Annotated in this window: 39 protein-coding genes and 2 tRNA genes (1 of these 41 running past the window's edge); 18 read left to right on the top strand and 23 right to left on the bottom strand. The window is 34.0% G+C overall.

Annotation, left to right across the window (positions count from 1 at the left end; genetic code table 11):
• The first annotated feature begins 9 nt into the window (after positions 1–9).
• The gene (locus KCG49_RS09640) at positions 10–1,020 is read left to right on the top strand and encodes a PorP/SprF family type IX secretion system membrane protein (RefSeq protein WP_218546171.1); all 1,011 of its coding nucleotides are present in this window, start codon (positions 10–12) and stop codon (positions 1,018–1,020) included.
• Positions 1,021–1,063: 43 nt separating this feature from the next.
• Here KCG49_RS09640 and KCG49_RS09635 read toward each other — a convergent pair whose 3' ends face one another.
• Complete coding sequence (locus KCG49_RS09635; protein ID WP_218546155.1) at positions 1,064–2,233, bottom strand: vWA domain-containing protein; 1,170 nt, start codon at positions 2,231–2,233, stop codon at positions 1,064–1,066.
• Between the two features lie 38 nt (positions 2,234–2,271).
• Positions 2,272–3,297 carry an SIMPL domain-containing protein gene (locus KCG49_RS09630; protein ID WP_218546154.1) on the bottom strand — a complete coding sequence of 342 codons (1,026 nt, stop codon included), beginning with the start codon at positions 3,295–3,297 and terminating at the stop codon, positions 2,272–2,274.
• 219 nt (positions 3,298–3,516) lie between these two features.
• Here KCG49_RS09630 and KCG49_RS09625 point away from each other — a divergent pair, with 219 nt between their 5' ends.
• From KCG49_RS09625 to KCG49_RS09615, 3 genes are all read left to right on the top strand, one after another.
• On the top strand, positions 3,517–5,682 hold the full coding sequence (locus KCG49_RS09625) for a tetratricopeptide repeat-containing sensor histidine kinase (protein ID WP_218546153.1): 2,166 nt from the start codon (positions 3,517–3,519) through the stop codon (positions 5,680–5,682).
• A gap of 82 nt (positions 5,683–5,764) precedes the next feature.
• Positions 5,765–6,499: a LytR/AlgR family response regulator transcription factor gene (locus KCG49_RS09620; RefSeq protein ID WP_218546152.1), complete on the top strand. Its 735-nt coding sequence runs from the start codon at positions 5,765–5,767 to the stop codon at positions 6,497–6,499.
• A gap of 166 nt (positions 6,500–6,665) precedes the next feature.
• Entirely contained in the window at positions 6,666–7,181 is a 516-nt protein-coding gene (locus tag KCG49_RS09615; protein WP_218546151.1) for a gamma carbonic anhydrase family protein, read from the top strand.
• Here KCG49_RS09615 and KCG49_RS09610 read toward each other — a convergent pair.
• The 9 genes from KCG49_RS09610 to KCG49_RS09570 all read right to left on the bottom strand — a co-directional run bounded on the left by KCG49_RS09610 (position 7,171) and on the right by KCG49_RS09570 (position 15,891).
• On the bottom strand, positions 7,171–7,518 hold the full coding sequence (locus KCG49_RS09610; protein WP_218546150.1) for a GTPase: 348 nt from the start codon (positions 7,516–7,518) through the stop codon (positions 7,171–7,173). The two genes, KCG49_RS09615 and KCG49_RS09610, sit on opposite strands and share 11 nt — an antisense overlap.
• Positions 7,519–7,592: 74 nt before the next feature.
• Positions 7,593–8,372: a glutamate racemase gene (gene murI, locus KCG49_RS09605; RefSeq protein ID WP_218546149.1), complete on the bottom strand. Its 780-nt coding sequence runs from the start codon at positions 8,370–8,372 to the stop codon at positions 7,593–7,595.
• Positions 8,373–8,436: 64 nt separating this feature from the next.
• A complete protein-coding gene (locus KCG49_RS09600; protein WP_218546148.1) occupies positions 8,437–8,937 on the bottom strand; it encodes an OmpH/Skp family outer membrane protein in 501 nt (166 codons plus the stop codon).
• A 32-nt stretch (positions 8,938–8,969) separates the two neighbouring features.
• Positions 8,970–10,091, bottom strand: coding sequence for an OmpH/Skp family outer membrane protein (locus tag KCG49_RS09595; RefSeq protein ID WP_256259938.1), 1,122 nt, complete (start codon positions 10,089–10,091; stop codon positions 8,970–8,972).
• Positions 10,092–10,241: 150 nt separating this feature from the next.
• A complete protein-coding gene (gene bamA, locus KCG49_RS09590; protein WP_218546147.1) occupies positions 10,242–12,827 on the bottom strand; it encodes an outer membrane protein assembly factor BamA in 2,586 nt (861 codons plus the stop codon).
• Positions 12,799–13,539 (bottom strand): undecaprenyl pyrophosphate synthase, encoded by a 741-nt coding sequence (uppS, locus tag KCG49_RS09585; protein WP_218546146.1) that lies wholly within the window; start codon positions 13,537–13,539, stop codon positions 12,799–12,801. Before uppS ends, bamA begins: the two co-directional genes overlap by 29 nt.
• Before the next feature lies 1 nt (position 13,540).
• Positions 13,541–14,230, bottom strand: coding sequence for a type IX secretion system protein PorG (gene porG / locus KCG49_RS09580; protein ID WP_218546145.1), 690 nt, complete (start codon positions 14,228–14,230; stop codon positions 13,541–13,543).
• Positions 14,231–14,353: 123 nt separating this feature from the next.
• Positions 14,354–15,232, bottom strand: a complete 879-nt coding sequence (locus KCG49_RS09575) for an NAD kinase (RefSeq protein ID WP_218546144.1) — start codon at positions 15,230–15,232, stop codon at positions 14,354–14,356.
• A 2-nt stretch (positions 15,233–15,234) separates the two neighbouring features.
• Positions 15,235–15,891: a CBS domain-containing protein gene (locus KCG49_RS09570; RefSeq protein ID WP_218546142.1), complete on the bottom strand. Its 657-nt coding sequence runs from the start codon at positions 15,889–15,891 to the stop codon at positions 15,235–15,237.
• 90 nt (positions 15,892–15,981) lie between these two features.
• Between KCG49_RS09570 and KCG49_RS09565 the strand changes: the two genes are divergently transcribed.
• From KCG49_RS09565 to clpX, 6 genes are all read left to right on the top strand, one after another.
• The gene (locus KCG49_RS09565) at positions 15,982–16,695 is read left to right on the top strand and encodes a pyridoxine 5'-phosphate synthase (protein WP_218546140.1); all 714 of its coding nucleotides are present in this window, start codon (positions 15,982–15,984) and stop codon (positions 16,693–16,695) included.
• Complete coding sequence (locus tag KCG49_RS09560) at positions 16,692–17,456, top strand: alpha/beta fold hydrolase (protein ID WP_218546139.1); 765 nt, start codon at positions 16,692–16,694, stop codon at positions 17,454–17,456. The genes KCG49_RS09565 and KCG49_RS09560 overlap by 4 nt, the downstream gene beginning before the upstream one ends.
• 10 nt (positions 17,457–17,466) lie before the next feature.
• Complete coding sequence (locus KCG49_RS09555; RefSeq protein ID WP_218546137.1) at positions 17,467–17,814, top strand: phage holin family protein; 348 nt, start codon at positions 17,467–17,469, stop codon at positions 17,812–17,814.
• Positions 17,815–17,894: 80 nt separating this feature from the next.
• On the top strand, positions 17,895–19,217 hold the full coding sequence (tig, locus tag KCG49_RS09550) for a trigger factor (protein ID WP_218546135.1): 1,323 nt from the start codon (positions 17,895–17,897) through the stop codon (positions 19,215–19,217).
• A gap of 244 nt (positions 19,218–19,461) precedes the next feature.
• Positions 19,462–20,136, top strand: a complete 675-nt coding sequence (locus KCG49_RS09545) for an ATP-dependent Clp protease proteolytic subunit (protein ID WP_256259937.1) — start codon at positions 19,462–19,464, stop codon at positions 20,134–20,136.
• 46 nt (positions 20,137–20,182) lie between these two features.
• Complete coding sequence (gene clpX, locus KCG49_RS09540; protein WP_218546134.1) at positions 20,183–21,412, top strand: ATP-dependent Clp protease ATP-binding subunit ClpX; 1,230 nt, start codon at positions 20,183–20,185, stop codon at positions 21,410–21,412.
• Between the two features lie 271 nt (positions 21,413–21,683).
• On the opposite strand, the gene KCG49_RS09535 is transcribed toward clpX, so the two are convergent.
• Entirely contained in the window at positions 21,684–22,877 is a 1,194-nt protein-coding gene (locus KCG49_RS09535; protein ID WP_218546133.1) for a carboxypeptidase-like regulatory domain-containing protein, read from the bottom strand.
• Between the two features lie 145 nt (positions 22,878–23,022).
• Entirely contained in the window at positions 23,023–24,540 is a 1,518-nt protein-coding gene (locus tag KCG49_RS09530; protein ID WP_218546132.1) for a GH3 auxin-responsive promoter family protein, read from the bottom strand.
• Between the two features lie 54 nt (positions 24,541–24,594).
• Between KCG49_RS09530 and KCG49_RS09525 the strand changes: the two genes are divergently transcribed.
• The gene (locus tag KCG49_RS09525; RefSeq protein WP_218546130.1) at positions 24,595–25,386 is read left to right on the top strand and encodes a DUF2797 domain-containing protein; all 792 of its coding nucleotides are present in this window, start codon (positions 24,595–24,597) and stop codon (positions 25,384–25,386) included.
• On the opposite strand, the gene KCG49_RS09520 is transcribed toward KCG49_RS09525, so the two are convergent.
• Positions 25,383–26,015 carry a LysE family transporter gene (locus KCG49_RS09520; protein ID WP_218546129.1) on the bottom strand — a complete coding sequence of 211 codons (633 nt, stop codon included), beginning with the start codon at positions 26,013–26,015 and terminating at the stop codon, positions 25,383–25,385. The genes KCG49_RS09525 and KCG49_RS09520 overlap by 4 nt on opposite strands.
• A 106-nt stretch (positions 26,016–26,121) precedes the next feature.
• On the opposite strand from KCG49_RS09520, the gene KCG49_RS09515 reads away from it, so the two are divergent.
• Positions 26,122–26,379: a hypothetical protein gene (locus KCG49_RS09515; protein ID WP_218546126.1), complete on the top strand. Its 258-nt coding sequence runs from the start codon at positions 26,122–26,124 to the stop codon at positions 26,377–26,379.
• A 71-nt stretch (positions 26,380–26,450) separates the two neighbouring features.
• On the opposite strand, the gene rpsU is transcribed toward KCG49_RS09515, so the two are convergent.
• From rpsU to KCG49_RS09495, 4 genes are all read right to left on the bottom strand, one after another.
• A complete protein-coding gene (gene rpsU, locus KCG49_RS09510; RefSeq protein ID WP_218546125.1) occupies positions 26,451–26,645 on the bottom strand; it encodes a 30S ribosomal protein S21 in 195 nt (64 codons plus the stop codon).
• A gap of 76 nt (positions 26,646–26,721) precedes the next feature.
• Positions 26,722–27,585, bottom strand: coding sequence for a sigma-70 family RNA polymerase sigma factor (locus KCG49_RS09505; RefSeq protein ID WP_218546123.1), 864 nt, complete (start codon positions 27,583–27,585; stop codon positions 26,722–26,724).
• 112 nt (positions 27,586–27,697) lie between these two features.
• Positions 27,698–30,355 (bottom strand): AsmA family protein, encoded by a 2,658-nt coding sequence (locus KCG49_RS09500; RefSeq protein WP_218546121.1) that lies wholly within the window; start codon positions 30,353–30,355, stop codon positions 27,698–27,700.
• Positions 30,356–30,463: 108 nt separating this feature from the next.
• Positions 30,464–31,168, bottom strand: coding sequence for a queuosine precursor transporter (locus KCG49_RS09495; protein WP_218546119.1), 705 nt, complete (start codon positions 31,166–31,168; stop codon positions 30,464–30,466).
• 71 nt (positions 31,169–31,239) lie between these two features.
• Here KCG49_RS09495 and folK point away from each other — a divergent pair, with 71 nt between their 5' ends.
• Positions 31,240–32,373 carry a 2-amino-4-hydroxy-6-hydroxymethyldihydropteridine diphosphokinase gene (gene folK, locus KCG49_RS09490; protein WP_218546117.1) on the top strand — a complete coding sequence of 378 codons (1,134 nt, stop codon included), beginning with the start codon at positions 31,240–31,242 and terminating at the stop codon, positions 32,371–32,373.
• Positions 32,363–32,842, top strand: coding sequence for a GyrI-like domain-containing protein (locus KCG49_RS09485; RefSeq protein ID WP_218546116.1), 480 nt, complete (start codon positions 32,363–32,365; stop codon positions 32,840–32,842). Before folK ends, KCG49_RS09485 begins: the two co-directional genes overlap by 11 nt.
• A gap of 91 nt (positions 32,843–32,933) precedes the next feature.
• Here the strand turns inward: KCG49_RS09485 and KCG49_RS09480 are convergent, their stop codons facing one another.
• Both KCG49_RS09480 and KCG49_RS09475 read right to left on the bottom strand, forming a co-directional pair.
• Positions 32,934–33,593 carry a class I SAM-dependent methyltransferase gene (locus KCG49_RS09480; protein WP_218546115.1) on the bottom strand — a complete coding sequence of 220 codons (660 nt, stop codon included), beginning with the start codon at positions 33,591–33,593 and terminating at the stop codon, positions 32,934–32,936.
• On the bottom strand, positions 33,590–34,126 hold the full coding sequence (locus KCG49_RS09475) for an RNA methyltransferase (RefSeq protein ID WP_218546114.1): 537 nt from the start codon (positions 34,124–34,126) through the stop codon (positions 33,590–33,592). Before KCG49_RS09475 ends, KCG49_RS09480 begins: the two co-directional genes overlap by 4 nt.
• A 220-nt stretch (positions 34,127–34,346) precedes the next feature.
• Here KCG49_RS09475 and mutS point away from each other — a divergent pair, with 220 nt between their 5' ends.
• From mutS to KCG49_RS09460, 3 genes are all read left to right on the top strand, one after another.
• Positions 34,347–36,959 carry a DNA mismatch repair protein MutS gene (mutS, locus tag KCG49_RS09470; protein ID WP_218546113.1) on the top strand — a complete coding sequence of 871 codons (2,613 nt, stop codon included), beginning with the start codon at positions 34,347–34,349 and terminating at the stop codon, positions 36,957–36,959.
• A gap of 94 nt (positions 36,960–37,053) precedes the next feature.
• A tRNA-Gly gene (locus KCG49_RS09465) sits at positions 37,054–37,125 on the top strand.
• A gap of 43 nt (positions 37,126–37,168) precedes the next feature.
• Positions 37,169–37,253: transfer RNA gene (locus KCG49_RS09460), tRNA-Leu, on the top strand.
• Positions 37,254–37,354: 101 nt separating this feature from the next.
• On the opposite strand, the gene KCG49_RS09455 is transcribed toward KCG49_RS09460, so the two are convergent.
• The 3 genes from KCG49_RS09455 to KCG49_RS09445 are packed head-to-tail and all read right to left on the bottom strand — an operon-like array spanning position 37,355 to position 40,779.
• The gene (locus KCG49_RS09455) at positions 37,355–38,485 is read right to left on the bottom strand and encodes a formylglycine-generating enzyme family protein (RefSeq protein WP_256259936.1); all 1,131 of its coding nucleotides are present in this window, start codon (positions 38,483–38,485) and stop codon (positions 37,355–37,357) included.
• A gap of 39 nt (positions 38,486–38,524) precedes the next feature.
• Positions 38,525–40,006 (bottom strand): sulfatase family protein, encoded by a 1,482-nt coding sequence (locus KCG49_RS09450; RefSeq protein WP_218546112.1) that lies wholly within the window; start codon positions 40,004–40,006, stop codon positions 38,525–38,527.
• 17 nt (positions 40,007–40,023) lie between these two features.
• A complete protein-coding gene (locus tag KCG49_RS09445) occupies positions 40,024–40,779 on the bottom strand; it encodes a DeoR/GlpR family DNA-binding transcription regulator (RefSeq protein ID WP_218546111.1) in 756 nt (251 codons plus the stop codon).
• Positions 40,780–40,923: 144 nt separating this feature from the next.
• Between KCG49_RS09445 and KCG49_RS09440 the strand changes: the two genes are divergently transcribed.
• Positions 40,924–42,266, top strand: the 5' portion of a protein-coding gene (locus tag KCG49_RS09440) for a glycerol-3-phosphate dehydrogenase/oxidase (RefSeq protein WP_218546110.1). Its footprint extends 223 nt past the window's final position; only the first 1,343 of its 1,566 coding nucleotides appear in the window; the start codon lies at positions 40,924–40,926; the stop codon falls past the right edge of the window.

The raw sequence follows: 42,266 nt of genomic DNA, 5'->3' as shown, positions 1-42,266 counted from the left end.
GAATTTATTATGAGATTAAAAAAGTTTTGTTTAGTAGCATTTACTGCATTAGTAGCAAATTTTAGTTTTGCACAAGAAGGAGTACCAATTTATTCAGATTATTTGACTGATAATTATTATTTAATACATCCATCCATGGCAGGTGTTGCAAATTGTGCTAAAGTACGACTTACAGCCAGACAGCAATGGTTTGGTGTTGATGACGCACCAAGTCTACAAACGTTAAGTGTTAACGGTAGAATTGGAGATTCTCCGGTTGGAGTAGGGGGTATTTTATTTAATGATGCCAATGGTTACCATTCTACAGTGGGTGGATATGCTACCTTTGCCTATCATTTAATGTTCTCAAGAAATGAGATTGATTTGAATATGTTATCATTTGGTTTAAGTGCAGGTTTTCTGCAATATAAATTAGATGAAACCGATTTTCTAGCACCTGGCGAATTTGATCAGGCTATTGCAGGTATTGAGCAAAGTGCTACAAATTTTAATATTGATTTTGGATTTTCTTACCATTTTCTAGATTTTTATGCACATTTTACGGCTAAGAATATTTTGGCAAACGAAGGTATAAATTTTAATGACCAAGGTTTTGAGTTTGATAATCTACGTACCTATTTAGCTTCTATGGGTTATACTTTTAGCAAATTTGGAAGCGATTGGAGCTACGAACCTTCAATAATGTATATGTATAGAGATGCAACAGAGGAATCATCCATTGATATTAATGCTAAAGTATATCGTGAAATGGACTTTGGTAAAGTTTGGGGAGGCTTATCTTATAGAAGAAGCTTAGATGGTGCTGAATTTGTTGATGGCTCTGGTACAAGTAGCCAAAAACTACAGTATTTTACTCCCTTTGTGGGTGTAGATTATAACAATTTTGTATTTGCTTACACATATTCTTATCAAGCTAATACTGTTAATTTTAATACTGGAGGTTTTCATCAAATTACTTTGGGCTATAATTTTAATTGTAGAAGAGAGAAATATGAATGTAATTGTCCAGCAATAAACTAATAAACAAAAGGCTCGATTTTAAAATCGAGCCTTTTATTTTGTACTATTCCCATTTATAATTTTTCTGTAGGGCTTGTGTTTTTATGGCTTTTACCATAGCATTTTCAAGACCGTTAGATTTATCTGCTGATTTTTTTGAAATATAATCACGACGCTTTATATTTAATTCTGCAATAGCTTGTTGAAACTTTCCCCTCTCTTTTCGCTTCTTTTCGATATAGGATTTAATTTCATCTTTAGATTTTCCTTTTAGTTCTTTAGGAAGTTCTTCTTCTTTTAAATCATCGTAGGAAAAATTGTCTTCTTTTTCAGCATCTACTAAATCCCAAGAACTGTTTTTATACAACCTAGAACTTTTACTTACGGTTCTGCTCACAGCATTTGCCTTATTATACCCTCTAGCATTAGAATCTTGTTCGGCTTGAAGTTCCATTTTTGCTCTACCTGTTTTTCCATATGCGACATAAGTTTTATTGAGCTTTTCGTTTAATTCTAAAATTTTGTCATCATAAGGAGACGCAATATGTACGGTTGCTTTATTATGGTTTATTGCCATATAGTCTCCATGAGTTAAATCTGCACCATCTTTCCAATAGCTTGATATACCTTGGTTATAATCACCACAAAAAATAGTGTTTACAGTAACATCATTTTGATGTGCTAATTTTGAAGCCTCTTTATAATTTACTTGCCCTTGGGTGTAAGGCTCATTTCCTGCTATAAAAATAAGCTTTAGATCATCTTTATTATCTCCCCAATCTAATTGGTTCAATGCTGTTTTAAGGACTTTTCCGCAGTATTCGTTTCCTCCATTTGTTGTTAATGAGAATAAAGCTTTAGAGATTTCATCTAAATCGTCACTGAATGCGATGACTTGTCTTAAATAGCCTTCATCTGCATTGAGATTATCATTACCGTATTCGTAAAGAGCAATTTTAAGATTGGGGCTTTTTTCTTCACATTTTGCATAGGACAGTTCATTTACAATTTCCCAAAGCTGTGCTTTAGCTTGATCAATAAGACCGTCCATACTATTGCTTGTGTCTAATAAAAGTGCCACTTTAATTTCTGGGTTCTTTGTGTTTAATTTAGTTTCGAGTTTTGTTTCTACAATCGATGAATTCTGGTTTTTACTCTTCGAATTTGCATTACAAGCTGTAGCTGTTGCCAAGCATAATGCAATAATTGTGATTTTAAATACATTTTTTTTCATAACTAACTATTATTTATGCACTTAGACAGTGCTCAGTTTTACATTTTTAATTCTTTTACATCAATGGTACCGTTTGGTGAAATGACGTAGTATTTGTGTTTAATTTCTGTTTTTGTAATTGGTTTTTCTTTTACCTCTTCAGGTTTTGGGGTCAACACCAACTTTATATTCATTCCTATTTGTACAACAGGGTCTAATATTGATGGGTTAATAACCACATCATAGCGTTCATAGGTTAGTGGTTGGTAGTAATATGACGTTTGTTTTTTTGCCGTAGTGATAGCTTTACCTTTTTTTAAAACATCAAAAGACACGCTGTTATAGGCTTGGTAACTTTGATAGAAATCTTTAGGGAAATAACAGTACTTGTCATCTGCTATTGCGACGTCGTATTGCGATAAGTCAAAACCTAAAGAAGCGTAGTATGCTTTTTTATTTTCAATAAGGCTCAATAATTTATCTTGAAGGTTTTTGTAAACTGTCTGAATATTTTCAATAAAATAATCAACCTTAACCAAATTATAAACTTCGCTTTTTGCACAAGCTTCAAGAATACTCTCAAATTGATTTGTTTTGGTAAATTGAATGTGAATGTTTTGTTGCAACTCAAAACCCTTCGGAACTTCGGTATATGTTTTACTGAATAGCTTTTTGGTGACTTCAACTTCATAAACGGGTACAAATGATATTACATCAATCGCAAAATCTTTATGCGTAATACCTTTAGCATTCAATTGTATTTTAATACTATCTATACGTTGTTTCATTAAGGCATTAGTTTTTTCTGCAGTAGAACCTATTTGGGATACATTGAATATTGCGGTATATGTGGTAGCACTAACATTTTGAAGTGCTTTTACATCAATAGTTAGCACATTACTTGGATGCAAAGTTTTATTGATTTGTTGTTGTACCGTGGGATTGTAAATAGTTGCATTACCAGAAGTAAGAATGTTTTGTCTAGAAATTTCTGGAGTGATTTGATTATAGTTTCCTTTATGCTGTGCAATTAGTACACTACAAAAGAATAATAATAGCATGGAAGCTAAATTACTTTTTTTCATTCTGATTTATGTTTTTGATTAATGATGCCATAAAGTTCTGTCGAAAAAACTTTAATAAAAATCAAGAATGAGTAAAGTGTAGGTTTTGATGCGTAAAGTATACCTTGCTTTTAGTCAATGCTACTATTTGGCAGTCTAAAAGCTTTCAATTTTATCGATGCCATTTTTTGAAACCAAATAAAGTATGTAAGTTTAGTCCAACTAATAAATTTAGTGTTAGTGAAACCTTATAGAACACACATATTAATTGTATTTTTTTCCATTCTCGGCTTATACAGCTTTGGACAAAACAAAGGGATTGAAAATTTTAATGATGAGCGACTGTTTACCATAAGAGGATCTGTATACGATAAATCTACTCACGAACCTTTTAGAGATGTAGAAATATTTATTAATGGAGGAAAATACACAAGAACAGCTATTGACGGCACATTTAATATCCAAGCTAAAATAGGTGACGAACTGATTGTACGACACAGTGATTTTGAACCTATTTACTACATCATAAAAACAAATGAACGTATCACTATTGAAGTTATAGACGAACAAAAAGGGAGACGATCTAAGGTTGATATTAATACAAAGAACTTTAATAAAATGATAGACTCTGCAGATACGTATTTAAAAACCGATGCAGAGAAAAGTATAAAATTTATCGGTGATGCCTTAAATATAGATATTTCCTCGTACCAAAGTGCAGAAGCACATGAGCTACTGGGTGATATTTATATGTATTGGAAACAATACGACCTTGCTATTTCAGCCTATAAGATCAGTATTCAGAATGCTAAAAAACCTTCAGCTACATTAAAATTGGCAAAAGCGTATTTTAATAATGGTGACTATTCAAAAAGTCTTTCAACACATCAAAATCTTAATGAAAAAGATTTATCTAATTATGACAAAACAGTTTTGTACGAGGGTATAGGTGATGTTCATCTAAAAATAGATGATATACCAAAAGCCATCATGTCTTATGAAAAAGGACTAAAAATTGCTAAAGAGCATTTAATAGCACCTAAGGTAACAGATTTTAATTCTAAAATTGCCCAAGCCTATAATGAAAAAGGAGAAGTGAATAAGGCTAAAGGTTTTTTTAATAATTCTTTAGATTTAGCGAGCAGAGAAAACAAAAAACGAGCTGTTGAAGAGCAAGTAAAAGTAGCAGAATTTAATAGCGAGAATCAAGATTACGAAAGTGAAATTGTATTAAGAAAACAGGCTATTGAGAGTATTGAAGACATAGAAAAAGACTCAATCATACCTAACGAAAGTGCTTTGACATCGCAGAAACAAAACTATAAGTTAGGCAATGCCTATTTGTTAAATAACGATCTTGAAAATGCTATCCCATCGTTTAAAAAGAGTATAGAAGAATCTGAAAAGAAAGGGGATTTAGATGTAAAAAAAGATGCCACACGAAAGCTTTCTGAGGCACTGATAGATGCTGGTAATGCAAAGGAGGGCTTAAAATGGTTAAATGAATACAAAAAAACTGTTGATTTGGCTTATGCTAAAAAAGTACAAGAACTGTCTCAAGTTGCACGCTTTAGTAGAAATTTGGCAGAACAACAAAATAGAATAACCTCCTTAGAAAGTGATAGAGCACTATCTCGAAGCACTTACGAACTCACACAAGAACGTAATAAACGTCAACAACTTATCATTTATTCGCTTGTTGGTGGTCTGATTTTATTATTGATTACGGGTTACTTAATGTTTAAATACATAAAGCAACAACGCTTAGCAAATAATTTATTGGCATTAAAGTCCTTGAGAAGTCAGATGAATCCACATTTTATTTTTAATGCGCTAAACTCTGTAAATAGTTTTATAGCTACTAACGACGAACGTACTGCCAATAAGTATTTATCTGATTTCTCTCGCCTAATGCGTTTGGTTTTAGAGAATAGTGAAGAGGATTTTATTCCTTTAAAAAAAGAAATTGAATTACTAGACTTATATACTAAACTAGAGCATTTTAGGTTTCAGGATAAGTTTGATTATTCTATTGATGTTGATGACACTATAAATGTCGAAGAATTTCAGATACCACCAATGTTATTACAACCATATATAGAAAATGCTGTTTGGCATGGCTTGCGCTATAAAACTGAAAAAGGCCACCTAAATATTGCCATACAGCCGAAGTCTAAAGATGAAATAACTATTGCCATAACTGATGATGGTATTGGTAGAGAACGTTCTAAAGCCTTAAAAACAGCAAACCAAAAAAAGCAGAACTCTAAAGGCATGAATAATATTAAGAAACGGGTTGCTATTTTAAATGAGATGTATAAAGATAAAGTTGACGTGACTATCGAGGATTATCAGAATATGGAGGATACAGGTACCAGAGTTGTTGTAACATTAAAAAAAGATTAGAACTGTAATATTGAGCGCAGTCAAAGTGCTATTATAAATAGAAGTTTAACTAAAAAATTCCTGCCTTTTTGGGAAATAGATTATGAAATTAAACGCCATATTAGTTGAAGATGAAGAAAAAAGTAGAGAGATTTTAAGAAATTATCTCACTAAATACTGTCCAAATATTTCGATTGTTGGTGAAGCTGCCAATGTAGATGATGCACTTGTACAGATAAGGAATAACGATTTAGATGTGGTGTTTCTAGATGTAGAAATGCCTTATGGAAATGCTTTTGATTTATTAGACAAAGTAGGCGATATTAATTTTGAAACTATATTTGTAACTGCCTACAACCATTATGCCATTGAAGCTCTAAATGCTCACGCATCTTATTACTTAATGAAGCCCATTTCTATTGATGAATTGATAAAAGCTGTGGATTATGTCACAGAGATTAGAGCCAAGGAAGATGCCTTGCAGGATCAGGTTTTGGTGCCAAAAACAAATTCGGTGAATGGCAAAATTACCATACCGCAACAAGATGGTTTTGAGATTTTGGAAACCGCGGATATAATGTACTGTAAAGCAGACGATAATTATACCGAGATCCATCTAAACAATAATAAAAAGAAATTAGTTAGTAAGACATTAAAATACATAGAAGAAAGCTTAAAGGATGCTAATTTTGCTAGAGTGCATAAAAGCTATTTGGTTAATGTCAACGAAGTTGTTAAATATAAGAAAGGCAAGGGAGGTAGCGTGGTGTTGAGCAATGGTAAAGAGATTATGGTATCTGCTTCAAAAAAGTCTGATTTGTTGTCTTATTTTAAATAACAACAGGCTATCTAAAAGTTTTAATTTTTATTGACGCTTTAGGCAGCAATCTCTTAAAAAATTGATTAGTTTTAAAACTAAATCATCCGAGTAAAACGAGAATTTAAATTAACAACAAAAAGGTATCTCAATCAATAATGAGATTCTTTTTTTCAAAGGAATTTATATGCCAATAATACAATCTGTAAAAGGAATACATCCGCAAATACCAAATGACTGTTTCATTGCTGAAAATGCAACCATTGTAGGCGAGGTTACTATGGGAAATAACTGTAGCGTCTGGTTTAATGCCGTAATTAGGGGAGATGTACATTTTATAAAAATGGGGGATAAGGTTAATGTACAAGATGGAGCCGTTATTCATGCCACATACCAAAAATCACCAACTACTATAGGGAATAATGTCTCCATTGGTCACAATGCCATTGTACACGGTTGCACTGTTGAAGATAATGTGTTAATAGGTATGGGAAGTATAGTTATGGACGATTGTGTGATAGAAAGCAATAGTATTATTGCTGCTGGTGCAGTAGTGACCAAAAATACTGTTGTTGAGTCTGGGAGTATTTATGCAGGTGTACCAGCTAAAAAAGTAAAGGACGTTAGTAAAGCCCTAATCTCTGGTGAGATAGATAGAATTGCAAATAACTATGTGAAATATTCAGGTTGGTTTAAAGCGTAATGCTTAGTTTCTCAATTAATTCTTCAACATTCGTAATTTCATTTAAAACATCTGGATTTATAACTGTGGTAAGCTGATGCTGTTCTAGTTTTAAAACTATTGGATATAACACTTTAACATTTGGGAATGTGATTTCAAACACGTCTTTGTGATAAAATTCCATATCGAAATGACTTTCTTGTCTAAAGGCTTTCCAAATTTTATTTTCAGAAAAGGTATCGTAAGTCAATGCACATAAACTGCATGGATAAGTAGAAGGACTAAACAGTTTATGACCAACATCAAATAGAGCGTTTAATTTTCCTGAGTTGGCATTGTAGATAAAGAGTAATTTCATATTCTAATAGTTAGAAATATATAGTAATATTTACATAAAAGTATCGAAAAGATTTCCTGTTTTTCAGAATACAACTAAAAGTCCAAATAAGAGGTTGCAAATTGATGATCTATTATAGTATTAAGAACTTCAAGATTTCCATTAGAATACAGTTGTATTGAAGATGGTTTTGCGTCACTATTCAACAAATTATTATTTGCAAGTATGGCTTTGGTTTGCTTGGCTACAGCTAAACCAGAATCTATAATCTTTACATGCTCAGGCAGCATTTTAGAAAGTGTAGGGATAAGATAAGGATAATGTGTACAACCTAGCACCAAATAATCAATGTTATGCTTTAACATAGGTTTTAGATAGGTTTTTAAAAGGTCTAGCATTTCATCAGAATCTAACATTCCGGATTCAATAAGCGGCACAATACCTTCTCCCACTTGCTCAATGACTTTAATGCCGTTTGCATATAAATCAGTTGTTTTGTGAAACAAATGGCTACTTAAAGTGCCTTTAGTTGCTAATATGCCAATAGCCTTGGTCTGGGTATTTAAAGCGGCTGGTTTAATAGCGGGTTCTATACCGATAAAAGGTATACTATAATTAGCTCTTAAATAAGAGATGGCATTTGTGGTTGCTGTATTGCATGCAACAACAATTATCTTACAGTTTTTTTTGAGAAGTATTTCAGTATTCTTAATACTCAATTGAAGTATTTCATCTTCAGTCTTATTACCATAAGGAGCATTCTTACTATCAGCTAAATAGATAAAGTTTTCGTTAGGTAAAAGCGTGTGAATCTCTTTAAAGATTGATGTACCTCCAATACCAGAATCGAATATGCCAATAGGTGCATTGCTCATAGTTACAAAAATAAAAAGTCGCCTATAAAATAAGCGACTTTCTAAATGTTATTTCTTTACTAGGTTATATTCCCATTTCAGCTTTAACATCTGCCATAAGGTCTTTTCCTTTAGCAACTATTAAACCGCCAGCTTCTAAAACATAATCGAAGCCTTGTGCTGCGGCTACTTTCTCAATAGCAGCTTTTGCTTTTTCTGTTATAGGTTTTAATAAATCAAATCTTTTTTTCTCTAGGCCTTGTTGTGCTTGTTGCTGATATTGACTTAAGCTTTGCTTCATGCTTTCAACCTCTTGCATACGCTTTTGGTTTTCCTCTTGGGTTTGTGCTGCAGCTTCAGCATCGTATTGCTTTAATTTAGCTTCTAATTCTTTAACAGACTCTTGTATAGTCGCTTGGTATGTTTGACCTAGCTTAGCAATTTCACCATCTGCCTTTTTATATTCTGGCATTGCTTCGATTAGTTTTTGAGTATCAATATGTGCAATTTTACTTTGTGCAGCTGTAAAACTTGTAGCTCCGATAAAAAGTGCTGTTGCAAATAATAGTGATTTTAAATGTTTCATTTTTTCTAAATTGTATTTGTGTGTTATAATTATTAATCGTTTTCTCCTTCCTTCTTCTTAGCCTTTGCTATAGAATCTCTCTTTTTTAGTTGTTTTTCACGCTCTTCGCGTGCTTTTTTCCGTTGCTCAATTATTTTTTGTTTTTTGGCTTCTAAAGCTTGTCTTCTTCGTTCTCTATCTCTCGCTTTTATTTCAGCAGCTGTTAACGGTTTTTTAGCCTTAACTGAATCATTTTCTACAGCTGTATTTACTTTGGTACTGTCTGTTTTTGTACTATCGGCGACTTTAGTTTTTGGATCAGTCGGTGGCGTATTTTTAGCATCATCTTTTTCAGTTTCTGCCTCAACTTCTTTATCTTTTGATTTGTTATTACGTGCGTCTAAAACTCTTTGTCGTCGTGCTTCTGCTTCACGTTTTTTAGCGGCTCTAATAGAATCTTGAGTTGCTCTTCTTGCTGCTAATGCTTCTTCGCGTTCAGCACGTTTTTCAGCTAATTCTGCTTCTCTTGTTGCTTTTCGTTCGTCTAGAGCTTTTTGACGCTCATCTTTTTCTTCACTTACAACAGGTATAACATCTTCATCTTCTAAAGCTTTGCGCTCTTTTTTGCTTTTGGCTTGGTTTCTTTTAGATGTTCTTGTAATTGTTCTAAGAACCTGCTCACTAATATCATAGCGCTCAGCAGAGTATAACATTACTACATCTGCAGACTTGTCAAAAACAAAGTCGAACTTTTTGGTTTCTGCTATTTGTTGCACGGCCGAAAATATCTGATCTTGTATAGGCTCTATCAACTGACGCTTTTGGATAATTAAATCACCCTCTGGACCAAAACGCTTCTGTTGATAATCTAAAATCTCTGCCTCTTCAAAAGAAATATCTTCCATGCGCTCTTCGTACAATTCTTTAGTAAGAAGAACACTTTCGTTTTCTAGCTCTTTCTTTTTTTGCTCTATAACTCCAAGTTTTTTCTCAATTTCTGTTTTCCATTGTATAACTTTTTTATCGAGCTGTGTAGAAGCATCTTGATATTCCGGTACATTTTGTAAAATGTATTCAGTATCAATATAACCTATTCTTACACCACGTTGTGCATTTGCACTAAAGCTCATTAGACCAAATATTGCCAATAAAAAAAGAACTTTAAATTTCATCATTTTTGTTTTTTGTTTGAGACATTTTACTTGTCAATCAATGTTTTGTTATTTACAGTGTTAGTGACCTTCAAATTTAACGAAATATATCTTTAAAAATTTTAACACCATGATGAAATCCGTATTAAGCTATTAGAAAATATCGTGCCAAACTTAAAATTGTTGTCCAATTATAAAGTGCGTTTCCCACTTTCTAGGTGATGTTCCATCGGGTAAATCATCGAATGCATGACCGAAATCTATACCAAGTAAACCAAAGGCTGGCATAAAAATACGTAATCCAAAACCAGCAGATCTTCTTAAGTTAAAAGGATTAAAATCTTTAAAATCATTTAAGGATTGCCCTCCTTCTAAAAATGAAAGTGCATAGATTTTTGCTTGCGCACCTAAAGTAATTGGATAACGCAATTCTAAAGAGAATTTGTTATAGATTGAGCCACCATCTTGTGAAGATAAGGATTGGTTAGGGTAACCACGCAGCTGAATAACCTCTCTCCCGTCTAATGCAAAATTTCCTAAACCATCACCACCAACAAAGAAACGTTCAAAAGGTATAACACCTCTATCATTATTATATGCTCCCAAGAAACCAAACTCCATACTTGGCCTCAATACCAATTGTTGCTTGCCTAATTTTATTAGACTTGTATACCAATCGGCCTTAAATTTAATCTTATAAAATTCTAACCACTTAAAACGTTCTTGATCTATTTCACCAATCCTAGCAAAATCATCTGGATCTGCTGGGTCTAATTGATCGCGTTCTTCTTTTAATGCTTCGTAGTCTACACCATTAACGAGCGAGTATGGGAAAGAAAATTTAGCCGAAGCCGTAAAACTAGAACCACTGGTTGGGAATATCGGGTCTATGGACAGGTTATTTCTACTTAAACCTATGGTATATGACAAATTGTTGGATGTACCATCACCAAAGGTAAATAGACCTGTGTTGTAATTTTGTAAATCGTAATGTTGATAGCTTATGGCCTGAGATAGTAAGAAATAATCATCTGGCTTTCTCAGTCGTGTTGAGAGCCCGACAGTTAACCCTGTAATATTAAAACGTCTGCTTCTATCTGCTCTACGTGTTTGTGGATTGAATAGAAACTGCCTAGAATGCGAAAGTGATGTTGATAGTTGAAATGGCTTTTTACCACCTAACCAAGGTTCACTAAATGAAAAACTATAAGTTTGAAAAAACTGACTTGCTTGTAATCTCAGTGCTAAACTTTGACCATCTCCTCTAGGAACAGGTTTGTATGCATCTTTTTTGAAAATATCTTTTATGGCAAAGTTGTTAAAAGACAAGCCTAAGGTACCTATGAAACCACCACCACCATAACCACCTTGTAGCTGTATTTGGCTAGAACCTTGTTCTACCACCTCGTACTCTATGTCTAATGTCCCGTCTACAGGATTAGGGTTTTTTATATTTGGTGTTAATTGCTGAGCGTCAAAAAAGCCCAGTTGGCCAAGTTCCCTTAATGTTCTTATAATCTCGGACTTTCTATACAACTCCCCAGGACGTGTTCTTATTTCTCTGTATATAACATGGTCATTGGTAACATCATTCCCCTTTACTGTAACATTGTTAAAGTATGCAGGTTTACCTTCAGAGATACGAATTTCCATATCTATTACATTACCATCTGCACTAACCTCAACAGGATTGATTGTTGAGAACATATATCCGGTGTTTTGGTAGAGGTTGGTCAGATCAGCAGCATCAGGATTTTTGGTGTTAGCTATACGTTCTCTTAGTTCTACACCATTATAGGTGTCACCTTCTTTTATCCTTAATACAGCTGCCAATTGTCTGTCTGTATAGACTGTATTGCCAACAAAATCGATTTTTCCAAAGGTGTATTTTTCACCTTCTTCAACTTTTATGTTAAGACTTATGGTTTTGTTGTCATTATAAATAATGGAGTCTGATATTATCCTTGCATCCCTGTAGCCATTCTCCTTGTACTTATCTACAATACCGATTAAGTCCTCTTTATAATCTTCTTCTATATATTTTGAACGCTTAAAAATCCTGATAAAGTTTCTTTTCTTCGTGTTTTTCATTGCTTTACGAAGTTTTTTGTCCTTTATTTTTTCATTGCCCTCAAAGTTAATTTGTTTAATTTTTACTTTTTCACCTTTATCTATTTTAACGAGCATATTAACACGCTCCTTCTCAAGAGAGTCAATAACTTGGGTCGTTACAATGTTAACTTTGGTGTTTAAAAATCCTTTCTTTTTGTATTTGTCTGTAAGGTAATTTCGGGTTGTAGCAATTAGGTTTTCGGTAACTTTTGCTCCAGACTGAAGTTTATTTTCACTAATAATCTCATCTTTTTTACCTTTCTTAACACCTTCTATGGTTACAGTGTTAAGTTCTGGTAAATCGATAAGACGAATTTCTAAATCTGCAGTGTTACCATCAATATTTGTGATGAATATGTCTATGCTGCTAAACAAATTAGATTTCCAAAGAGTTCTTACGGCATTTGCAATTTTTTCACCGCCAACTTGTATTTCTTCATCCTTTCTTAGCTTAGAATATGCTATTATGGTTTGTTCACTGAAATTAGTGTTACCCGTAACAGAAATATTTTTGATAGTGTATTTTGCTCCACCTTCAACTTGGGCATTACCTACCAATGAAATTGAGAAAAATAGTAAGGTGCATATAAATTTAGTAAAGGTGCTCAATACTGATTTATTAGGTGAGTTGTTCGCTTGTTTTTCCAAATCTTCGTTCTCTATTTTGATAATTTATCAGCGCTTCGTATAGATTTTCCTTTTTAAAATCTGGCCATAAAATATCTGTAAAATATAATTCTGCATAGGCTATTTGCCATAGCAAAAAATTACTGATGCGTTGCTCTCCACTTGTGCGAATTAACAGGTCTACATCTGGTAAATTTTGCGTGTAAAGATGCTTATTTATAATGGATTCGTCAATACTTTCTGTAGAAATTATATTATTTTTAACTTTAAGCGATAGTTCCTTAATAACATTAACAATTTCTTCACGAGAACCGTAGCTTAATGCTAAAGTTAATGTCATATTCGTATTGTTTTTTGTCTTTTCTATAACATCCAAAAGTTCTTGATGTGCTTTTTTTGGTAAATCTTGTAAGCAACCAATAGCTGATAGTTTTATATTATTATCCTGAAGGGTTTTAATCTCCTTTTTTAAGGATTTTACCAAAAGCTTCATCAGGGTCTGTACTTCTAATTTAGGTCTGTTCCAGTTTTCTGTAGAAAAGGCATACAAAGTCAAATTCTTAATACCCAATTCTGCACTCGCTTCAACCGTTTGCCTTACAGCTTTGGTACCGTTTTCGTGCCCAATAACGCGAAGCAAACCCTGTTGTTTTGCCCAACGACCGTTTCCATCCATTATAATTGCCACATGGTTTGGAAGCTTCTTTTTGTTTATTTGTTCTTTAAGGCTCATGTTAAAAGTTGCAATAGCAAGGTCTTCTACCAAAGGTGTAAGTTAATGTAATTCCTGAGAACACATACCAATCATTACTATTTGTGTTACCAAAGCTTAAGGGTTCTCTAGATTCTGCATCAGGGACACTTCCATCTAATTCATCAGAAAATGTGTAACGAGCTCCTATTTCAGCTGCCAAAACAAAATGAGTGGAAATATTGCTTTTATAGCCTAAAACCATAGGTATACCATAGGCCCAACTACTTGTGTTTTCTGATGTGTACTCTCCGGCAGTAGTGAAAAAGTAATTGTCGTGATTGGTTAAGGTAATACCAGAATATAAATATGGCGTGCCTTTTATACCAGAGGTGTGCAAATCGAAATCCCAAAAAGTAAACTCCATGCCTGCAGATATTTCTAAAATACTGGTGTTAAAACTGTAGCCACGCTGTTTTCTCCTTGGGTCATCAGATTTACCATCTATACCTTCTAAATCAGAAAATATTACTGAAACTCTAAATGAATGCCTTGGACTCCTGTTCCACTTTGCAATAGCTCCAAAAGCAGCTTGATTAGGTGATATGTAATCCGTCGCTCCGACATCTCCTATAAAGTTGCTTCCACCAGCAAATATACCAACCTCATAGATTTGAGCGCTAGTATTTTGGGTAAAACACATACTTATTAAAATTAGGATTAAATACCTCATAAATTTTTCAAAGTTTGCAAATATAACAATTCTCATTAGCCTATAACAATTTGACACAAAATGTCTTACAGATAAACAGTTTTTGTAGATATTTATTGTACTAAAGGGGTATGTAATTTGTGTTTAATTACGTCTGTCTTCTCCCCAAAGAAGTTTTTTTCGGAGAGTATCTAAAAAGGTTTCGTCTAAACGTTCTACCATTTTAATTACGAAATCAGCTTTTTTTACAATAACTGTTGTTGTATTTGAGAGTGTTACAATACGAGAATCTAAGGACATTAAAAATTGATCTTCCCTACCATCCACCCTAAATGTAACTTCTGTACTATCTGGTATAATTAAAGGCCGAGCACTGAGGTTGTGAGGCGCAATTGGCGTTAATGCAAAGTTATTGGCGTCTGGTGCTATTACTGGGCCACCGCAGCTCAGGGAATAACCTGTAGATCCTGTTGGTGTAGAAAGTATTAAGCCATCTGCCCAATATGAAGTTAAATACTCATCATTAAGATGTGTTTCTACCGTAATCATTGATGTGGTATTCTTTCTGCTTAAAGCAATTTCATTGAGTGCAAAGTTGGTGTCTTTTACATCATCATTTTTTGGCGAAGTTTCTACACTGAGTAAAGTACGTTCAGAAATTTTATAATCTCCCTTAAATATCTCCGAAAGGGCAGTTTCAATTTCGTCAGTTTGTATGGTGGCTAAAAACCCTAATCTCCCAGTATTAATGCCTACTATAGGAATTCCTAAATTTCTCACATAAGTAATGGCTCTTAGAATTGTTCCATCACCACCAACGCTTATTAGCAAATCAAAACTATCGTCTAATTCATTAAACTTTCCAACGAGAGCGCTATTCTGTATTTCAGATTTTTGAGTTTTTAAAAACGTTTGCTCGATCAATATATCGGCTTCTCTTTCTGATAGAAAATCAAGAAGTTGCTCTACTGCTTTTTGAGAAGTGTCCTTAACGTAGTTCTGACCGTAGATGGCTACCTTCATAGTTACATGTTTAGGTATTTATCGAGATACTGAGAGCGCTCTTTTAAGCTTTCGATATAAGAATCTTCTTCATGGCCAGAAACAATGTTGTAGCTGTATCGTCTAAAGGTTTGGATAACCTCATTAAGACTAGCATCGCCAATTTTAAGAGTAATTCTGACTAAATCACTATCCATTCTAGAAATAAACGCACCTAACAACTTAGCATCGTTAGACTCAACAATCTGGCTTATCTCACTAAAAGAATAATCATTAATACCTTTTTCGACTATCAAAATACCACCAGGCTCTGAGAAGAAAGGAGTTTCATTGAACAAATGTATAATATCGTTAAGCTCGTAATAACCAAGATAGGTATTGTTTTGGTCTAAAACAGGCATAATGTTAGAGTCATTTTGAGCAAAAGCTTCAAGTACGTCTAACCAATTAGTTGTTGGTCTTACAAAAAAACCTTCGATAGTGTAATTGCAATCACTAATGGATTTTGCACCATCAAAACAATGCGCATCAGTTTCAGAAATACAACCCATATATACACCGTTGTTTTGAATTGGTATATGGGAATAGGTCAACTGATTAAATAGCATTTGTAAATCGCTTATTTTATCGGTAACACTTAATGGTTTTATATCATTGATAACAAAATCCTGTAACTGCATAATTTGAGTTTGAATATCTTGCAAATTAATTAAAAATAACCATAAAATAGGAGGTCATCTTTGTATTTTTGTAATTCAAATTTCAATTAAATGGCAAAGTTAAGTGTTAATATAAATAAGATTGCAACGCTAAGGAATAGTAGAGGTGGTGATGTACCTAATGTGGTGCAATTTGCAAAAGACGTTCAGCGTTTTGGTGCAGAAGGAGTTACTGTTCACCCAAGACCAGATGAACGCCATATTCGTTATAGAGATGCTTATGATTTAAAGCCTGAAGTTTATACCGAATACAACATAGAAGGCAATCCTATACCTAAGTTTGTCGATATGGTTTTAGAGATAAAACCAACACAGGTAACTTTGGTACCAGACGCTGAAGATGCCATTACATCAAATGCAGGTTGGGATACCATAAAGCATAAGGATTTTTTGATTGAAGTGATTAAAGAGTTTAAAAGTAATGGTATTAGGACATCTATTTTCGTTGACCCAGACTTGCACCAAATTGAAGGGGCTAAAGAAACAGGAACCGACCGCATAGAACTATATACCGAAGCCTACGCACATCAATACAGCTTAGGCAATAAAGAAGCTATAAAACCCTATATGGCATGTGCGGGTTTGGCAAATGCGTTACATTTGGGGATCAATGCAGGTCACGATTTGTCACTGGACAATATTAAATTTTTCAAAGAAAACATTACGGGTCTTTTAGAGGTGTCCATTGGACATGCCTTAATTGCCGAAAGTCTATATTTAGGTGTAGAAAATGTAATTACAATGTATTTAGATAAGTTGAAATGATTTTACATTCTAACATAATAGGTGAAGGAACCTCTTTTGTAATTCTGCATGGATTTTTGGGCATGGGTGATAACTGGAAAACTTTGGCCAAAAAATTTTCAGAATCTAATTTTGAAGTTCACCTGGTCGATCAACGCAATCATGGACGTAGTTTTCATTCCGATGAATTTAACTATGATTTAATGGCAGACGATTTAAAACAATATTGTGAGCAAAACGATTTAAGTGATATTGTGTTGTTGGGCCATTCTATGGGAGGAAAGACAGCCATGTTGTTTGCAGCTAAATATCCAGAGCTGGTGAGCAAACTTTTAGTCGCCGATATTTCGCCAAGATATTATCCTGTACATCATGATGCTATCTTAGAAGGTTTAAGCCATTTAGATTTTTCTGAAATTACAAGCCGAGGAGAAGCCGACAAAGCCTTAAGTAATTACGTGCATGAAATTGGCACACGAATGTTCTTACTGAAAAATCTATATTGGGTAGAAAAAGGACAGTTAGGATTGCGTATTAATTTACCAATACTAAAGGAAAATGTTTCAGAGGTTGGTGAGGCCTTACCAATTCATGCCACTTTTAAAAAGGACACCTTGTTTTTAAGAGGTGACCGTTCTGAATATATTGGTGAATCCGATGAAGCTATAATTCATAGACACTTTCCGAATTCAGAAATTATAACCATTGCTAATGCAGGGCACTGGTTACATGCTGAAAATCCTGAGGATTTTTACAAAGAGGTAATAAATTTTACATCTTAAGAAGAAAAACATGAATACAATCATCAAACTTTTATTAAACGCAGTTGCAGTTTTTGTGCTAGCAGAAATCTTAAACGGGGTCTATGTAGATAACTACGTTACCTCATTAATTGTTGCAGTTGTTCTGTCAATACTCAATGTTCTGGTAAAGCCAGTTTTAGTGATATTAACTTTACCGGTAACCATTCTTACATTAGGCTTGTTCTTATTTGTAATTAATGCATTAATTATTCTTTTGGTAGATAAGCTTATTGATGGTTTTAGTGTAGATGGTATATGGACTGCCATACTTTTTAGCATACTCTTATCTATACTTCAATCCTTACTACATTCATTCTTAAAAAAAGATAAAAAGTAACTAAAAACCAAAGCTTTAAAACTGTTGTTGGGTTGTAAAAAATATTGTATTTTTGCAGCCCAATTTTAGTTTCAATAATAATGAACATTACAAGAGAAAACATCGATGCATTAAATGCAGTTGTAAAAGTGGATATCGCTAAAGAAGATTACAGCGATAAAGTAGAGAAAATCTTATCAGATTACCGTAAGTCGGCTAACATTCCTGGATTTAGAAAAGGCCATGTGCCAATGGGAATGGTTAAGAAGCAATACGGTAAAGCGGTATTGGTAGATGAGGTGAATAAACTACTTCAGGATGCATTAGGAAAATACCTAGTAGAAGAAAAGTTAGATGTTTTAGGTAATCCATTACCAAAACCACAAGACGATTTAGATTGGGATTCTGATGCCTTTTCTTTTGAATTTGAATTAGGCTTAGCGCCAGAATTTGATGTGAAACTAAAAGGAAAGAAAGCTATTACACATTATAATATTGTTGCGGATGATAAAATGATTGACAGTCAAGTTGAGCATATCCAAAAACAATATGGTAAAATAGTATCTCAAACAGAGGTGACTAAAGATTCCGAAATCACAGGAAAATTTACAAACGAAGAAAAAGGTATTGACAATGTAGCAACAATCACTTTAGATAAACTAAAAGGGAAAGCAAATCCAAAGAAATTTATTGGAGCAAAGGTTGGTGATGTCATTACTTTAAAAACAAAAGGGCTTTTTAACGACGATCACGATGTAATGACCTTTTTAAAAGTATCTCACGATGACGCTCATAGCTTAGCCATCGATGTTGACTTTGAAATTTCTGAAATCAATGAGCGCGAATTAGCCGATTTAGACCAAGAATTGTTCGACAAACTTTTTGGACCTAAAGCCGTAACTTCGGTTTCTGAGTTGAAGGCGAAAATTAAAGAAGATTCTGAAAAGCAATTTGCACAACAAGGCGATCAAAAACTGTTGAATGATGTTACCGAATATTTGGTAGAGAGCACAAAATTCGATTTACCGGCAGAATTTCTTCAAAAATGGATGCAAACAGCGGGAGAAGAACCAATGACAGAAGATCAGGCAAAGGAAGAATATGAAAAGTCCGAAAAGAGCATGCGTTATCAGTTAATAGAAGGAAAACTGATTCAGGAACATAACTTACAAGTTCAGTTTGAAGAATTGAAAGCTTACGCAATGGAAATGATAAAAGGACAAATGGCACAATTTGGCCAAATGAATCCTTCTGAGAAAGAGTTAGAAGATATTGCTGCTCGTATCTTAGGAAATCAAGAAGAGGTAAAGCGTTTATCTGAGCAATTAATGAGTCAGAAATTATTAAACTTATACAAAGCTGAAGCAAATCTTAAGACCAAGGAAATCACTTATGATAATTTTGTAAAGGAATTCTACAGTTAGTTTGGTAACAGAATTTCTTGAGTGTATATAACTTTATAAGCTTAAAATTGTTTTCCTACATAAACAGGAATCTAAAAATTAGTATCTTTAAGACGTAGAATTAAAAAGGTACGCACTTTTTATGGCACTAATTTTCTGTAGAAAATTTTTGTCGTCCTTAAATTGTCACACTGAGCTTGTCGAAGTGTTATTTTTAGGATTTCATTACAAGAAATTTCATTAATTAAAAAAGAATAAAGTTTAAATGAATTACGGAAAAGAATTTGAAAAGTTTGCTATAAAAGATCAAGGTGTTAATAGTAATTATTACGATAAAATAATTTCTAGTATGTACCCAACAAACCTAACACCAAACATTATTGAAGAAAGACAACTCAATGCTATTGCAATGGATGTTTTTTCGCGTTTAATGATGGATCGTATCATTTTTTTAGGTACAGGTGTTAATGATCAAGTGGCAAATATTATACAAGCGCAATTGTTGTTCTTACAAAGCACGGATGCTTCAAAAGACATTCAAATATATATAAACTCACCAGGTGGTAGTGTTTATGCTGGTTTAGGTATTTATGACACCATGCAATTTGTAAAACCAAACGTGGCAACCATTTGTACAGGTATAGCGGCTTCTATGGCAGCAGTATTATTATGTGCAGGAGAAAAAGGCAAACGTTCTGCATTAAAGCATTCTCGTGTAATGATCCATCAACCAATGAGTGGTACACAAGGGCAAGTATCTGATATGGAGATTGCAGTACGTGAGACAATAAAAGTGAAAGAAGAATTATATAATATCATTTCTACACATTCAGGAAAGTCTTACGAACAGGTAGAGAAAGATTCTGATAGAGATTATTGGATGAAGTCAGGTGAGGCATTGGCCTACGGAATGATTGATGAAGTTTTAGAACGTAAGTAATTTTTTATCCTTACGACTAAAACCCCCCTAAACTAGAACTAAGATTATGGCAAAAGAAGAATTAGAATGCTCATTTTGTGGTAGGAAGAAGCCAGAAACTAACCTGTTGATCGCAGGTCTCGATGCGCATATCTGTGACCGTTGTATAGAACAGGCACATGGTATTGTTATTGAAGAGTCGAAACAGGCAGGTAATTCAGAGTTAAGCGCTGAATTAATGCTTAGAAAGCCAAAAGAAATTAAGGCATTCTTAGACGAATATATTATTGGACAAGAATATACTAAGCGCGTTATGTCCGTTGCTGTTTACAATCATTATAAACGTCTGTTGCAACCACTTTCCGATGATGATATTGAAATTCAAAAAAGTAACATCATCATGGTTGGGCAAACGGGTACAGGTAAAACCTTAATGGCTAAAACCGTAGCAAGAATGTTAAACGTACCTCTTGCTATTGTAGATGCAACAGTTTTAACTGAAGCTGGTTACGTTGGTGAAGATGTAGAAAGTATACTTACACGTTTATTGCAGGCTGCTGATTATAATTTAGAAAAAGCTCAGCGTGGCATTGTTTTTATAGATGAGATTGACAAAATTGCACGCAAAAGTGATAATCCTTCAATTACCAGAGATGTATCGGGCGAAGGTGTACAACAAGCATTATTAAAATTATTAGAGGGTACTGTTGTTAATGTGCCGCCAAAAGGAGGTCGCAAGCACCCAGATCAAAAATTTATTGAAGTGAATACGGAACATATCTTATTCATTGCAGGTGGTGCTTTTGATGGTATTGAGCGTGTTATTACGAAACGTTTAAACATGCAAGCTATAGGTTACAGTTCTATAAAGGATGACAATGTAGATGACGATAACATTCTTCAATATATTATTCCTAAAGATTTAAAGGACTTTGGACTAATACCAGAAATTATTGGTCGCTTGCCCGTATTAACACATATGGATCCTTTAGATGCCAACACACTAAGAGCCATATTAACAGAGCCAAAAAATGCTATCATTAAGCAATACAAGAAATTGTTTGCTATGGATGAGGTGGAGTTCAGTATCACCGATGGTGCTTTAAATTATATTGTAGAAAAGGCGATTGAATATAAACTGGGAGCTAGAGGTTTACGTTCGCTTTGTGAAGAGATACTGACCGAAGCAATGTTTGATTTACCAAGTTCTAGTGAAACAAAATTAAATGTTACCAAGGCTTACGCTGAGGATAGATTGACTAAATCGACTTTAAAAAAATTGAAAGCGGTATCTTAAAAAGCACTTTATATAAATAAAAAAAGCCACAATTTCAATATTTTGAGATTGTGGTTTTTTGTTGAGTTAGGATTGATTAATTTAATATTGCTTGCAATATTTTATATAAAATTCTTAGGGAATTATTAGTTGTTAATAGCTCATTTATTTACTGCTAATATAGACTCGGTATATTGAGAAATCCCCTTTTTATTTATTTTTTAGTTAAAGTCATTTCTAATCTCGTTGTATGAAATGGCAATGCACTTTTTTACGTTAAATGACAAAATCCTTATTTGGCAAGAAGCTTTAAAATGGCCTTTAATTCTTTGTCATCAGATTCAAAGCTTAAAGTATAATCTTCATAACCTTCCCTTAGTACTTTTATTTGATAATCCTTATACGCCTTTATCGTAAAGTTGTAAGTCGCATCTTTATTTGTGGTTTGGCGCTCAATTTCATTTCCGTCATTATCTAAAAGTATAACGGTAGAATTTGGTAATATCTTCTCTTCTTCAGAAATAACGATACCCTTTAATTCATTATAAAGCTCTCTAGATTGAAAGCGGTATAAGTTAAAAGCGTTTTTATCGTTTTCCTTATTGGAAGAAAACACACCTTTCTTGTCGTCAACAAATATAAATGCAATTTCGTCCTCTTCAGAGTTAATGGAATAACCTAAATTTCTTGGGCCTTTATATTCAAAATCAGTGATCGTAGATATAAAAATATCATAACCTCCTATGCTATTATGGCCTTTTGACGAAAAAAATAGTTCATTACCATTCTTAGCTGTATGAGGATATTTTTCATCATTAGACGTATTAATGATGTTGCCTAAATTTTCAGGCTCACCAATATTTCCATCCTTGAAAATTTCGGCCCTATAAATATCAAAGCCGCCATAACCACCTTTCATGTTTGACGAAAAATATAAGTATTTTCCATCTTCGGTTACATGAGGGCTTTCAATTGAGTAATTATCGTTACTTATAGACAGTTCTTTTTCGTTGATCCAGTTGCCATAAGAATCTTCCTCTAATTCTGCTTTGTACAATTTATAATTTAATGAATTAGAACGCTCACTACGAGTGTAGTAAATGGTATGCTCATCTGGCGAAAAAGAAACTTGTCCTTCATTGGCCTTAGTGTTAAGAATACGGCTAAAAAGTAAGGGTTGTGATAATTTACCATAAGCCCTAATATCAGTACAGAATAAGTCTGTGTACGGCTCATTGGTTAATGGATCTATGCCGTTACCAATAGCTCCAATTTTTTTTGAAGATACTATTACAAGTTTATTTCTAAAAGTTGTACAAGCTATTTCAGAGTACTTAGAATTGATTTTAGAAACATTTACCGAGTAAGCGTAACCACTTTTATTTAGATTATCGATTTTGTCTTTTTTTACAGGATCCGTTTTATGCAAAGTAGTAGATGCACAAAACATAAGTGCCATGAATAGCACATGCATTGTAGTTTTCATAATGTAGGGATTATGGATTAATTACGATAGTAAATTACTACCGACTGCATAATTACTAAACTTTTACCGTATTTCTTAGATAAAGTGCATATTTTTTCGATAATTTCCATAGAAAAACCGATATGTTCGATATAATAATGCTTAATTATAAGTTGTTAAGACGTAATAATTCGTCAATATAGTCTCTAGAATTTGATAAACGAGGCACTTTATGCTGTCCGCCGAGTTTATCATTTTCCTTTAGCCAGTCATAGAAAAGATTTGTTCTAGCACAGTGTATTTTGGGTTTGTTGAGCGTCATATTATTGTAACGCTTGGCTTCGTAATCAGAATTTAAAGCCTTTAAAGCATTGTCAAATAGCTCTTCAAAGTAAGACATATTTTTTGGAGGTCTCTTAAACTCTATAATCCATTCGTGAGCTCCTTTTTCCTTGCCTTCCATAAAAATTGGAGCTGCTGTATAATCTACAATTTCTGCAGCCGTACGTTTGCACACTTTTTTGAGGGCATCTTCAGCATTTTCAATAATTAATTCTTCTCCAAAAGCATTAATATGATGTTTGGTACGACCAGATACTTTAATTCTATGGGGATTTAAACCCACAAATCTAATTGTGTCGCCAATTTTGTACCTCCACAGTCCAGCATTGGTTGTAATAACAACAGCATAGTTTTTATTGAGCTCAACTTCACTCAAAGGAATAGCTATCTGTTTGTTTGTACCGTAGGTGTCCATTGGTATAAATTCATAGAAAATCCCATAATCTAGCATCAACAATAAATCCCCAGAGTAATTTTGATCTTGTATAGCGAAGAAACCTTCAGAGGCATTATAGATTTCGTAATATTTAAAATCCTTTTTTGGCAGTATAGCTCTATACTGCTCTATATAGGGGTTAAAGCTAACGCCACCATGAAAATAAACTTCGAGGTTAGGCCAAATATCAAAAATACTGTCTTTGCCTGTTTTATCTAAAACGTCATTTAATAGCACAAGCATCCAGGACGGTACACCTGCCAAGCTGGTTACATTTTCTTCGATAGTTTCTTCAACAATGGCTTGCATTTTGGTTTCCCATTCGCTCATTAACGATACCTTATTGCTTGGTGTACTACTAAATTCTGCCCAAAACGGCATGTTATCAATTAAAATAGCACTGAGATCTCCAAATACGGTTCCGTTTTCTTTATAAAGTTCTTTACTTCCACCTAAGCGCAAACTTTTTCCTGTAAATAATTGGGAATCTTCATTATTGTTGAGGTACATACACAGCAAATCTTTACTTGCTGCATAGTGACAGTCTTCCAACGAATCAGAGCTTACAGGTATAAATTTACTTTTGGCATTTGTGGTGCCACTAGATTTGGCAAACCATTTAATTGATCTTGGCCAATAAATATTTTGTTCTCCGTTTCTAGACCGTTCAATAAGCGGTTGGATATCTTCATAGTTTACAATTGGTACGCGCTCATTAAATTCTCTATAAGTTTTAATCGATGCAAAATCATATTGTTTTCCTATTTCGGTATCCTTGGCAAACTTCAATAGGCTGAAAAGTAATTCGTTTTGTACCTCATTAGGGTACTTTAAAAAGAGTTCAATTTGATGAAATCGTTTTTTTAAAAACCAAGAAGCAATAGAATTTACAATAGGAATTGGCATAGAATACTTTTCTTTTGGCTAATTTAGCAATGCTAAAAATACTAAATTTCTTCTATGGTTTATACAGGTGTCCTTACTAAAATGCAGACTGAATTTCTAGAGCCAATACAATATTATTTGGTATTTGAGAACGACTTTATTCATGTTAATCAATTGTTGAATAAGCCTGTTAAAATGAAACTTATTGGACATCAATGTTTAAGCTGTGGTTTAGATAGGCCAATTTACAGACAAGGTTTTTGCAAAACATGTTTTTTTGATAAACCTATAGCTGGTGATTGGATAATGCGGCCAGAATTGAGTACAGCACATTTAGGTAAAGAAGACAGAGATTTAGAGTATGAAAAAAAGGTGCAATTGCAACCCCATATAGTATATTTAGCAAACTCCAGCAATGTAAAAGTTGGCGTAACAAGGAAAAGTCAAGTGCCCACACGTTGGATAGATCAAGGAGCACATGAGGCTATAGAAATTGTAGAAGTACCCAATCGTTATTTGGCTGGTGTTACCGAGGTTGCATTGAAAGATCATGTTGCAGATAAAACCAATTGGCGAAAAATGCTGAAAAATGATATTGAAGATGTAAATCTTTTAGAATGGAGAAACAATTTGAAGGCACATATTCCTAATGAAGTTAAAGATTATTTTATTGAAAGTAATTCGGAGACCCACTTAAAGTTTCCTGTTGAACAATATCCTGAGAAACCGAATAGCTTAAACATAAAAAAACAGATGGAATACTCAGGTAAACTCGTTGGGATTAAAGGACAGTATCTCATTTTTGAAGACAATACCGTTTTTAACATTAGAGCCAATGAAGGTTTGGTAGTTGAGCTAAATGTCTAAATAAAATAGATTTTAAAAACATTTACCAAGCCAATAAAAAACAGTAAAGAGCCGGTCACTTTATTGATAATGGTATTAATATTTTCAAACTTCTGTTTTATAATCAAGCTAAACTTACTGTATAGGAAAAGTGTTGTCAATTTGCCTAAATAGACGCCAAAGAAAAAAAGAAATAAGACCAAAAGCGAGGATTCTATAGATAAGTTTAAAGAATAACTGTTAATTACTCCATAAATAACTAACCAGTATAAAAGTACTGGTGGGTTAAGTAAGCTTAGTAAAAATCCCGTGACATATTTTGAAGTCTTTAATCGGTTCTTTTCAGATTTCTTTTCAGATTTCTTTTTATTCGATTTTAGAAATAAGAAACTTCCAATGCCCAGTAATGAAAAGGCTATTAGAATTTGTATCCATTGATTGGAGTCAAAAAAAATTTTAACCGTCATATTACAATGTAATGCATAATATGATAGTAATACTTCCGCAAATCCAGCTGCTAAAGTAATCTTAAATGCTTGTTTTGCATTTTGCTTAAGAGTGGTATTTATTACAGCAATATTAGTTGCTCCTAAAGGTAAGGCTCCCACAATAGAAGCAAAAATGCCAACGATTAAATAAATAAGAATCATGAGGCATTAGTTGCATTGCCAAAAAAATCCTTACAGATGGAGTTAGTATTGCGTTAAAATTTATTTTGTTTAACTAGTATTGATTAAATTTAAATAAAAAAGCAACATGAAATCTTCCCCATTTCTTTATATGGCGATCACAACATTGCTATTAATTGCCATAACTATAATGTGTGCTTTAGATTTTCCGTTTAATTGGGTATTTTATCTAACGGTTATTGGGCAGATCTTGGTAGTGTTTATGGTTTACAGAGTATTAACTGATAATTATACTACAGACAAAACCTTTGAGCATTTTTACGAGGATCGTCCTATAAAGCCTTTTAAGGTTAATGCTGAAGACGAAAAACTCAGACTGGATTAGTCTTTAGTGCATATAAAAAAAGAGCAATATTTCTATTGCTCTATATATAATTTTATACGTAAAAATATTATTTATACGTTCTCAGCGTCTCTTAATCCTTGGATGTATTGAGCTTTCTGAATTTCTCTCCTTCTCTTAACAGATGGTTTAGTGAAATAACGAGACTCTCTTAGGTTTTGCATAATCTGTACATTACGGTGCTTACGCTTGTAACGTTTAAGAGCTCTCTCAATGTTTTCTCCTTCTTTGATTTCGATTTTAATCATTATCGATATATTTTTAAACTATAATTCTTGTAAACGGTCGGCAAATATATGCTAACTATTTGAAAATAAAAAATTATTAACCCAAATAAGTTTTAAGTATTTTGCTCTTACTTGCGTGTCTTAGTCGTCTAATTCCTTTTTCTCTAATTTGGCGTACACGTTCTCTTGTTAAATCATAAATACCACCAATTTCCTCTAGTGTCATAGGTGGTTGATCCCCGATACCAAAATTTAAACGGATAACATCACTTTCTTTTTGTGTTAATGTTTCCAAAGCACGCTCAATTTCAATGTTTAACGATGCTTTCATTAAATCTTTGTCTGGTCTTGGTGACTCGCTTGCACTAACAACATCGTACAGACTAAATGTCTCACCATCTTTTAATGGAGCATCCATTGATAAGTGACGGCCAGAATTTTTCATAGATTGCTTTACTTCGCGAACGCCAATGTCTAACTCACGAGCAATCTCTTCTGCATTTGGAGGTCTTTGATGTATTTGCTCTAAATGTGAAAACGTTTTATTGATTTTATTAATGGTACCAATTTTGTTTAAAGGTAAACGTACAATACGAGATTGCTCCGCTAAAGCTTGCAAGATGGCTTGTCTTATCCACCATACAGCGTATGAGATAAACTTAAAACCTCTTGTTTCGTCAAAACGTTTTGCGGCTTTTACCAAACCTGCGTTACCTTCATTAATTAAATCTGGTAATTTTAAACCTTGATTTTGGTATTGCTTTGCAACAGAAACTACAAATCTTAAGTTCGCTGTTGTTAGTTTATCTAAAGCTTCTTGATCACCTTTCTTTATGCGTTGTGCTAACTCAACTTCTTCATCAGCGGTAATCAACGGAATTTTACTTATGTCTTGTAGATATTTGTCTAAAGATTTGTCTTCTCTGTTGGTTACCTGCTTGGTGATTTTTAATTGCCTCATGTAGTCATTTTAAAATTAGTTAACATACATTATAATGGAATAATTAAGAATTCCAAAAAAAAGGGCAATTATTAACATAAATTGGGAAAAATATATGTCTTTAAAGTAAAACTTACTCGTTTTTGGTTGAATCTTGGACTTTTTTGTCTTTTTTCTTTTTCTTCCCGCCAAGAAGTCCTCCGATAACAGAATTTACTCCTTCTTTAATGGTATCCTTTGGATCTTGCTTTGTACTATCTGTTATGGTTTTAGTTGAATCAGTTTTTTTGTCATTTGAGTTGCCTCCCAAAACGCCACCAAGTATATCGTTGATTTTGTCTTTGCCTTGACCCAATAATTTTTGTTTCTGAATTTCAACAAGTTGTTTGGTTAAGTTAGAAACGCCACTTGTTAAGTCCGTTGAAATGTTTGGACTAGAAAAGCTTCCGTTTATATTGGCAGTTACAGGAATTGCAATATTATCGACCTCTGGGTCATTAATTTTTCCTATTAAGCGGTTGACTTCACCACCAAGGTATTTGGCAGGCACTTGAAACACAACATCGTACTGCATATTGTTTGCAAAAGTGTGCATGCCAGAGATCTCAATCGGAATATCCTTATACTTAACAGTAAAAGGCTTTAAGGAAACCTGCCCATTTTCAAAACTCAATTTGGTTTTTATATATTTTTGAAGTTCTTTAAAGTCAATAAAGTTTAATTTGTTGTCCAAGCCAGCGAGTAACGGACTTTTTGACACATCAATATTAGAGGTAAATACTTCCGCAAGTGCATTTCCAGAAATCGTGGACAGATCAGGGGAGAAATTTTCGTCCAAGAAACCACTTAAATCTATAGTTGAATTTAATTTTCCTTGTACAACCTTGGCAATAGGTGCTAATGCCTTTAACATGTCCAAATCTTTAAAAGATTGTGAAATGTCAAATTGTTGCATAGCTAATTTCATATCGAATTTTGGCTTCGCTCCTTTTGTAGAAACATTACCAGAAATACCTAACTGACCATTAAACAAATCGGTTGTCATATTCTGGAGATTTGCGTTTTGGTCTTTAATACGTAACTGCCCTTTTACGTTTTTAAGATTGAGGTTGTCGTAAATTACAGTATTGGCATTTGCTGTGATGGTACAGTCTAAAAAATCAGGGATTTTAAGCGATTCTTCATCAGATGTAGTTTTGTTAGATGTTTCAGAGGCTGTCTCATCTTCAACCATAAAATCAGAAATGGCAAAGGTGTTGGAATTCACATTAAAATTACCTTGAAGTTTTTTGTCGCTCAACAAAAATCCAAGTAAATTATTTATCGTTCCTGTGGCCGAAAAATCACTTTTTCCTGTTATAGCATCAAAGCTATTTAAACTAACTGTTCCTGGTTTAAACGTTAAATCTGCTTTGTTAATTTGAATTGGGTTTACAATATCTTCAGAAGAAAATATAAAATCGGAAACTGATATACTTCCGTTGTTCTTAATACGTTGATAGGCATTGGTTTCAATCGCATTCATATCAAAAGCAGTATTCAACGTTCCTCTTAGAATACCACTTAATTGATTTTCTAATTCAATAGGATAGGCCTTGGTGATGTTCGCCAAATTTAAAACACCATCTAAGTTGGCATTTACCAGCATATTGCCTGTTAAATTTTTAATATGTGCTTCGGATTTAAAAACATCTTCGTCAATTTTAAAATCGAGTTTATTAACATCGACATAAGTATCGTCAACGTTTCCTGTCGTGTTTTTAACCGAGGCATCGATCATTATATTTTTTACACTTTTTGGCAAATCAGGATATTTAAAGGATGCATTGTCAGAACGCATATTAATATCTAGAGTTGGGATTGTTTCTTCAGAAACTAAGCCTTTAATAATACCATTAACCGTAAAGTTCCCAGTGGTATTAACATCTTCAATATTCTTTGCATACTCCTTTGGTATCACAGCCAAAAAGTCCTTAAATGACGATTCGGGATTCCTAAAACTTATGTCTATCTGTTGGCCTTCTTCAACCATTTGCACAAAGCCTTGAAACTCTAATGGCAAAGCATTGATAAAACCTTTATTTTCTTTAAAGGTGTATTTTTCCTGCTCTAAATCAAGGTCGATTAAAGCATCTAGTTTTATAATATTATTGCTCAAATATTCCGTGCTATCAATAGACATGCTAATTTTAGCTTCGGTTTTGGTGTCTAGTTGAGATTGTTCGCCAGAGAATATCCCTTTTCCGTTATGGTTAATTTCTGTGGCGTACAAGTTGGTGTTAGAGCTTTCATCTATATATGTAAATGCACTATTGTTGAGTTCGTAATTTTCAATATCGAAACTAAAGCCAGTTGAGGTTGTGTCTTTGGCAACGCTCGCGTTTTCATTTTCTTTTACAATATCGTAATTTGTGGTTCCATTTTTATTCGTCTTAAGTGTCAATAGCATTTCGTCTGCAATAATTTCGTTAACGACCAATGGCTCTTCTGTACCTTTAAATAATTGAGCGATTGGCATTTCAAAAGACAGAGATTTGGCCGTTGCTAAAGTTTCGTCTTTAAATGGTGCTCTATTAGTAATTTTTAGATTTTCAACACTAACTTCAGCCTTCGGAAAACTGCTTATTAAGCTTAGACTAATATCGTCGAAACTTAAATCTGCATCTAAATTTTCATCGGCATAATTCTGAACGATGGCATCTATTTTAGACTCTAAAACAAATGGAATGGCAATGAGTATTGCAATAAAAATGAGTAAGATGATTCCAATGATTTTGAAAAGTTTCTTCATAATAAATATTTGTAGGTTTAGAATAGTGTCTATATATTATACGCAAAGTTGGGCAGAATAGTTGTGTTTTTAATAAACTTTAGCAAGATTTTAATGATTTAGTAACAATTATATTAAGTCAATTTCTTCGTTCACCTTGAGTTTAAAACGTTTTCTAAATAAATAAACGCCCAAGTATAGAAAAGGAGTGTCCAAGGCTGCTACAATAACCTTAAATAAAAATCCACTCACCAATAGACCTTTAAAGTTTGCCCAATCAATAATACCAAATGAGCACAATAAAAAAACAATAGTGAATGTGTCTACGAATTGAGAAAACCAAGTTGAAAAGTTATTGCGCAACCATAAATGCTTACCTTTGGTAAGACGTTTCCAAAAATGATAAATCTGAATATCGACAAACTGAGCAAATAAATAAGTAAGCATACTCGCAAAAACTGCAATGGCAGAATTGCCAAAAACCATATTGAACATCTCATTATCTACATAAGACCACGAAGTTGCGGGGACTTGAGAACCTGTGTAAATAATTAATAATGAAAAAAGAGAGGCGAAAATCCCAACTACAACAACATCATTGGCGCGCTTCTTACCATAAATTTCACTAATTAAATCTGTAATAAGAAAGGTAATAGGATATGGCAAAATCCCAACCGAAATCTCAAAAAGCTTACTTCCAAAAATTTCAATATCAACAGGATACCAATAAAAAAACTTCTGAAAGATTAAGTTTGAAACTACTAAAGACGTTATAAAAAGTGCCCCTAACAAAAGGTAAATACGTTGTGCTAAAAGCTTATCTTTCAGTGACATTAAAAATGGTTAATAAATTGTCGTTGTAAAGATAATCTATTAATTTTTCTTTTAGTTATTTTGTTAATTCCATGACACCAACCAAAACCGTTCACATAGCACTGGGAAGTAACAAAGGCAATAAATTGCAGTATTTGCAGTCTGCTGTCAATGCTATTTTTAAAAAGGTTGGTGCCATTAGGAAGATTTCTAAAGTGTACAAAACACCAGCCTTAGGTTTTGAGGGAGATGATTTTTTTAATGCATGCATTAAAGTCGAAACCGAGTTGAAACCAAAAAAGCTACTAAAAGAGCTTAAGCGTATCGAAAAGGATTTGGGAAGATTATCTAAAACCGCAAATGGTTACGAATCGCGAGAAATAGATTTAGATATTTTATTTTATGATGTTGAAATTTTAAATGACGATTCATTGGTGATTCCTCATCCAGAAATTCAAAACCGAAAGTTTGTTTTACAACCTTTATTAGATACTGTAAGAGACTTTAAGCATCCTGTTTTAGATAAAACTGTTGAGGAACTTTTTGAAGTTTGTGAAGATGATTCTGAAATAGAACCTGTAAATATATGGCTGAAAAATCCAAAGAAGCAATTTACTTTTAGCTCCTATAATTTTATTGCCATTGAAGGTAATATTGGTGCTGGAAAAACAAGTTTAGCCAATAAAATTGCACAAGATTTTAATGCCAAACTTATTTTAGAACGTTTTGCGGACAATCCTTTTTTGCCAAAATTTTACAAAGAGCCTGAGCGTTATGCATTTACTTTAGAAATGTCTTTTCTGGCCGATAGATATCAGCAAATTAGTGATGATTTATCGCAATTAGACTTGTTTAAGGATTTTATGGTAAGTGATTACGATGTGCATAAGTCACTTATATTTTCAAAGGTGACTTTACCAGAAGATGAGTTTAGGCTGTATCGTAAATTATTTTATCAGGTTTATAAGGATATTGCCAGACCAGATCTATATGTGTATCTCTACCAAAATACAGAACGCTTACAAGCCAATATTAAAAAACGCGGGCGAAAGTACGAAACCGAAATTCAAGATGAATATTTAGAAAAAATCAACTCTGGTTATCTCGGTTTTTTAAGAAATCAAACCGAATTAAACGTAAAGATTATTGATATTTCAGAGCGCGATTTTATAAAAAAGCGTAAAGATTATTTGTGGATTTTAGATCAAATCAATAATGAAATATAAAATTTTTGAAGCCAAAGATATCAATATTATTGGTGTTAAGGCACAAGCTAGTTTTGTAACTAACGGACAAGTTACATCGCAATTGGCAAAACAATTTATGCCAAGATTGAAAGAGATTACAAATCTAAAAGACAATTATAGCTTGTCGCTTCAAAACTATTACGGTTTTAATAGTATAAATTTAAGTCCAACCACATCATTTGAAAAATGGATTGGGGTTGAGGTAAATAGTTTAGATATAATTCCAGAAGGATTGGAAACTTTAACAATAACATCAGGTAAATATTTAGTTATCGATTTTAAAGGTTCTATTCCTCAATTTATGCAACTTTGGCAGCATATTCATCTAGATTGGTTACCAAAATCTGAATTTGAATTAGATGATCGACCACATTTTGAAAGATTGCCTTTTAGTTATAACCCAACACAAGAAGTCAATGAGGAAGAAATTTGGATTCCTATAAAGTGACAATTTTTTGTCATTCCTACAGAGCGTAGCGACGAGGAATTTCAAATCATAATTATGTGAGATTTCTCACTACGTTCGAAATGACATAGTGCTAAAATACTTCGTAGAGATTAGTCACAATTCTACCTTTATTATTATCCAAAACTACTTCATTTAAAATCTCGGTTGATTTCACTTTCAAGACGAAAGGCTCAGCCAATAAATCTACACCACTATTTTGTTTTAGGCGAATCCCTTGGCTTGCAATTTTGTCTTTATTAGGAACAAAATCTCCAATAGGAAGATGCTCTGTCAAAATGATATACTGATAACTTGAAAGCTTATTGACAATACATTTTATCTCAGTATTGGATAAATGCTGAAGCACTTGCCTTAGAATAATACAATCTGCTTTAGGTAACTTATCTTTAGAAATATCTAAGCAATGAAACTCTAGATTATCTGCTTTAAACAATGCTTGATTTCTTTTTATAAGGCTTTCAACAATATCGATAGCGATGTATTTTTTGCTGAACGCCACAAAATGTTTACCAATATTAAAGTCACCACAACCTAAATCGCATACGGTTAATTTATTATTTTCAGACTTCAAAAAATCTAAAACAGCTTTTAAATAAGGTTCTGTAATCGTTGGATTGTGTGAGCCTTCACCAGAATAAAAATCAAACCCTTTTCCGCCCCAAAGATGTTTTTCGTAAACTTGTTGCATGACTGCTTGGGTTGGCCATGGTGTTTTCACTTGCTTTTTCATTTTGTTTTTAACTTCGAAAACACATCCCAAATCACAACGCCACAGCTCACAGAAATATTCAAAGAGTGCTTAGTGCCATATTGTGGAATTTCAATAACCACATCACTATTAGATACTACCTCTTGTTGTACACCTTTAACTTCGTTGCCAAATACAAAGGCATATTTACTGTTGGGTTGAGGTTTAAAATCATTGAGCATTATGGCATTTTCCGCTTGTTCAATTGAGCAGATACTTACACCTTCAGCTTTTAGTTTTTTTACGACATTGAGCGTGTTTTCATGATACTCCCAATCTACAGTTTCCGTACTGCCCAATGCTGTCTTTCTAATGTCATTGTGTGGTGGTTGTGCTGTGATGCCACAGAGGTAGATTTTTTCGATTAAGAAAGCATCACTTGTTCTAAATACAGAACCAATATTGTTTAAACTTCTAATATTATCAAGTATTATTATAATAGGCGATTTTTCAGCGTGTTTAAATTCTGAAATATCTAAGCGGTCTAATTCTTCGTTTTTTAGTTTTCTGCTCATGCTTCTTTTGCTTCCAAAACATCCCTAAAGTTCTCTCAAGGGAACAGTTGTTGCCAAATTTATTTTAAGACCTCCTTTTGAGGGGGCTTTAGGTGTGTGTCTAATTTTATCAACAGTTGTAGATAACTTATAGCTTTCAGGCTTCAATAAACTTCAAATTATAAGTAAATTAGCAGACTTTCAATCTCCATAGTTATCTGGACAAAAATACATAAATCTCTTGGCTAAAAAGGCAAAAAAAGAAACACCATTAATGAAGCAATACAATGCGATAAAGGCGAAGTATCCTGATGCGTTATTGTTGTTTAGAGTTGGTGATTTCTACGAAACCTTTGGAAGTGACGCTGTTAAAGCATCTAAGATTTTAGATATTATTTTAACCAAACGTGGTGCTGGCAGCGAAAGTGAAACGGAACTCGCTGGGTTTCCCCACCATTCTTTAAACACCTATTTGCCTAAATTGGTTAGGGCAGGCGAGCGTGTTGCGATTTGCGACCAGTTAGAAGATCCAAAGCAAACCAAAAAGATTGTAAAACGCGGTGTTACAGAATTGGTAACACCAGGTGTGGCGTTAAATGATGACATATTACATTCCAAATCCAATAACTTTTTATGTGCTGTTCATTTTGATAAAAAATATATTGGTGTTGCATTCTTAGATATTTCTACAGGAGAGTTTTTAACCTCTCAGGGCGATGCTGAGTATGTGGATAAGTTGCTTCAGAATTTCAATCCAAGTGAAGTATTAATTTCAAAACAAAGTAGAAAAGAGTTTACCAAATCGTTTGGCAATGATTTTCATACATTCTATCTCGAAGATTGGGTGTTCCAAGCCGATTATGCGCATGAAACATTAACGAAGCATTTCAATACAAAAACACTGAAAGGCTTCGGGATCGAAGACTTATACGAAGGTATTATGGCATCTGGTGTAGTGTTACATTATTTAAGTGAGACACGCCATAATAAGCTAGAACATATTACTACAATTTCAAGAATTGCCACTGATGATTATGTGTGGATGGATAAGTTCACCATTAGAAATTTAGAGTTGTACCATTCAACCAATGCCAATGCAGTTACACTTATTAACGTAATTGATGAGACCATTTCGGCAATGGGAGGACGTACGTTAAAGCGCTGGTTGGCATTGCCTTTAAAGCATGCTGATAAGATAAAACAACGTCACGAGGTTGTTCAATTTTTATTGGATAATGAATCTGTTCTTCAAAATATTCAAGGTCAAATAAAACATATAGGTGATATTGAACGCCTAATTTCTAAGATTGCTACAGCTAAGGTGAGTCCGAGGGAAGTCATTCAGCTTAAAAACTCTTTGGAAGCCATTGTGCCTGTTAAGTCTGTGGCAGAAACTTGTGATAACGATGCTTTAAAAGTATTGGGCGAAAATCTTAATAATTGCGATTTGTTACGAGAGAAGATCAAGCAGACTCTAAATGAAGAAGCGCCAGTAAATGTTTTAAAAGGTAATACTATTGCTGAAGGTTTTTCTCAAGAATTGGACGAGTTAAGAGGGCTTTCAAAATCTGGAAAAGATTATCTGGATGGTATGTTGCAACGTGAGAGCGAACGCACAGGTATTCCATCATTGAAAATAGCGTCTAATAATGTGTTTGGCTACTATATTGAAGTTAGAAACACGCATAAAGACAAGGTTCCGGAAGAGTGGATTAGAAAGCAAACTTTAGTTAATGCTGAGCGTTATATTACCGAAGAATTAAAAGAATACGAAGCTAAAATCCTCGGTGCTGAAGAACGTATTTTGGCTATAGAGCAACAACTGTTTTCTGAGCTCGTACTTTGGATGCATCAGTTTATTGTTAAAGTACAACAAAATGCACAGCTTATTGGGCAATTAGATTGTCTTTGTGGTTTTGCCAGCTTAGCCAAAGCTAATAAATACAATTACCCACAGATTGATGATAGCTTTGGTTTAGAAATTAAAGACGGCCGTCATCCAGTAATTGAAAAACAATTACCTCTAGGGGAAACATACATTGCCAATGATGTTTATCTCGATAGAGAATCTCAACAAATTATTATGATTACTGGCCCTAATATGTCTGGTAAATCGGCTATTTTAAGGCAAACTGCTTTAATTGTATTGCTGGCTCAAATAGGAAGTTTTGTACCAGCTAAAGAAGCAAGAATAGGTTTGGTCGATAAGATTTTTACACGTGTAGGTGCGAGTGATAATATCTCAATGGGAGAATCTACCTTTATGGTTGAGATGAATGAAACAGCATCGATTCTCAATAATATTTCAGAACGGAGTTTAGTGCTTTTAGATGAAATAGGTCGTGGTACAAGTACCTATGATGGCATTTCCATAGCTTGGGCTATAAGTGAATATTTACATGAACATCCTGCGCGGCCAAAAACACTATTTGCGACACATTATCATGAGTTAAATGAAATGACAGAGACGTTTTCACGCATTAAAAATTTCAATGTTGCTGTTAAGGAATTAAAAGATAATGTTCTTTTTGTGCGAAAGTTGGTTGAAGGTGGCAGTGAACACAGTTTTGGTATTCATGTAGCAAAAATGGCGGGAATGCCTCAACAAGTTATAAGACGTGCAAATAAGATACTCTCAAAATTAGAGAAATCTCACTCTAGTGAAGAACTAACGGACAAAGTTAAGTCGCTTAAAGATGATATGCAGTTGAGTTTCTTTAATCTCGACGATCCACTACTGGAGGAAATAAAAGACGAAATTCTGCATACGGATATTGATACACTTACACCTGTCGAAGCCTTGATGAAGCTTAACGAAATAAAACGAATGCTACTTAAGAAAAAACAAGCCTAAAACTTTTTTAATTTATTTAGAAAAAAGGCTTTGCTTTTCTGATAAATATTTTAAATTTGCAACCGCTTTTATAGCGAATAGTTCTTTAAACAATGCGAAAGTAGCTCAGGGGTAGAGCATCACCTTGCCAAGGTGGAGGTCGTGGGTTCAAATCCCATCTTTCGCTCAATACTAAAATACCAATTTGATTACAATGTTGTAATCAGGATGCTGAAGTGGTGGAATTGGTAGACACGTTGGACTTAAAATCCAATGGCCATTATGGCCGTGCGGGTTCAAGTCCCGCCTTCAGTACTCAAACCTTCAATCTTTTCGATTGGAGGTTTTTTGTTTGGTAAAAAGAAGGGTGCCCCACTATTAAAAAAAAGACTTGTTAGTGATGAAGAATAATAGGTTTATTCATTATCGCTGTTTAGCATTTCTTCAGTGGCTACGGTTCTAAAACCTAAGTGCTCCAAAGAAGAATCTAAACTTGTTCCCATTCGCGCAGATATTCTATAACTTGCACAATAGGAAGCACTGCATAAAAATGAACCACCTTTGATAATTTTCTCTTGTGTATAAATGTTGCTGGGGTTATATGGTTTTTGCGCACCTTGAGGGTTCTCAGAAGTATTTTTCAAAGATTCCAGTTCATTATAGTAATTGGTGTTGTACCAGTCGTTGGTCCATTCCCAAACATTTCCGGCTATATCATATAATCCAAACCCATTAGGCTTATAGGATTTTACAGGTGCGTGCAACTCATATCCGTCCGTTTTTGTATTGTTTAAAGGGAATTCCCCTTCCCAACTATTTGCCATTTTAGACAAGTCGCGTTTATCATCTCCCCAAAAATATATTGTGTTTTCTATACCTCCTTGCGCAGCATATTCCCACTCAGCTTCTGTAGGCAAGCGTCTGTTTGCCCATTTACAGTAGGCGATGGCATCATCATAAGAAATGTGTATCACAGGATAATTTTCTTTGCCCTCAATGCTACTCCCTTTTCCCTTGGGGCGTCTCCAATTTGCTCCAATCGTCCATTCCCACCATTGAGAAAAGTCGTATAAATTTGAAACAGATGATTTTGTTTTCTTAAAACAAAGAGAGCCAGCTTTTAAAATCGAATCATGAGGTTTTGCCGTTCCTGCTGGAACTTGTTTTTTCAATTCCTCCCAGCTTACGTTGCGTTCTGCTGTTGTAATATAGCCAGTTGCCTCTATAAATTCTGAAAATTGTGCATTAGTTACCTCGGTAATATCCATAAAAAAACCATCGACAGAAACTTTGTGGCTGGGTTTTTCGTGTTGCATAGCTTCTTTATCATGTGGCACGGCACCTTGTGTAAATGTGCCTCCGGGAATCCAAACCATGCCTTTTGGAGCAGTTTTCAATGTTCCAACCACTAAAGGGTCTTTATTTTGCTTAACGTCACTTTTACAAGAAACGAATAGTACAAGAAAGATTAATGGGCAGAAAAAATATGGTTTAGATATCATGGCTTTACTTTGTCCAAGTGAGAAGTTAATTTCAATACGAGCCAAAAAGCTTTGATTTGAAATGAAACTAAAAACAAATTTTAATTATTTAATATTAGCCTTGCACCATTTGTTATATGCAGTTTCCAGTTCTTTGACAATTTCTGGGTGATCATTTACCAAATCGTTACGCTCCCCTGGGTCATCTTCAATATTAAATAGCTTTAGGGTTAAATCGTTCCGTATTGGCGCAATGTATTGAGCAGATGGCTCGCTTTTCCAGTGGTTTTCCTTGGTGTTGGTCAATTTCCATTTTCCCTTCCTTACAGCCCAAGTTTTTTGCCATTTCCAAACTAATAAACGCTCTTGTTTAGGTTCGAGTAAATCTACGCCATCAATATCTTCATCTGCAACATTTACTCCTGCAATTTTTGTCAAGGTCGGTAAAATATCAGTGGCAGATACATAACGGTTTTCCACTTTGTCTGCATCAATATGTCCTTGCCAACTTATGCTCATCGGTACTCTTATGCCTCCTTCCCAAAGGGAATATTTACCAGCTGTTAGGGGTGCATTGTTAGATCCGGTAAGTGGGGAGCCGCCATTATCTGAAATAAAAATAATCACAGTATTTTTATCCAAACCTTCTTCTTGCATGGCGGCTAGTATGCGACCAATATTATCGTCTAAGCAATTCAAATTTGCCAAGTAGTATTTTCGTAAGTCATCAGTATTGATGTCACCAATACGAGAATATTTGTCGTAGTATGCAGAATAAGATCCGGGTTTGTGATTTTTGAATGCTACCAAGCTATCTGGGTCATAATTAGGGATTTCTTTTACATTGTATTTGTCTAAATATTTTTTTGGTACTTCATGAATAAGATGGTGTACGGCGTTATAGGACAGGGTTAAGAAGAAAGGTTTGTCGTGTTTGCGTTTAAGGAATTCTATAGATTCGTCAGTAAATATCTCTGTAAGATAGCCTTCTTCGTAACTCTTCTCGCCCATGTTGTGCATCAAAGGGCCAAGCAAAGCACTTGTGCCATAAGGATCTGGGGTTCTTTCTTTTATGCTTTGGGAGTTTAGCCAATAATCGTGAGCATGTGCCGAAAAGCCTAAAAATTCATCGTAGCCATGATTTAATGGATATTCTCTAACATCATTCTTATGAAAATTACGTCCTAAATCATTTTTTCCTATACGTATTGTATGGTAGCCTACTTCTTTTAAATACTCGGGAAGTGTTTTTACGTCGTCTGGCAATCCTGGTCCCCAGCTAGCAGGTTTGTCCCAGCGAAACTGGTTTTTTCCGGTAAGAATTCCAGCTCTAGATGGACTGCAAACAGGAGCGGTAACATAAGCCTGAGTATATATGGTTCCAGATTTCCCCAATCGTGAAATATTTGGTGTGGAAACCGTTTCATCATGTGCTTCAAAAGGTGAAAAATCTGCATAACCTTGATCGTCAACGACTATTAAAAGAATATTGGGCTTTTCTGTTTGTAATGTGGTTTGGCTTTTCTTTTTATCAGAATCGCAAGATAATATTAGGATGGATGCTATTAAAAATAGAAACTGTTTCATAGTGTGAATTGTTTTAATTAGTCTACAATGGTGACCTTAATTTCTTTATCTTCCAATTTCTTTTTAATGGCATTGGAAATTCTCTTATCGGTTATAATTTCATCAACTTTAGATAAATCACATATCCTAGCAAAGCTCTTCTTTCCGAATTTTGAAAAATCAGCAAGCACAACTACTTTTTGTGCTGCTCTTAACATCTTTTTGTTCAGTTCTGCTTCTTCTAGATTTGTGGTTGATAGGCCGTATTCTAAATCGATACCGTCCACGCCCAAAAATAATTTACTGCAAGACACATTTTTTAAGATATACTCCGCATAATTGCCAATGACCGAGGCGGAACTGTGCCTAACATAACCACCAAGTTGAAGTATTTCAATATTCTTGTCATGGATTAAATGTAGCACAACATGAAGCGAAGAAGTGATAACCGTTAATTTATTTTTGGCTTTAATAAATTTCGATAGTGCTTGTACTGTAGTTCCGGACGCGATAAGTATAGAGTCGTTTTCTACGATACGGCTGGCTGCTAATTGTGCGATTCCGTTTTTTTCCTCTACTGAAATTTTCTCTTTATCAATAACAGTACGTTCGTTGATATATGGGTTTTCCAAAGAAGCTCCGCCATGAGTTCTATAGAGAAGCCCTTTTTGTTCAAGAAGTTTAAGGTCTTTGCGAATAGTTACTGCGGATACATCTAGAATGTCGCATAGTTCAGATACTTCTAGATGTTTTTCCTTATTGAGTTTTTCTAAAATAATTCGATGTCTTTCCATAAGTATGAAACAAATATAAAAAATGAAACTAAACGAAACAATTTTTGGTCAAAAATATAATTAACCATTATTTATAGTTTCGTTTTATTTCGTTTTATGAAAATAATTGTATATTTGAAATATATAGTAATTATCCAAAACTTCATGTTTGAGAGAGATATTTTAGTAGGTCAGCTAAAAAATAACCAAGATTGGGATGTCATCATTATTGGTGGTGGAGCCACGGGGCTAGGTGTGGCTTTAGATAGTGCGACACGAGGTTACAAAACACTGTTGCTCGAGCAAGTGGATTTTGCAAAAGGCACGTCTAGTAGAAGTACAAAATTGGTGCATGGAGGTGTAAGATATTTAGCACAAGGCAATATTGATTTGGTTCGTGAAGCGTTATATGAGAGAGGTTTACTGCTTAAAAATGCTTCACATTTAGTGAGCAACCAATCGTTTATTATTCCTAATTATAGATGGTGGGATAATTTTTTTTACACAGCTGGCTTAAAAGTATATGACTTTTTATCAGGTAAATTGAGTTTTGGTAGTTCAAAAAGAATTAAGAAAAAAGAAACAATTTCTAGATTATCAACTTTGAGTATCGATAAATTAAAAGGGGGAGTGCTTTATCACGATGGGCAGTTTGATGATGCACGTTTGGCGGTCAACATGGCACAGAGTTGTATTGAAAACGGCGCAACCGTTCTTAATCATTTTAAGGTGAAAAACCTTTTAAAAACCAAGGACAATATAGTAAACGGTGTGGTCGCTGTTGATACCGAAACCTCTATCGAATACAAGATCAGTGGAAAGACCATTATAAACGCAACAGGTGTGTTTACAGACGAGGTATTAAAAATGGATAATAGTTCGGCCAAGGATAGTATTCGACCAAGCCAAGGCGTACATTTGGTTTTAGATAAATCTTTTTTACCGGGTGATGACGCTATAATGATTCCGAAAACAGATGATGGGAGAGTGCTATTTTTGGTGCCTTGGCACAACAGAGTAGTGGTGGGTACAACAGACACTTTATTAAATAGTCATAGCTTAGAGCCAAAGGCTTTAGATAGGGAGGTAGACTTTATTATTTCGACAGCCAATAGATATTTGCACAAAAAAGTTGCAAAAGAAGATGTACTAAGTATTTTCGCTGGTCTGAGACCATTGGCTGCTCCAAAGGATAAATCTGAAACGACTAAGGAGATTTCTAGAAGTCATAAGATAATTGTGTCAGATTCAGAATTGATTACTATTACTGGTGGTAAATGGACAACTTACCGAAAAATGGCTCAGGATACAGTCAATAAAATGATTGAAATGAATAAGTTACCGTATGCTGAATGTAAAACACAAGATTTGTTGATTCATGGAGCAAATGGTAGTGTAGATAAATCTCATCACCTTTATATCTATGGTACAGACCGCAAAGGTATAGAACAGATTATAAAAGATAACCCAAGTTTAGGAGAACGTCTGCACGAAAGATTGGAATTTAC

Source organism: Winogradskyella luteola, from assembly GCF_019203985.1.
GTDB lineage: Bacteria > Bacteroidota > Bacteroidia > Flavobacteriales > Flavobacteriaceae > Winogradskyella > Winogradskyella luteola.
Note: the sequence above shows the minus strand (reverse complement) of the source record. Positions and strands in the feature narration are given on the sequence as shown.

What these genes read in the sequence shown, in the direction of transcription:
- KCG49_RS09640 (WP_218546171.1), top strand. Translation starts at nt 10, where the DNA reads ATGAGATTAAAAAAGTTTTGTTTAGTAGCATTTACTGCATTAGTAGCA.
- KCG49_RS09635 (WP_218546155.1), bottom strand. Translation starts at nt 2,233, where the DNA reads ATGAAAAAAAATGTATTTAAAATCACAATTATTGCATTATGCTTGGCA.
- KCG49_RS09630 (WP_218546154.1), bottom strand. Translation starts at nt 3,297, where the DNA reads ATGAAAAAAAGTAATTTAGCTTCCATGCTATTATTATTCTTTTGTAGT.
- KCG49_RS09620 (WP_218546152.1), top strand. Translation starts at nt 5,765, where the DNA reads ATGAAATTAAACGCCATATTAGTTGAAGATGAAGAAAAAAGTAGAGAG.
- KCG49_RS09615 (WP_218546151.1), top strand. Translation starts at nt 6,666, where the DNA reads ATGCCAATAATACAATCTGTAAAAGGAATACATCCGCAAATACCAAAT.
- KCG49_RS09610 (WP_218546150.1), bottom strand. Translation starts at nt 7,518, where the DNA reads ATGAAATTACTCTTTATCTACAATGCCAACTCAGGAAAATTAAACGCT.
- murI (WP_218546149.1), bottom strand. Translation starts at nt 8,372, where the DNA reads ATGAGCAATGCACCTATTGGCATATTCGATTCTGGTATTGGAGGTACA.
- KCG49_RS09600 (WP_218546148.1), bottom strand. Translation starts at nt 8,937, where the DNA reads ATGAAACATTTAAAATCACTATTATTTGCAACAGCACTTTTTATCGGA.
- KCG49_RS09595 (WP_256259938.1), bottom strand. Translation starts at nt 10,091, where the DNA reads ATGATGAAATTTAAAGTTCTTTTTTTATTGGCAATATTTGGTCTAATG.
- uppS (WP_218546146.1), bottom strand. Translation starts at nt 13,539, where the DNA reads ATGAGCCTTAAAGAACAAATAAACAAAAAGAAGCTTCCAAACCATGTG.
- porG (WP_218546145.1), bottom strand. Translation starts at nt 14,230, where the DNA reads ATGAGGTATTTAATCCTAATTTTAATAAGTATGTGTTTTACCCAAAAT.
- KCG49_RS09575 (WP_218546144.1), bottom strand. Translation starts at nt 15,232, where the DNA reads ATGAAGGTAGCCATCTACGGTCAGAACTACGTTAAGGACACTTCTCAA.
- KCG49_RS09570 (WP_218546142.1), bottom strand. Translation starts at nt 15,891, where the DNA reads ATGCAGTTACAGGATTTTGTTATCAATGATATAAAACCATTAAGTGTT.
- KCG49_RS09565 (WP_218546140.1), top strand. Translation starts at nt 15,982, where the DNA reads ATGGCAAAGTTAAGTGTTAATATAAATAAGATTGCAACGCTAAGGAAT.
- KCG49_RS09560 (WP_218546139.1), top strand. Translation starts at nt 16,692, where the DNA reads ATGATTTTACATTCTAACATAATAGGTGAAGGAACCTCTTTTGTAATT.
- KCG49_RS09555 (WP_218546137.1), top strand. Translation starts at nt 17,467, where the DNA reads ATGAATACAATCATCAAACTTTTATTAAACGCAGTTGCAGTTTTTGTG.
- tig (WP_218546135.1), top strand. Translation starts at nt 17,895, where the DNA reads ATGAACATTACAAGAGAAAACATCGATGCATTAAATGCAGTTGTAAAA.
- KCG49_RS09545 (WP_256259937.1), top strand. Translation starts at nt 19,462, where the DNA reads ATGAATTACGGAAAAGAATTTGAAAAGTTTGCTATAAAAGATCAAGGT.
- clpX (WP_218546134.1), top strand. Translation starts at nt 20,183, where the DNA reads ATGGCAAAAGAAGAATTAGAATGCTCATTTTGTGGTAGGAAGAAGCCA.
- KCG49_RS09535 (WP_218546133.1), bottom strand. Translation starts at nt 22,877, where the DNA reads ATGAAAACTACAATGCATGTGCTATTCATGGCACTTATGTTTTGTGCA.
- KCG49_RS09530 (WP_218546132.1), bottom strand. Translation starts at nt 24,540, where the DNA reads ATGCCAATTCCTATTGTAAATTCTATTGCTTCTTGGTTTTTAAAAAAA.
- KCG49_RS09525 (WP_218546130.1), top strand. Translation starts at nt 24,595, where the DNA reads ATGGTTTATACAGGTGTCCTTACTAAAATGCAGACTGAATTTCTAGAG.
- KCG49_RS09520 (WP_218546129.1), bottom strand. Translation starts at nt 26,015, where the DNA reads ATGATTCTTATTTATTTAATCGTTGGCATTTTTGCTTCTATTGTGGGA.
- KCG49_RS09515 (WP_218546126.1), top strand. Translation starts at nt 26,122, where the DNA reads ATGAAATCTTCCCCATTTCTTTATATGGCGATCACAACATTGCTATTA.
- rpsU (WP_218546125.1), bottom strand. Translation starts at nt 26,645, where the DNA reads ATGATTAAAATCGAAATCAAAGAAGGAGAAAACATTGAGAGAGCTCTT.
- KCG49_RS09505 (WP_218546123.1), bottom strand. Translation starts at nt 27,585, where the DNA reads ATGAGGCAATTAAAAATCACCAAGCAGGTAACCAACAGAGAAGACAAA.
- KCG49_RS09500 (WP_218546121.1), bottom strand. Translation starts at nt 30,355, where the DNA reads ATGAAGAAACTTTTCAAAATCATTGGAATCATCTTACTCATTTTTATT.
- KCG49_RS09495 (WP_218546119.1), bottom strand. Translation starts at nt 31,168, where the DNA reads ATGTCACTGAAAGATAAGCTTTTAGCACAACGTATTTACCTTTTGTTA.
- folK (WP_218546117.1), top strand. Translation starts at nt 31,240, where the DNA reads ATGACACCAACCAAAACCGTTCACATAGCACTGGGAAGTAACAAAGGC.
- KCG49_RS09485 (WP_218546116.1), top strand. Translation starts at nt 32,363, where the DNA reads ATGAAATATAAAATTTTTGAAGCCAAAGATATCAATATTATTGGTGTT.
- KCG49_RS09480 (WP_218546115.1), bottom strand. Translation starts at nt 33,593, where the DNA reads ATGAAAAAGCAAGTGAAAACACCATGGCCAACCCAAGCAGTCATGCAA.
- KCG49_RS09475 (WP_218546114.1), bottom strand. Translation starts at nt 34,126, where the DNA reads ATGAGCAGAAAACTAAAAAACGAAGAATTAGACCGCTTAGATATTTCA.
- KCG49_RS09450 (WP_218546112.1), bottom strand. Translation starts at nt 40,006, where the DNA reads ATGAAACAGTTTCTATTTTTAATAGCATCCATCCTAATATTATCTTGC.
- KCG49_RS09445 (WP_218546111.1), bottom strand. Translation starts at nt 40,779, where the DNA reads ATGGAAAGACATCGAATTATTTTAGAAAAACTCAATAAGGAAAAACAT.